A 57,671-nucleotide genomic window follows, 5' to 3' on the forward strand; every position below is an offset into this window, starting at 1 on the left:
CCTGCATGTTCAATCCATGCTCCATTGGCGTCATTGCAATAGAAGCGCCAGAAACTGCTATAGCGCGTGGGAAAGCGCCAGAAGGGTGGTTCCAGGCGTACAACGTGATAGGCCAGGAGTCGGATATGAACGTGGTCAAGCATCTAAATTCCTCTTTGAAGCCTTGCCTGAGTAGAGAACAGGTCGGAATCGGACACAACTGGTTCGGATCTGAGTATACCATTGAGACGCCATGGAGTGTACTCTTTGTGAAAGAAGCCAGCACAAGCTATTAGCGAAACCTATAGCTTGTCGAGTCCAAGCGACCCTCGTGCGCGACTTGTCTTAAGTATGATGTGTGTGCTGCGCAATGCGCGCCGCAGGCGCGAGAGGTCACGCAAAGAAGCAAGAAAGGTGTCTCAATGAGTCAGACTCGCCAGCAAATTCTGATTCTCCACCTGGCGCTGCCCAGTCTGGAATCAGACACAGTCGCCTGGGCGCTCTACGATGGAGCTACACCCAGTGGAACTCCTCCAATGCAGTCGGGGGATTCCTATGAAACTCCCTATCCCTCAGTTCTGGAGGCCATGCGCGATGGCTGGAATGTGCTCCAGGTGCCAACGCTGCCTCTCTATACCCATGGATATGAGCACGAAAGTGGACATCTGCCATATGAGTATGTCCTGGAACGAAAGGTGGCGTTTCATGAGTAAGGTAGAACGGCAGCACCTCTTGACGGCCAGCCAGATGGCGCATTTTGTCACTTATGGCTATTTGCAGCTCGATGAGCTGGTGCCGCCTGAATATAACGAGGCCGTGCTGGCGGATGAGAAGCGCATACCAGATGCGGGCTATCATTTCTGGCAACGCTCAGAGGCTGTGCGAGCCGTGTTTGATCTGCCCCAGGTCAAAGGCACAGTGCAGAGCTTCGTTGGCGTCGATCCCGCTTATGATCACTCCTATCTCCATATCGTCGGTCCGCGCCGCCTCAAAGCCCAGGAGTGGCATGCCGACTCCGTGATTGATACGCGTCCCTTTGCCTTCGATATTCAGGCCTTCTACTTCACGCATGATGCACCCGCCGAGATGGGGCCGACGCTAATCCTGCCTGGTTCACACCTGCGGCGTGTTAATACTGGCAGTATCGCTCGCTACAAGAATATCGTCGGCCAGCGTCAGCTCGCTGCCAAGGCAGGCACGATTGTCTTTATGCACCAGGCTATCTGGCATTGCGCTCAGCCCAATCATACTGACCAGACGCGCTATGTCTTCAAGCTACGCCTGCATCCTCGGCAGCAGCAGCGCAACCTGTTTAATACCGAGGGCTATCAAGATCCCGAGGTCACGAGCATCATTGAGCGTGGCTATTTGCCCTGGCAGGGGAACGAAGCTCGCCTGGAGCATATCATGCGTGCCCGCTTCTGGCGCTATGTTACCGGCGACGATCTCGTCGACGTCTCCTTTGAAAAGGCCCTGACGCGCATGGTGCTTGGCTAAATGGTGAATTCACGTAGGGTCCATGCAAGCATGGACTTTCTCGGGTGAGCAGAGTCCATGCTTGCATGGACCCTACTTTTTTGGTAAACACACTACATAGATTTAGGTGATTACTTGGAGATGGGCGGGACGGTGAATTGGATCTCGCTGCTGCCGACGCCCAGGGGGGCGCCTGTGGATTGGAGCTTTAAGGTCCAGGCGCTTGGCTTGCCGAGCCAGTCCTCGATAATGGCGATTGACATGCTTTTGAGTGGCTCCCATTTGCCAGTGAGCTTACCATTGTCGACCTCATGGATCTCGGCGTCACTTCCATTGACTGTGGCCGAAAAAGTACTTTCAGGAGGAGTATTTATCGCCTCCTCGGGTTTCACGTAGAGATAGGTCGCGCTCGGGGTAGCATAGACCTGGGTGAGCTTCAAATGGTGTCCGTTGATGACGAGGCTCTGATTGGGAGTCGCGACCCGCTTTTCGCTTTGCATTGGCACGGTAAAGTTGAAGAATGTGCTCGGGAAGCTCGTCCCTGTAGGATCGTCACTGGTGGCACCTCCGACCGCTAAGAATGTGGCTGTGATTTGAAGTTGTTTCGCGTTGATCGCAGCTTGCGGTATGGAATAGGAGTCCAGGAAAAACGTCTGCTTGCTCTTCTGGTCATAGTAAGAACCGCCACCATGTGACGTATAGCCAGCTACAGGATCGTATATGTATGTCTGGTTGCTATCCTGAATAGTCAGCTTAGATATGGAAGCGCCCCCATCATATCTCTGGCTGATGTTGCCGGTTTCGACATACTTAATGAGCAAACGGTTGGCGTCCGCATAGGTGGAGATAAGCTTGAGCTTATGGCCATTGATAGTAGTTGAGTCCTGTAGCGGTGTCTCTTTGCCTTGTAAACAAACCGCGTGCTCGCCGTTATCGGGAATATAGTTTCCATCTGCGAAAACGTGAGAGCAATCAAGCTTCACTTGTGGTTGGGTTGTGACGTTGCTGGAGCCAGTCGTTGTCGATGGGTTGGCGTTCCGGCGTGCGTTCAGCAGGAGTGCGGCGCTGCCAACCAGGATGGCGACGACCAGGACGGCGGCGATAGTATTGAAAAGGCGCGAGATACGGCGCCACCTGGGTTTGCGCTGAGATGCAAGATCCTTCTTGCGTGGGCTGGCTGCCTCAGATTGAGGGGCATTATCGATCATCATCGTCTTCCTTTCACGATGTTCGCGTACTTCTGCGAATGTAAGGATATTTGTTTCCTGGTGTGAAGGCTGCAAGCGGCTATCCAGGAGTCTGCGCACGCGCTGTAGCGACTCCTCGTTTGCCTGCTTATCATCACTCTGGGTGTGATACATCTGCTGGAGATCCTCCACCAGGTATCTTGCCTTGCCATCCAGGTAGCGAGCAGGCTGTTCGATCTGCTGATCGAGTTGCTCCTGTTGGAAGTCTTTGCTATGCTCAGCCATCAGAAACTCCTTTCTGCTCGCTCATCGTCGTAGACGCTACGTAGCAGTTTTAGCGCGCGATAGAGTAAGGCGCGAACTGCGCTCTCACTTTTCGATACCACCTGGGCAATCTCGGCACAGCGCATATCCTCGCCGAAGCGCAACTGCAAGACTTCGCGTTGCATCTCTGGCAGGTTTCGCACATGCCTTTGTAGTTGCTGGTACTCCTCCTGGCGCAGGGTTGCCTGCTCAGGTTCACGTTCCTCGCGCTCATAAATACGCTCCTCGACGCCAACCAATGATACCTGGGGAAAGCGCCGTGAGCGACGATAGTGGTCAACCACCTTGTTACGGGCTATGGCCATAATCAATGGGCGTAACGAACGTTCATCCTGTCGTAAAGCTGACCCTTTTTCCAGAACAATAGTAAATACCTCCAGCAATATATCTTCTGCATCTTCACGCGAACCTAGCTGCCTCAGCAGGTATGCCAACACAGCCGGAGCGTGCCTCTCGTAAAGATCCATTGATTGCTCAGGGACCGGGCCGGGTTGTTGCATTGTTTACTCCACTATTCTTGAGATCTCATTAGTATATTCGCAGAAATGGGCAAAATAACGCGCAGCCTTATGAATGTATTGCCTACTTTCGCGCCTACGGCGCTCAAGATAGTATGTGTGAGTGTGTGGCACTGGCATTCGCCAGTGCCACACACTCACACATACTACACAGGCGAGCTTGCGAGCCGAGGTGGAAGAGAAGATATGCAAGAAAATCTTAAAAAATTGGCTTGAAAAATTGGCTTGAAAAATTGGTATATACATATTGACATTAGTATGAGGATTGGGTACACTCATGTATAAGTTCACTTGTATTTAGTGTTTTCCTGCTATCCGTGCCATTCAACGTATCACTCACCTTGCTCATTCTTCGGCTGCAAAAAAAGCCTTTTTGTAGCCTGGAGGGTTGTGCCCTAAAACTTGTGTGAACGATGGACCTGTCTACCGGATGTATGTAGGTAAACGAGCTGGGAAGATGTGATGGGTTGCATAGCTGGATTAAAGCGCAATTGGGATCGACTGACAGCGGTAAAATGTTTGCCCGCAAGGATTGCTGGCAATACCTAACGCAAGGAGTGACGCATGTCGAAAAAGAAGCTGTTGCGCCTGGGCGCACTCTCCCTGGTTGGATTGTTTCTCTTCTCTCTTCTGATCGCTATCGCCGATAAACCATCCACAGCGAAGGCAGCCTTCAGCACAAACTGGTATAACGCAGCCCCCTATGTCATGCCTCTCGCCAACAACCCTCCTAGCCTGACATCGGTCATGTCGGCGAGCGGGGTCAAGGCCTTTACCCTGGCCTTTATCGTGGCCAACAGTGGTTGTACCCCGGCCTGGGAGACAGATGCCGGGATGGATAATGTCTCCTCTGATACGCAGATGGCTCCCATTATCAACGCGATTCGCGCGGCTGGCGGGGATGTCGTGGTCTCCTTTGGCGGCTATAATGGCAATAAGCTTGGACAGACCTGTGGCACGCCCCAGGCGACCGCCGCCGCGGAGCAGGCCATCATTAACAAGTATAGTCTCCACGCCCTCGATTTTGATCTGGAGGAGCCAGAATACGAGAACGCTACCGCCATCAATAACGAGCTGGCTGCGGCCCAGATTCTCCAGGCCAATAATCCCGGCCTCTACGAATCTATCACCATTCCTGGTACCACCAGCGGCACGGGCTACTTTGGTCAGCAACTGCTCAATAATGCGAAGACGCTGGGCTATATCCCCAACAACTACGCCATTATGCCTTTCGATGGTGGCTTTAGCGGTGCGAGCAGCCAGATCAGCGCCTTGCAGAGCTTTAACACAATTCTGATGAATACCTTTGGCTGGAGTAGCGCGACTGCCTACGCACATGAGGGTATCTCTTCGATGAATGGTCGGACCGATAGCGCGGAGTACTTCTACCAGTCGGATTTCCAGACCGTGCTCAACTTTGCCGAGAGCAACCACCTGGCGCGTTATACCTTCTGGTCGGTCAACCGGGACCGCCAGTGCAATCCCCCCGATAACAATGGCTCACTCTCGGGTACCTGTAGCAGTGTGCCACAGAGCGATTGGGACTTCACCAAGGTTATCGTCCAGTTCGGGGGGGCGACACCACCTCCACCGACACCTACACCTTCGCCCACGTCAGGCTCCACGCCGACTCCCACGCCTACTACGACTGTGATCTCAACCCCCACGCCCAATCCCGGCGGATCATGTGCGGGTGTTGCCGCGTGGCAGTTGAATGTCGCCTACGTTGGAGGGAATCGCGTGACCTATAACGGCTCCCTCTGGCAGGCCAAATGGTGGACAGAGAATGATGTTCCCGGAGGCGCGGCTGGCGTCTGGACCCTCATCTCATCCTGCTAGCTAGTAGCAAGCATAAACGCCACGCTGACGATGCATCGTCAGCGTGGCGTTTATGCTTGCTTTAGTTCTCTATTTATGATTTGCCTTAGTTCTCTTCGGCGTAGCGCGCCAGTGAGTTAACAGTCTCTTGCAATTCTTCTTGCTTGAAGCCCATCGCCTGAGCCAGTCCCTCGGCATCGGGACCTTCAATCTCAATAATATGTGTAATCTGCGTGCCATTGGCGAACGGGGTCAGCACATGGCGCCCAATGATGGCTGCGTCTGGTCCAACAGGTGTGCGATCCACAAACTGGCGACCTTCTTCAACGAGGAGCAGCGAAAAGGGCATCTCTGGCCCTCCCTCAGGTTGCAAGATGCCAGATGTGCCAGTGGTGAAGGGGCCATCTGGCCGATAGAGGACGAGGCCCTTATCCCATCGGGGCCAATTGGCGACATCTTTATAAGCAACCCAGACACGCTCAGCCGTGGCGCTGGTCTGGATTGTTGCAGAAATAGCCCACATAAACACTTATCTCCTGTTTTTCATAATTAGCACTATTGCATATATTGATGATTGTACCATAGATGAGCTTTAGCATACAAGTAGTGATTTAAGAGTAGTTTTTCTGTACTTATCGGCAAATGAGGAAATGCCTGCGCGCCTACGCAGTTGTTGCCTGTAAATGCAAAGATTGCATCCTGTTCGACAAACAAGGAGATGTCAGCCAGCGTAGGCGCGTACATCAGTAACGTATCCTTTTATGCGCACTTGAGGGCGACCTCGGAGGAGGCGCTTTCGGGAACTTGATGCCAGTCGGTGCTATCCTGGTAGCTGCCAGAGGCCACGCTTCTAAAGGTCAGGGTCTGGCCCTGCGAGCAGGCGACAGAGGCGGCAGCGCTCAAACTCTTGGCATACGAGGGACCCGAGGTATTGCTCTCACTGAGCTTGTACCAGGAGCCACCTACGTTGACTTCGAGGCGTGAATTGACCTGGAGCGAGGTGACTGCGCGTGCGCATTGGATACTGCTCGCGGATGTGACCTGCTGAGTCTGTCCCAGCGCTGGCGCGCGTGCACTTACCTGGCAGATGGCCGGTGAAACCTGGAGATGATGAGGACTGAGGCTGTGGGCCTGCACAGCCTGGGTGGTTCCCAGCGCCAGGGCCATGCTCACTATAAGCAGAACGAGGGCCTTGTGCCAGGAAAGCATACGAAGCATGTTGCTACCTCCTTCTCAATGCATTTTTATGTCTATGAGTGACGATAAGAGGACGCGAAGGCAATCCATGAGTTGGCCTCGTCCTCCAACATCACAACGCATTGAGAAGGCGCCATGTGACACAACCTTTATCCTACTTCGATGCCCACCGCGCCAACCTCCTGCTTGAAAATCAGCAATTGCCACCTCCCTCTTTGTGAAGCAGGGTTTCGCGAAGATCTGTAGTAGGGATAGCACCCTGGGCAGCAGCCACGAAAGCTTAAGCTGGCTATGGCGATTGATTTTATCTCGCATGCTATTCTTATATAGGGATCTACCAGTAGAGTACTCTTTTGTCGTTTGGAGAGCTAGAGAAAGGCAGTGGGGTGAGTTTCATGAGTGGGCCAGAGGAAAAACAATCTCAGCCAGAGAAGACAGAACACGTGGACGAGCGCCTGAACAATATAGCTTATTCCCTGGGCTACTTTCTGGGAAATACGCGTTTACGCACTCAGCATTTCGCTCAAGCCTTTCGTGAGGGGAATGTAGAATCAAATCACATGCACCAGGAGCCTGTGGAAGCGCAAAGGGAGCCTTCAGAGCAGCAAATGGAGACGAATTCAATCATCACTCAATATGCTGCGACTCCCAGGCAGCCTGAGCCTACCTTGACCCAGAAAGCAGAGGATGTGATAGAAATTGTGGGTATCCAGTTGGATACGCTTTTCACAGTTTCGCGCATCCTTATGCGTAGGACGGTTGCACGTATTCGCGAAGATGTCGAAGATATATGGGTAGAGAGTCAGATACTTCGAAAGCGTCAGAGGCGACGAAGGCTCGAACGATAGTAGACGCGCTGTGGGAGATGACAGGTTCTCCCACTGAATAGGCAAAGACTTTCTCGCTTTGTGCCTTTCTGGTAGAGCTATATTAAGTGGTGACAGTCACATTATTCGAGCTCATTTTCCTTGGTTTCTTTGAGCTCTCCACCGGATAATGTTGCTCTACCGCCTTTCTCTGTAAAGGGAGGAATGATGCTGTTTTAATAATTAACCAGAGAATAGGTGAGCACCCTCATTCTCGGATTTAATATTAGAGCATTACTCATGTACAATGTTTTAACCTTTACATAAAGCTGCTTTAACAAATATCTACTATAATGAAAATGCAAGCAAGCACTGTTGTGTTATCCAACTGAACTAATGCATTTTTCTCGTGACAAAAGGACATTCCTATGCTGTGGAAACTGGCTTCGATGATTCTTCTCGATATTCTCAAGACTTTGATTGTTGAACTGGCTATAAAAGTCATCTCTTCGCTTATTTCGCATTGGATCGCCTCCATGAAATCGCTCCAGGCGCAACCTTCTCCTGCCCTAGGCCTTAACCTTGTTCCCAGCGCTATATAAATGCTCCTGAACGAAATGTCATGCGCGCTGGCGCACTACTCCGAGCACCCAATATGCCACCATCTTGAGTGCCTGTGCTATGCTGTATGCACCAATAGTCTCTAAAGGTGGATATGTATGCATTATGCCAGCCAGTGGCGTTGCGATATCGCCCGGCGTATCGCGCTCATTATCGCCCGTAACCCTGCTGTCAGCGCCATTATGGTAAGTGGCTCGACCTCGCGCGACCGCGCTGATAGCTTCTCCGACATTGAGATTGGTGTCTTCTGGTCGCGCCCGCCGCGTGCTGAGGAGCGCATGGCACCTATCGAGCCAGCGGGTGGTATCTTCTGGGAGCTGGACCCTTATGATCCCGAGGATGAGGTCTGGATGGAGGAGTGGGGCCTCAACGAGCTGAAAATCGATATGCGCAACATGACTGTTGAGGGTCTTGAGTGCCAGCTGCAAGCCGTCCTCGTCGAGCACGACACCACCCCCTTTCGCCAGTACACGCTCTCAGCCGTGCAGTATGGCATTCCTCTACATGGTCACGAGATTATCCGGGGCTGGCAGGAGCGCCTCGTCGCCTATCCTGTAGGCTTGCAAGAGGCCATGGTGCGGCGCTATATTGCTGGCGATCTGCGTGAGTGGTGCTGGTGGATCGATCAGCTCCTCAGTCGTGGCGATACCCCGCTCGTCTACCAATCCTTCAATGGAGCTATCTTTAGCGTCATCAGCATCCTTATGGGTCTCAACAAGATCTATCATCCCGGCTACAAGTGGTTGAAATACTCCCTGGCCGAGATGCCCATCCAGCCTGAGAACCTGGGCGAGCGCATCCAACAGGCTTACCAGCTTGCTCCCCACCAGGGATTTGCCACCATCCAGTCCCTGGTCCTTGAGAGCTACGAACTGGCAGTCCAGGCCCTCCCCCAGCTTGCAGAGGAAATCCCTCACGCTCGCACGCGCTTCCTCCACCGGCGCAAGCGCTTCGAGCACGAGCCTTCCCACTAGTAGCCGCGTACGCAAGTAGCGGCTACTAGTGGGGAGAGAGGTTTGCAAGCACTATTCGATCTTTTCGGCAGTACTCGCCGCTGGGGCGCAGAGCGCGGCAAGTACACATAGAAAGACCACCAGGAATAACGCGAGCCGAAGTCCCACTCGATCAGCAATAAAGCCAATCACGGTTGGACCGGCAATCATGCCAAAATATCCCCATGTTGTGACTGTTGCAAGAGGGGAACTCGTATCCTGCTTAGCGAGTCGCCCCGCCGCACTTACCACAAGAGGAAACGGAACGGAAAGGCCGATTCCTACCAGGCTCAGACCAAAGAGCACCATGGGCGTCCAGGTAAACACCAGCGCCAGGGTAAGCCCGATGGCCGCAAGTAAGCAGGCACTGCGCACAAGCATAGCAGCCCCGAAGCGCATCGCCAGCTTATCGCCAACGCTGCGCCCAAGAGTCATACAGAGTAAAAAGGCGGTGAAGCCTGCCGCTGCTAACCCAGCTCCGGTATGGAGCGTACTGGAGAGGTATATAGCGCCCCAATCGAAGATAGCCCCTACGCTGAGGAAGGCACAGAAAGCAATTATCCCTAACAATATGAGTGGTCGTGAGAAATGCAGAGGCAGCGCTTTCTGAGTGGATTGTTTTCGTGCGTTTTGTATCGACCTTGATGGTAAAAGCCAACGCGAACTTCCTATGAGGCCAGCACAGGCGCAGATAGCGATGGAGAGAAAATGGAGATCAGGGCTTACATGTAAAGCAGCCAAAATACTACCGAGTGAGGCGCCAACCAGGCTTCCCACGCTAAAGCACGCATGGAACGAATTCAGAATAGATCTGCCATATGCTTGCTCGACATCGGCGCCCTGCATATTCATCGTGACATCCATTGCGCCATTGCCGGCTCCAGAGAAGACAAGCGCCAGGAAGAGTAGCGGCATTGTTGGCGCTACAGCCATCAGAGGGAGCGCGACACCCATACCAAGCGCGGCAACAGTGCTAATCACATTGCTCCCATAGTGCCTGGAGAGTCGACTGGCAATATTCATAGCGAGGAGTCCACCGACGGTACATCCCAGTAAGGCCAGCCCTAGTTGGCCTGAAGGTAGGGCAAGCTTCATTTGTAGCTCAGGAAGACGCGTTGACATGGTAGCTGTCATCAGGCCATTCAAGAAGAAGAAAACACTCACGGCTACCCGAGCTAGACCTGAGCGCCGTTTATCTGTTTGCTGAGATTTTGTTATCATAGCACCCTTCATTCCAGGAGAGAGCCTGTAGGGGCAGAGCTTGCTCGGCCTCCGAGCGCAGCGATATGCCCAGCGGCCAGGTGTTCCCCATTTGGGGACGCGGCGGCCTGCGGGTCTCGGAGTCCATAACAGCATAGACCCTACAAACGTGGTGATTAGGCCAATAAGTGGTAGTGAAGGGGACATACTCGCTTGAAGAGTGGCGCAGCAGCGAAAAGGAGAAAGAGATGCGCAGCATAAACTCCATCGCAGGATCACCTCTTAAGTACGAGATGCCCGGCGATACACGCCGCGAAGATGAGAAGAGAGGTAGGAAGCTATGAGAAAGCAACCTGTTATAACAGAACAGGTATGATTGTGGATTTGTAGCCTGTATTACCCCGCATAAGCCTGGCGTGATCGCTTAGGCGGGTAGTTTGGTTGCGTTAATCATGGTTTCGCTTGCTTTCACACAAATGGTTTTCTTTGGGTAAGGTCAGATCTTTTGTACACAAAACTCTACCAGGAGACTGACGCTCTGTCAAGCGGCTTGCAGGATTAGGCAAGAAAGAGGGCCAATCTTGTCCTTTTCATGAAGTATAGTATGAGCAAGTTGACTGGCCAGATACGACAAGTATCTAGCATACTCTATTTAAGGGGAAAAGAAATGTCTCACTCTACACAACCGAGCCCAAACCAGGGGATTATAGAATTTCTCAATCCTGAGCAGTTACATAAAAACCCGGCGTTTACCCAGGTAATTAGCGTTAGTGGGCCGGCGAAAACCATTTATGTCGGTGGCCAGAATGCGGTTGATGCCCAGGGAAACATTGTTGGGAAAGGGGATATTAAAGCGCAGACTCAACAGGTTCTCGCCAATATACGCGAGGCTTTAGCGGCTGTTGGAGCTGAGCCAGAACATATCATCAAATGGAACGTGTACCTTGTCCAGGGTCAATCATTGCGTGAAGGATTTGCGGCCTTTCAGCAATTTTGGGGTTCTCGCCCCAATCCACCTGTCATCACAATGCTCTATGTTGTGGGGCTAGCGAACCCTGACTTTCTCATGGAAATGGATGTGACCGCAGTCGTTCCATTAGCTTAATTAACTGTACAACCTATATTCTAATGTATTCTAAAAGGTGCCAGGGAACCGCATACGCGGTTCCCTGGCACCTTTTAGAATACATTAGAATATACAAGTTTTCGTACGTCTTATATTTATGTGGCTAAAAAATAGAAGAATTAGGAAATATGTGGTATTTTTATCAGGTAGAGTGCTGAAATTTAGCATTTGAGACGCTATAATGGAAGATAGTACGCTTTTCTTTATATTACTACATTTGACTGCCCTTATCCCCCATGGTTCCTTGTCTCCTAGCCTGGCGGCAATGAGCTATTCATCTTAGATCTGGCGGTGTCTCGGTAAGGAGGGAGCCTTGAGTACGAAAATAACCTATCACCAGCAGGTGAGCTACTGTGGTAAGCCAACGTGTAGCCGCTGCCGCGAAGGGATCGGCCACGGCCCTTACTGGTATGCCTACAAGACTGAGAATGGCCACACAACGCGTACATATATCGGCAAGGAGCTTCCCCCCGAGGTGAAGGCTACACAGGAGGAGCTGGCTGGTATGCAACTGGATAAATTGTCGCCACGCGTGACGAGCGCCGCAGCCCTGGAGAGTGGTTCGGCCTTCTTCCGTGCCCATTTGCTGGGGCAGCTACGCCTGGAGCGTCGCGCGCAACGCCAATGGGCTCCCGTGACCGAGAGCGAATGGCGCCAGGGGACACTCCGCACGCTCTTCGCGTACCTGCTCTGCCAGCCCGGACGTTGTGCCAGTAAGCAGGATATCGTGCGCGATCTCTGGCCTGCCGCCGGGGTCGAGGCCTGGTCACTGCTGGATAAGACGCTGGCCCACCTGGAGCATGAGCTGGCGACTCCCCTCTCCATGAAAGGCAGGAAGACGACGGCCCGCCAGGCACGTGCGCAACAGTCTCTAGTACGGATCACGGAAGACGAGGTTATCCTGGCGGGACAGGCTCAGATCTGGGTAGATGCCGATGGCTTTGAGCAACTAGTAGGCGTACTGACAAACTCAGCTACTAGCGAGCCAGGATCAGAGCGTGAGCAGTTGCTGGTACAGGCCGCCACACTCTACGGCGGAGATCTTCTACCTGAGGAACGCCAGGCCTCCTGGCTGCTTGAACGTCGCCTACGCCTGCGCCGGGCCTGGCTCTCGCTTCTACTTGAGCTGACCGATCTCGCCATAGCTCGTCAGGATTCACTTGGTGCCCTCAAGATGTTGGATCGTGTGCTGGCGGTCGACTCCCTCCATGAGCAGGCGGTGCAGCGCTCGATCTACCTGATGGCGCGCCTTAACTGGCGCGGTGATGCGCTACGTGCCTATAAGCGCCTGGAAGGGGAGCTGCTCCAGGAACAGGGACGCAGGCCCTCGCCCGAAACTCGCGAACTCTATGACGCCGTGCGCAATGGACGTGAGCCACAGCCTGTCTTCGCCTCTACACCCGCCACTCCCCAAACGGCTCATTCGGTTCCCGTGGCTCCTGCATTCCCCACGGCCTCTGTACCCCCAGTAGCCGCGTACGCCAGTAGCGGACTCCCAGTCCAGATTGGTCGCCCGCGCCAGAGTCCCCTCGTAGGGCGTACCAGCGAGCTAGAGACGCTGTATAGCTTACTCGACGAGGTGGAGCAGCAGGGGCACCAGGCATATCAGTCACAGCGCCAGGTCACGGGCCTGCCACTGGATACGCAGCGTCGTCCGCAATGTGTCTTTTTAATGGGGGTGACAGGTATTGGCAAGACGCGCCTGGCGGAAGAGATGGCGCGCCAGGCACGTCTGCATGGCTGGAATATCGCCTGGAGTCGTGTCTACCATCAAGAGAGCGGTATTCCTTATCACATCTGGACCGATGCGCTCCGCAAGACCATCGCCGAGGCCAAGCTCTTCTCGGATATATTCGCCTCCTTTGGTACTCATGCGCAGCTAGCGGGTTCATCCTCGCTCGCGGCGCCGGGTACGCAAAGTTCGCGCCTCGCTCTCCAGGAGCGCACACAGCTGGTGACCCAGGAGCAGAAGAACCTCTCGCGCTCCACCAGGGGTCGCCCACGGCGTGCGCCTCGTGAGATGCCATCCGCGTCAGAGGCGGTACCTACCGCTTCACTGCAACTTCAGCCGCTGGTAACCCTTCTGCCTGAATTAGCCTCGCTGGTACCTAATCCGCGTGGCACCCTTATGCCCTTCCTCTCGCCTGAGCAGGAGCAGTTACGCCTGCACGAGGCCGTACGTGATCTCCTCTTCGCTGCCAGTGAGGCCGCGCCCCTGCTCGTCGTACTGGACGATATCCAGTGGGCAGACGCCAGTAGCGGTGACCTGCTGGGTTATCTCGCGCGCCATGCAGCGGGCCGACCCCTACTCTTCGTTGCCACCTGTCGCGAGACCGAGTTGCCGGAGACGCACCCTTTGCGCAATCTGATCAACCATATGCAGCGTGAGCACTCGGTGCGTACTCTCCAGATCGAGCCGTTGAGCAGCGAGGAGATTGCGCGCCTGGTGTCGCATCTGCCAGAAGACATGGTCCAGCGCATTCAATCGCAGGCTGCGGGCAACCCCTATTTCGCGGAAGAGCTAGCGCACTCGACTCCTCCTACCCTGCCCTCGTCCATCACCGCCGCGCTTGAGCATCGTGTTCGCACATTAAGTCACGCCTGCCGACAGTTGTTGGGGAGCGCCGCCGTGCTGGGAGGATCGTTCGAGTTTACTACACTCTATGCCATGGAATCTGCCTCCTCTAGCCCGGTCAATGAGGATACCGTGATCGAGTATCTGGAAGAGGCCCTGGAATCTGGCGTATTGAGCGAGGAGCGTGTAGGCGTACGTGCTATCTATCACTTCTGGCATCCTCTGCTGGTCAACCATCTGTATGATCATGTCTCCGCCGCTCGTCGCGCCCGCCTGCACCAGCGGGCCGCCAACGTCTTGCAGGAGATGTATGAGGGGCATGAAGACGAGGCTGCCGCGACCATTGTGCGCCACCTCGTCGCCGCAGGCGCTCCCGCGGAACGTATTGTCTACTATGCGCAACTTGCCGCCGAGCATGCCTATGCCCTGCCCGCCTATGCTGAGGCCGAGCGCCACTATCGGCTAGCCCTGGAGCAACTCGATGCGCCGGATCGTCCCTTCGCCAGGCGTGACAACTCGGCTGTTATACCTGAAGCAGAGGAGCAGCATAACCTGCGCCTTAGCCTCCTTGAGCGCCTGGCGGAGTGTACCATGATTCGCGGGCACTTCAGCGAGGCCCGCGCGCTCTATGAGCGCGTCTTACAAATGCGCGACTCAGAGCAGCCCCTGGCGCCCTTCGAGGCCCAGAAACAGGCCCTGCTCTGGGGCGAGGTTGGTCGCTGCTGGCGTAATGCCAGCGATACCAGTATGGCTCGCACCTGCTGTGAGCGTGGCGAGCGTGTCTTGAAGGAGGCTGGCATTACCAGTGGACCCGCCTGGGCGCGCCTGCGTTACCAGCAAGGCAGCATCTATCGCATGGAGGGACGCTATCGCGAGGGTCGCCAGGCCGCGCGCGAATCGCTGGACTTCTTCGATAGTCAGCAGACCATGCACCTGGTGGGTCCCATTATTCAGGCCACGCGCCTGGAGCGTGCCCTGGCTGGTGATCCCGTCGACCTGGGGAATACCCACCGCCTCCTGGGATCACTCTCCGACGCCGAGGGACACGCCGAAGACGCCCTGGAGCACCTGGAGACCGCCCTCATCATCTTTGAGCAAGCCGAGCATAAGCGCTTGATCGCGCACGTCTGCTGCGACCTAAGCTATGTGCAGATCAAGAAGGGCGACTTTGAGGATGCCCAGGCCAGGCTACGTCACTCTCTCAACCTGGCCCAGAGCGTCGACGACGATCCCCTTATCGGTGTCATATGTAGCAACTACGGCGAATTGTATGCCATGAAAAACGAGCTGGACGAGGCCGAGAACTGGTATCGCCGCAGCTTGGCCTATGCTCATAGCCATAAAGACAAGGTCTATATCAGCCAATGGAATAGTCGCCTGGCCGCCGTCCTCCTTGAAGAGGACAAACTTGCGGAGGCTGCGAACTACATCGTACAAGCCGTCAAGACCGCCCGTGTTATCCGCAACAACCCCAGCCTGGGGCGTGCCCTTGTCAGCCTGGGAAATTACCGCATTGCAGAAGCCCTGGGCATGGAGACCCTACCCACCATTCGCCGTCGCCTGCTCACACACGCCCTGCATAGCCTGAAGCGCGCCCTCGCCCTCGAAGGTCTCGAAGCCGAGACCCGTGTGCGTGCTCATTTGGCCCACGCCCACGCTGAACTCCTCCTGGAGCAGCCTGATGCCCGCGAACACTTGCACCAGGCTCTCCACGAGGCCCGCGCCTGCGACCTCGTTCCTCTCGTCCAACAAAGCGAGCGTTTGCTAGTGTAGCTCGACCAGGTCAGGGTCGGTGGGGGCAAATTCCCTGCTTTCAGGATAGAGTTCGAAGGCCTGTTGCAGCGTAGGTCTGGCTTTCTCTAGCTGGTCATGCGTAGCGTAGAAGCAGGCCAGGTTATAGAGCATATAGCCCTTCAAGGTGTCGGGTACCTCGCCCTCTACGACCCTGCCCGCCCAGGCCTCATATGTGTGTAGCGCACCTGCAACATCGTGCCGGTCGAGGAGATAATACCCCAGGTGAATCTGGGTATGCTCGTAACAATTTCCCATAAATGAGAGGTAGAGTGGCATACCTTCTTGCGCCCAGTCGAAGCGCTTGAAGGCCGTCAAATCTTCTTCTGAGAACTGCTCGGTCAACGCGATGAGATCGGCGTATACCTGGTCGGATTCAGCGAGAATATCTGGCCAGGCGCGATAGCGGTTTTCCTCGAAGACAACGGGATTGATCTGCTCAAAATGCCCAATCTCCTCCGGCTGTGGCTCCTGGCGTAGCTGGGCCTGCAACCTGAGCACGAGTCGTTGTCGCCAGAATGACAGGTGCACCACATGGTCTTTTGCAGACCAGCGATCAGGCTCGCCAATAGCAGCCAGCTCGGCGGAAGGCAGTCCCTGAAAAAAGGCATTCTGGTCAGCCTGTGCCTGGCGTAAGAGGTCAAGTAAAATGGGTTTAAAAGTCTGTTTGCTCATGGTTATTTTTCTTCCTTGCATTGTTTGAATGAAATGGGAACATACGCAAGGCATACATCGCCCTGCAAGCAACATCTAACATCCCAATATCTAAAGATGGGGGAACAAGAGGAGGCAATGCACCGGAAGAGAGGATGTAGCGTCTGCCTATCAGCAGCAAATATTCCTGACACCTGAGGTGCAGAGCCCCATTGAAGGCCTAAAAAAACGGCTCAGATGGCTCATAAATGGCACCTCCTTTCAGTTTAGCAAAAACGTCATCCAATAAAGTGAGTATACCAGAACGCCCCGCTTTTAGCAAGGTAAAAAAAGAGTAAGGACCTGCTACATGAGGATACAATCATACCGAGACATCGCAAAGACGAGAGAAGGAAGGAGCGGACGCACCATTTGATTGCTAGGTGCGCCGCTTCTCTTGCATACAGCAAACTTGCTTCTACAGGGCCTTTGCAGAGCGGGAATGCTCTCGCTGAATAATATACACGCCGAACTACTCAATTTAAAGAAAATGCTGGCGCGTTTTGGCCTGAAAGCATCTCTTGGAGACAAGTAGAGCAGCCAGTATCACTTAAGATGAACGAGTCGTACTATGGTCTTTATGACCTGTATTACTGTCATGTTTACGTTCCTCCAAAAGACGATGTTCTTGCTGAAATACCGCGATCACGAGAGCCAGTAATAACAGGATGGGTGCTAGCCAGACGCTAGCAGAGACATTTCCTGTGTAATCAGAGAGCCATCCCGAGAGGACAGGACCTATTGCTTGACCGACGGCAAAACCGGCTGTCATAATCGCAATCCCAGCCGTCCAGAAACTGGAATGAAGATGGCGACGGCACAACCCTGTAACGGCGGTTGGTCCAGCCATGAAACTGCCACCAAAGATGATAGCTGAGACTAATGCTGAAGGGAAGCCAGGATAGAGAAGCACCGGAAGTGTCCCAGTGAGGACGATTGCAGACACGATTGCAGGCCCCCAACCGCCTTTACACTGGGCAAGGATTGGCCCCCATCCCAGAGTTGATAGGGCAGAAGCAATTCCCAGAATGATAAAGAAGAGAGCAGACATCCAGGGGGGGCACCCTGTGCATGCAGCAAAGCAATTACAAATGTCATGTACGTCACGTACCCAGCACCAAAGAGCAGGTATCCAAAGAAGGTCGGACTCAGCTTACTGAAATCGCCTAGCCTTAACATGGCGCTCCCCTGCGTGTTTTGTTTTGGAAGGGTTCTATAGGCGAGCCAGGTGGGGATTAGAGCAACCAGCGCGGCAACCCCCAAAATGATCCAACCAAGACGCCATCCACCCGAACCACTGGTGAGTGCGGTAGGCACGACGATGCCAGAAATGATAATCCCAAGTCCTGGGCCAGTAAAATAGACTGGCATCAATGTTGGGCGTATGCGAGCCGCTAGGGCGGAACCAAGTACAAAAGTGATCGCTGTGCTTATGCCTCCAATGAAACGCAACACGAGCAACATTGTGTACGTGCTTGTCGCACCACTCAGAAGGAGGATAAGAGCGCTGATGGCCATACTTCCCAGGAAAGTCAGGCGGTTCCCAAGGCGTTGTGCAACCCAGGCAGTGATTAAGGTTCCGATAATATAGCCTATCGCGTTTGAGGTATTGAGCCCACCTGCCTGGGCAAAATTCCAGTGCAGTTGTTCGCGCATGGGCGGAAGCAAGAGAGAATAGGCAAAGCGAGAAAAGCCGAGTGCGACGACAGGCCCTAGCGCAAGCCCCAGAGCTGCGAGCATTTCGCTCAAGCTAAACCGTTCTCGTGTTCGTGTCGTTCCCATTGTTGCCATACCATGTAGCCCTTTATGGAAGAATAAGTGTAATAGTGTTCCTCGCCTCAAAATTGACTAGTAGTGTCACAGCGAAGAAAACATATCAGGTTTGATCATGCCCTGGTAAAAGGAGAGAGTCGTAAGGATAGCTTCTAAACTAATACAGTTATGAAAACTGTCCTTCTCTCTTACCTAAGGAGCATTGATCTTTGACCGCTAGTATAGGTTCCTCGCTTGTCGTTGTCATGGCCAAAAATAAGTAACATATGAGGTGTAATCTGCTCTTTGATCAAATTAATTATTGACCTAAAGTAAGTAGTACGCGAAGCTTCATTGTAAATGGTGCTGGATGTTGGTATGGAGGAAGCTGAGAGAAACAGGGTTATATCTTTTTAATCATAATTACACCAACGCTGGGTGGGATCACGCCAATCTGGCTGCTCCGCTTGGTGGCAGCAGTCCTGCTCATGTTGGGAGCACGTCCGCTTGAGCAATCTCTTGAGCTGCCGCCCCGCCCTGTCTGGAAATATCTCATTGGTATAGGTCTTCTTGACACGGGTGCCTTTGTCGCTAATGCGCTCGGGTTTACGCTGGCTCAAGTTTCCCTGGTGAGCGTGCTTGGCTCCCTCTTTAGCGCTGTCACAGTCCTGCTGGCCTGGTTTGTCTTGCATGAACAACTCTTCTGGCGGCAATGGCTGGGAATTGGTAGCATTTTTCTGGGGATTTTTCTTGTCAATAGTTGAGGCACCCTTTGCATCAAAAAGCAAGAAACTATGCTACCATATATTCGTGATAGTCATACTTTGTGTTTACTGGGCAGCATAAAGAAGAAACGAAAGGAAGTAGTTGTAGATGTTGGAGGGCGTATATGTTTATACACGATCCGTTGTTGGAGACCAAGTTTGCCATTCCCATTTCACCACATGCCTTGATGACTCGTCCTCGGCTGACCACTTTGCTCAATCAAGGATTGCAGCGACAACTACTTCTTGTCTCAGCGCCAGCTGGTTTCGGCAAAACAACGCTACTTGCACAATGGCAGAAAGCACTTTCGCAGAAGTCGGTGTTTACGGCCTGGGTAACGCTTGATAAAGGTGACAATTATCTCCTCTCCTTTTGGCGATATGTCCTTGCCGCTTTCAATAAATGCCAGGAAGGTATCGCCAAAGAGGCATTAGACGCGGTCATGGCGCCACAGAAGCCGCGTATATGTGCTTACGACCTTCATTAATGCCCTTGCAACAAGTAACGCGACCTGGGTGTTGTTTCTGGATAATTATCAGGCAATTACAGATCCAGAAATCCACGACTCGTTGACATTTCTTCTAGAACATCTGCCAGCACACCTGCATATTCTTCTGGCGACACGTGTTGATCCACCACTTCCTCTTGCTCGTCTGCGTGCTGGAGGTCAACTCTTAGAGCTACGCACCGAACAACTGCGCTGTATACCCGAAGAGATGACGCGTTTTCTCAACGAAGTCATGGATCTCTCTCTTCCTCAAGACCTGGATGTCCAAAGCGTGACCTCCACAGAAGGTTGGCTTGTTGGCTTGCAATTGATGGGTCTCTGGCTCAAAAAACAACCTTATCCCCACGAGGCACTCAAGGCTCTTCATGGGAGTCACCGCTATGTCTTTGACTACCTGATGGAGGAAGTGTTGAGCCAGCAGTCTGAAGAGGTGCAGGCCTTTCTGCTACAAACCTCTCTTCTTGAGCACCTTAGTGCTCCTTTGTGTGATGCCGTTACCGAGTCGTCTAATAGTCAAGAGATGCTTGAGTTTCTGGAGCGAAATAACCTGTTTATTGTGGCTTTGGATGAAAACAGATGCTGGTATCGCTATCAATCGCTCTTTGCGAAAACCTTACGTTATCGACTCGAACGGAGTGATACAGCACAAATTCACGCCCTGCATCTGAAAGCAAGCCGCTGGTATGCCCGAGAAGGGGCAATCAATGAGGCGATAAACCATGCATTGAAAGCACATGCATGGTATGAAACTGCTGCTTTGCTCGAACCTATTATTCAGAGGCTTCTCTGGAAGCGCTGCGAACTCCCAATTCTGTGGCAATGGCTTCAGCAACTCCCACAGGAGGTTATACGCATACACCCGTATCTGGGCTTGGCTTATGCAATGATTCTCTTCCTTACAACCTCGCCCGAAGAAGCTATCCCCTGGCTTCAAGCAACTCAAGAGGCTATAGCCGTCTACTCTCCAGCATATAATGATGTGAGTGGCGATGTTCTCTCTCAAAATGCGTCATACGAGAAATTGCGTGGAGAAGTTACCGCTCTTGAAGCAATCATTACCAGTTATCGAGGTGCGGATACGGTAACGTTAGATCTCTGTTCCCAGGCGTTGGCCTATCTTCCTGAAGAGGATAATAATGCTCGTGCGACCATCTTCCTGGCTCAATCCCTGGCTTATTTTGCACAAGGCCGAGCAGTGGATGCAACCTGCTGTGCGCTCAAGGCCTCCAGTTTTGCTCAAGAAATAGGTGACATTCCAGGGGCGATCTGTCATCTGAGCATCGCGGCTTACTATCTTCTCTTGCGTGGTCGGCTTCAAGAGGCACACAACCTCTTACAACAGACATATCAACTTGGGAGTGCGCCTGGTAATTTCTCCTGCTCAGCTGTAGCCTGGGCAAATATGTGCCATGCTGAGATATTGAGAGAGTGGAATCGGCTTGATGAAGCCCTTGTGTTGACGTCTGAAGGCATGCCTTCAGAAGAACAGATTGAATTGCTGATTCTACTGAGTACGGGCTACCTACAGTTGGTACGCTTGTATCTGTCACGTAACGAATTAGATGCGGCTGACAATGTCTTTCAGCAAAGGAGGAAAAGTCCTTTACAGGCCGATAGTACTAATCAACTTGCCTGGATACTCGCGGTTGAACAAGTTCGGCTCTGGATCGCGCATGGAGAATTAGAACGCGCTAGCCATTGGGTACAAGAATTAGAGTGGCGCGAGAGGCCACGCTCGCTTTTTGCCTGTGAACGAGAGGGTGTTGCTCAAGCACGTGTTCTGCTGGCACAACATCAACCCTCTGAAGCTCTCGGGGTCCTTAGTTTCCTGTTACCACATGCTCAAGAGATGGAGCGTTGGGGAAACGTCCTCGAGATGCTGATTCTGCAAGCGCTAGCCTATCACATGCAACAAGAAGAGATCCAAGCGCTCTCTATACTCGCACAAGCTGTACGTATCGCTGAGCCTGAAGGCTATATTCGCATCTTTGTCGATGAGGGAGCACCAATGCAACTCTTGCTCAGCAGACTCAAGGATATCGAGCAGAGACCTCCTCATTACTTAGACACGGTCCTTGTAGCTTTCCAAAGAGGAAAAGAGATGCTTTCCACTGGAAGTCAGGAACCAGATACAGTATCAGTTATTGGAATTTCTTCAGGTCAGTGTGCAGAGCACAAAATCATGCAATCATTGACTGAAACGTTAAGTATGCGTGAAATAGAGGTGCTTCAATTGATGGTGAAGGGAAAATCAAATCAAGAGATTGCCAAGGATCTGGTTATCGCGACGAATACAGCTAAACGACATGTGAGCAATATCTTTATAAAGTTAGGAGTCAACAATCGTCTTCAGGCCGTAGCCCGAGCACGCGAACTTGGCCTGATCTTGTGATCCCCTTCCTGGCTGTGCGACTTTCCGAATCACAGGTGCTTGTCTAGTCCCCCAAGAACCTAAACATGGAGTTGCTCCAATTCAGTAGAAGCCAAGAACAGAAGGAACGTTTACTTTGACTAGAAATTGAAGAGTATATCATGAATAGTATAAGATATATTATTAGCAACAATAGAGAAAGCCGCGAAAATAGGAAGAGGGAAATACACATATGCCAACTATGCGGGTTATTTCGGTCAATGTGGGGTTGCCGCGAACGGTTAACTGGGAAGGCAAAGAATTCCAGACCGCCATCTATAAGCAGCCTGTAGAAGGGCGTGTACGCGTACGCAAGGAGAACCTGGACGGTGACCGCCAGACTGACCTGAAGAACCACGGCGGGTTTGATAAAGCCGTCTACGCTTATTCCGCCGACAACTATCCTTACTGGCAGCGAGAACTGAACCGCGATGAACTGTGCTGGGGCTCCTTCGGCGAGAATCTGACTCTCACAGGCCTCAACGAGCGCGAGGTACGCATCGGCGATATATTTCGTATAGGCAATGCAATCTTCCAGATCACACAACCGCGCACACCCTGCTATAAGCTGGAGGCGCGCCTCCAGCAGGAGCGCTTTATCAAGCCTTTTCAAGATAGTGGCCTCGTCGGCTTCTACCTGGCCGTGCTTGAAGAGGGCGACGTAGCAGCGGGCGATCCCATGGAGCTGCTCAAGCGCGACGAGACCAGTATGACCATCGCCGAAGTCGCCGCAGTCATCGCCGATAAAAGTGACCTCGTGGCTCTGCGCCGCGCCGCCGAACTTGAGCACTTTCCCCCCAAGGTCCGCGCCATCTTTGCCCGCTCTCTACGCAAAAAAGAGGCAGCCCAGGCGAGATAGTCCGCTATATGTGCGCTACTTACGTACGCACCTACGCTGATGAGCTTACGGGTGTATCTGCAACAGGTGGATGCTGCCACTTTTCTACATCGAAGTCAGGGATAAGAGGAGGTTTTTGGCACACAAAGCGCCAAAAACCTCCTCTTATCCCTGACTTTTGCGTATCTCGCAGCCATATTTTTGACGATGAGATAGGCCGTACGATATAAGTAGTCTAGAAGAGTATCAATAAAAAGATAAACCATCTTTAGAATAAAGGACCACCATGAGTCAGAGAGCAATAGACCTTGTGCGGCAGTTTCCGCAGAAGCGCGTCTTTCTTATAGGCGATGCGCTCCTGGATACCTATCTGGAGGGAGAGGCCTCACGGCTCTGTCGCGAGGGACCAGTTCCGCTCCTGTGGAAGACAAGAGAACAGCATGCTCCGGGTGGCGCCGCCAATGTCGCCGCCAACCTCAAGGCCTTGAACGCCCACGTCTCTTTTCTCAGTGTGATCGGTAACGATTATGCCGGGTCTCTCCTGTGTGGCGAACTGAAGGATATGGGCATCGATACGCAATGGTTGCTGGAAGACGATACCCCATTAACTCCCCATAAAATGCGCATCCTTGCTGAAGGTCAGTATGTCATTCGCCTCGACGATGGTGCGCGCCAGGGTGTGACCATGCGCCCCACGAATGAGGCTCTGCGCACCCGTTTGCACCAACATATTGAAGAACTCTACGCTAACTCTGACGTGGTCGTGATCTCAGATTACCATTATGGCGTTGTATCGCAGCCGGTCATCGAACAACTCACAGTCCTTGCCAATCGTAATCCCAAGCCCATCTTGATCGACTCGCAGGCCTTACAGCGCTTCCAGCATCTCCCGGCCACCGTTGTTACCCCTAACCACCCCGAAGCGAAGCGCCTCGTCGAATTGGGTGGAGAGACACCCGCCGAGGATTGGGAGGAGCTAGCGCAGCAGCTTCATAAAGTCCTGCACGTTGACTATATCGCCATCACGCTGGCGGAACATGGCGTCTACCTGCGCCAGCGTGATGCTGCCTCTGGTCTGCATGTGCCGACCCGCCCGGTCGAAAATGCCCAGGATGTCGGCGCCGGAGACTCCTTTGCCGCTGCCTTCTCACTAGCCCTGGCCGCTGGCGGAAACATTGAAGAGTCCGCCCAGATCGGACTTGATAACGCGGGCATCGCGGTCACCAAACCCAGAACAGCCTTTGTCTCACAACAGGAACTGCTGCAACGGGCGAGTTTACGCACCTTCACGGCTGTCCTACAAACCCAGGAAGATGAGCTTGAGAGGCTTCGTGCCACGCTGGAGATCGAACGCCTACGCGGTAAAACCATCGTCTTTACCAATGGCGTCTTTGACATCTTGCACGCCGGACATATTCACTTCTTGCGCCAGGCCCGGCAACTGGGCGATGTCCTGGTCGTGGCCATCAACAGTGATCGCAGTGCGCGTGGCCTGAAGGGTCCAGGCCGACCTATCCACAGCGAGCAGGATCGCCTGGCCCTCGTCGCGGCGCTCGACCCCGTCAACTACACCCTGCTCTTCGACGAAGACACCTCCAGCGCGATTATTAGTACGCTCCGCCCCGACATCTATGTTAAGGGCGGCGACTATAGCGATGAGGCCATTCCAGAAGCAGCGGCCATTCAGGAAGCTGGCTGCCGCCTCGTCATCCTCCCCCTCGTCGGCAGCGCCAGCACCAGCAACGTCATCGAACGCATCGTCGCCACCCAAGAAGGCTAAAGTCATGATCCGGCGCGTACAGTCCGTACGCGCCTTTTCTTCTTACAAATCTTCTTCCAGAACTTGACAATCCCTTTGTGATTCATGTACTATGCTCTGTAGCACAGAGTGCTCTATATAATTATGGAGGGAAGCAATGCATATTACTCCTGATGAGGCGCAGGCAGCTTTGAATGATATCGAGGATGCGGCAAAGCAGGCAAGGCACCTCGTAAATACCTGGGCGTACTTTATGTTGCTCTGGGGCGTAGTCTGGACACTGGGCTTTCTTGTCACACAGTTCGCGCTTTCACTGATTGTGTGGATATGGAGTGTGATGCTGCTGGTGGGAATGGGTGGCTCGATGATCCTGGGTATCCTTCAAGGGCAGCGTACGCGACCGGCCCCGGGCGCGCAGTCAACTCGTGATTCTACCTTGTATGGGATATTCAATGGTGTACTCTATGGCTTTGTTTTGCTCTGGGTACTCCTCATTCCTCTCAAACCGCTCCATATCGGACTGCTCTGGATTACAGCGGAGATGATGAGTGCTATTATGGCCGGCATCTGGTTGCGGCAACCATTGTCTCTGGTGCTTGGCATAGGCGTGACGCTCATCACAATTGTGGGTTACCTGTTGTTGCCTGGCTACTTCTGGGCGTGGTCAGCCCTCTTTGCCGGATTACCTTTGATTATTGTAGGTATCTCCTTTTTAAGGCGGCGTTAACTATGGCGGCACTCAATGAGCTTATTCATCAGCCTGTACGCCTGCGTATCATGGCGATGCTGGCTGCGCTTCCCGAAGGTGTACAGGTTACGTTTAACATGCTGAAGAAGCAGCTTGAGCTTACGGATGGGAATCTGGGCGCGCATCTGCAAAAGTTGGAGGAGGCCGGGTATGTGGCTGTTACCAAAACCTTCGTGCAGAAAAAGCCACATACCTACGTGGAGATTACCCCTCAAGGACGTAAGGCGTTTGAAGAGCATCGCACAGCTCTTCGCGAGATCCTGGAGAGTTAGCCCGTCCAACGAGCTATCTGCGTATAAAGAGTAAGTTTATTCTTTTTAACTAGAATCATACGTTTGTCTGGAGGAGTAGACATCATGGCAAAAGCTTCCACCTACTCAACGGCTGAGGAACGCATTGTAATTGACCTTAATACTTGCGTTGTGGTGCAAGAGCGTATTCAGGCTGGTAGAGTTGGCTGGATCTGGCCGCTAATTATGGCCTTTATCCGTTTCCCTCTTGCCCTGCTGGGTGCTGTCTTGACCTTCCTTTTCTTTACACTACAAGGCAATCCCCATGCCTTTGCATTGAGTTTTGTTACCTCTACTTTTTACTTTACCTTTGTCAATCTCATAAGCTTGGCGCTGCTCATATGGCTGGCTCGTCGTGAAGGGCTACGCCTGCGCGATCTAATGGGGTTCAAGCATAATCGATTCGGTAAAGATGCATTGTTGGGACTACTCTGGGTGTTGGTCCTTTATATCCCTTTTACTATTGGCGTGCTACTTGTCCCGTTTCTCTTTTATGGTGGTGATGCTTTCAACCACTATGCGCAGGTTTTTAGTGTCGCGGACACCGGATTCTCTCTACCTCTCTGGTTTGCTCTCTGGGCAGCATTCGTTTTTCCTACACTCAATGCCCCCATTGAAGAGATGCATTATCGCGGGTATGCGCAGATACGCCTGAGCGCTCTCAGCAATAAGACGTGGGTGGGTATACTCGTTCCGACGGTGGGATTTGCACTTCAGCATGTTGTGTTTGCGCCAACCGTTGTTGGAGCAATAGTGTACCTGGTCAGCTTCTTCTGTTGGGGTATGGGCGCAGCCCTGATCTACCAGAGGCAGAAGCGCCTTCCATCCCTGGTTATTGCTCACTTTATTACCAATCTCTTCTTTGGTCTGGTGCCACTTGCTAGCATTTTCTGGCACTAGCAGGCTTGGACAACCTGCTTTTATGATTAAGATGACTAACCCGGCGCGTACAGCCTGTACGCGCTGTCTCCCATATTTGACGATAGACTCATCCTTGCGTCTATAATTGCTAGAAAGCAAGCGCTAGAGCTTATAAGGCTAGCGCGCAAGGCAAGGAGGTCCCCTTTATGGAAGAGCCACACGCAGAGGCAGACGAACCACATATAAAAATCGTGCGCCCATCGAGCCGGCGCAAATTCCTCACAGCTATTTTAGGCAGCAGCATCATTCTGGGCCTGGGCAGCCCGGCCCTCATGCACCTGGCCCAGAACGTAAAAGTCGCTTTTAATACGAAGGGTGCTCCCCCCAATTTTGATGACGATTTCGAGACAACGGGTGCTTTCAAACGCGAGGTCTATGAACTCTGTGATGGGGAAAATATTATTTGCTGGCTCGCGGCTTCCTTCCTTGAGAAGGATAGCTTACTCCGTTCTGGTAGAGTAGCATTCTCAGAATGGGATACTCAGACTGAGCCGCTTGCGCCTCTCATTGTGGCAAAGACGGGCCTGCCCTTATATGACTTGCGTCTGCCTGCGCACAAACGCGCCAGCCAGCTACGCGAACGCGCAATGTCATCGGCCAGGCGGGGATAGACATGTCCAGCAGTGACGCAAAGAATCACACGCAATATAAGGTGGTAATTGCCTTAAAGAGTGAGCACTTGCCCTGAAGGGTGAGTAGCTCAACCATTGACTGTCTGAGAAACCTCTCTTAGCGCGTGGATGAGTGTGCTCGGCATTGGTAAATTCGGATGGTCAGCGTGCCACTGTTTGCGCCAGTTCACGTAGGAAGAGGGACGAGTGGTTCGGCAAAGAGCAAGATTGAAGAAGTTTTGGCCCCTCCTCTATGCTATGATACTCACATATGATGCTCTCGTTCATAAGAGCACATCATTGGAACAAGGAGCAGACAGCTATGACAGAACAGGTATCTCCCCTCGTCACGTTTTACAAACACGGTTGGGAGAACTACCAGCAGGCCCTTGTCAAAACGATCGCATCGCTTTCCTCCGAACAACTTGCCCTCCCTATCGCAGCACATTCCCGCTCGATAGGCGAGCTTCTCGACCATATGATCGGTGCGCGCTTCAACTGGTTCCACCTGTGGATGGGTGAAGGAGATCCCGACCTCGATTGGAACGATGGCGAGGAGAATGACGAGCCAGCTGTGTACAAGGCAGCTTCACTGGTCGCCATATTTGAGAAGAGCTGGCACGTGATCTCCTCCGGCCTGGACCGCTGGACTTCCGCTGATCTGGAACAGCTTTTTTCACCCCCGGCCTCCCACCAGGCATGGCTACGGGATCAAGGGCTGGAAGAAGAGCCTGCGCACATCCGGCAGTGGATTGTCTGGCATGTCATGGAGCATGAGATCCATCACGGAGGCGAGCTTTCCCTGGCATTGGGAACCTATGGCCTGGAAAGTTTCTATACCTGGTAAGCATCAAAAATATCATTCTGCCTTGAATTTACAATCGTCGCGTTCTAGAAGTAGCCACCAGAGAGGTTTTTCAGACAATCAATGGTTGAGCTGCTCGCTCTTCAGGGCAAATGCTCACCCTTGAGGTCAAAAAGTACTCACTTCCCATACGCATTACCATAAGGCCCACCGCTCATGCAGAAGGGTGCTTCTAAAGGGCACGCCTACCAGGCCCCTCCTGCTGATCGGCTACGTTCCATGGCGGAGAAACGCCACGCCCAGCAGGGAAAACAAGGTAGATGCGCCGTTTACAAGCACATCCTTGTTTTCCTGCATGGGCGTGGGGATCAAGCAATTATTAGAGGGCGCCGGTGTTGCGCATGAGGCCGCCGTCGATGACGAAGGTGGAGCCGGTGACGTACTCGGCGGCGCCGGAGGCCAGGTAGAGCGCGAGATGCGCGACCTCCTCGGGCTGGCCCATGCGATGCAGGGGAATCTCGTCGATCAGGGGCTTGTATTTGTTGGGATCAGACTTTACGTCGGCGTCGATGGGGGTATCTATGGCGCCTGGTGCTATGTTGTTAACAGTAATGTTGTGCTTGGCTAGCTCCAGGCAGATGGTGCGCATCATCATGCGCATCCCGCCCTTGGCGCAGCAGTAGGGGACGTTCTCGGGCATGGGCAGGTCCTCATGCACCGATGAGATGTTAATGATCTGGCCCCGTATATTCTGTTTGACCATCTCGCGCGCCGCCGCCTGGGCGCAGAAGAAGGCCCCCTTGAGGTTGGTATCGACGACGCGGTCAAATTGCTCTTCGTTGACGTCCAGGAAGGGGCTGTGAATTTCCATGCCCGCGTTATTGACCAGGATATCCAGGCGCCCAAACTGCTTGACGGCGCGTTGCGCCAGCCCCTGGGCCTGCTGGTACTGTGAGATATCCGCCTGTTGCACAAAGCAGGTTCCGCCCTGCTGCTCAATCATGTTCCTGACTTCGCTGGCCTTCTGCTCATTGTGCGCGTAGTTAACAACGACCGAGGCACCCTCCCGGGCGAATAAGAGCGCGATGGCCCTCCCAATGCCGCTATCGGCGCCCGTGACAAGCGCGACCTTTCGCTCCAGTAATCCCATGCTCTTCTGTATCCTTTCTCGCGAGTATATTCTGCTGTAAAAGATGTTCAATGCCGTGATTGTTCACCTACAACACGTATGGCGAGCAAGAGTGGATACGCTAGGGCGGGCTTACCCATCCATGCCATAAGTAGGTGCATACCCCGTGTCCTTTAGGGTAGACAAGAGCGCGACCGCTTGCTCGACGGTGATAAAGTGGGGCCGGCGCGAGTCATACTGTTGCAGGCGGGTGGAGAGCATGGCCGAGATTGGGGCGCGCAAACCTGTGACTTGCAGGGCCTCTTCTTCGCTGAAAAGCTGGAGTGGGGTGCCACTAAAGACGACCTGCCCATCGCGGAAGGAGACCACGCGCTGGCAATGCTCCGCCACTAGCGTCATATCGTGCGTGATGATCAGGATAGTTTTTCCTTGCTGCTGGAGGGCGCGCAGTAGTTGCATGATGCTGTTGATCGAGTGGTAATCCTGGCCCGTGGTTGGCTCGTCGACAATAAGGATATCAGGCCCCATGGCGAGCACGGCGGCGACGGCCAGGCGCTGGCGCTGCCCTTTGCTCAGGAAGAGTGGGTCCTCGTCGGCGTAATCGACCAGATCTACAGCCTCCAGTGTCTCGCTCACTTTGGTCTTACGCTCATCAGCCGAGAGTCCCAGGTTCTTCAGGCCATATTCGATCTCATCGCTCACTTTGCGACAGAAGAGCTGGTGATCAGGATTCTGGAAGACGTAGCCGACATAGGAGGGTAGACGTTTACGCATACGTTTATTCGCCAGGTCTTGCCCAAGGACCTGCACGCGCCCCGAACTGGCGCGGTAGATGCCCGCCAGGATCTTGGCGAAGGTCGTCTTTCCGCTCCCATTGGGACCCAGCAGGGCCAGCATCTCGCCGCGTCGCAAGCTCAGATCGATGCTTTTGAGCGCGATGGTGCCATCCTCGTAGCTATACCCCACTTGCTCAGCGCAGACAACTGGCTCTCCTGGCTCCTCCTCAACCACGCCAGGCGCAGAGCTATGGGCATCGCCGGGCGTCAAGAGGGGGACGAAGGCCTCTTCCGCCTCATCAAGCGTGAGCGGAGGACGACCCTGGAAGGTACAACCGCTCTCCCAGGAGATGCGTGTTAGCTCACCAACTGAGGCCCCGTAACACTCCAGAACATCCCGGCGCGCGTAAAACTCTCCTGGCGGCGCGACCAGTTCTATGCGCCCACCATGGAGCAGGGCAATGCGGTCGCAGAAGGCGCTCAAAATCTCGGGGTCCTGCTCTACCAGGATCACAGTTATCCTATAGTCATGGCGTAAACGAGCGATGGTTTCGATGACCTCGCGTTTGCCCACGGGATCGAGATCGCTGGTTGGCTCATCGAGGATCAAGATCTGGGGGCGCATGGCGAGGAAGGCGGCGATGGCTACGCGCTGTTTCTGCCCGCCCGAGAGGTCTGCGGGATGGGTATAAAACGCGCCGTGCCAGAGCCGCTCCAGGCCAACCCATGCCAGGGCCTCGTGGGCGCGCTGAAGTATCTCTTCCCTGGGTATATCTTGCAGTTGCAGGCCGATGCCCAGCTCATGCAGCAGGCTCATGCGCAGGAACTGGTTCTCGGGGTCTTGCATGATCATGCCCACCTTGTGGCTGGTGGCGGTCTTCGAGGTAATAGGCTCGCCGAGTAGCTCAAGGCTGCCGCGAAAATGTGAGCATAGCTGCTCAGCGCTCAGGCGCGCGCTATAGGGGAGGATGCCCATCAGCATACGGCAGAACGTGGTCTTCCCCGCGCCGCTGGGACCCGTAATGCCGAAGCACTCTCCCGGCTCAATCTGGAGCGCGATATCGCGCAGCGTCCAGGGGTGCGCCTTCTCGCCGGGCTTGCCCTCACCATAGTCTGGATAGCGCCACCACAGGCCAGATACGGAGACCGCGCTCGTCATGTGTCTTTCTCTCTTTCCATGTCTATAATAGGTGTGGTCATGTGGTTGAGGTGTGGCAAAGCCACACCTCAACCACATGACCACACCTTAAACCAATATTGCTGGCCAGAGCAGGGCCGTCAGGTTGAAATGGGTGCCGAAGGAGAGGTAGAACAGGAGCAGGCAGAGAACGATGGCGCTCCAATCCATCACACTCCAGGGCTGGGTCTCATAGAAATCGTTGGTGACCTGGTTGATGCGGTAGCCGCGCGCCATGAGGGCATCACCGATCTCACCTGAGCGGCGGATCATGACCGCGATCAGGGGGACGGAGATGCTAGCCAGGTCGCTGAGCTGACGTAGGAAGCTGCGCGGGCGTGCGTTGATGGCGCGGGCTAGTTGCGCCTGGTGGATGGTCTGGTAGTCGACTAGGGCCAGGTCGAGCGCGCGAAAGACGGTACTGATAAAGAAGATCACGGGCTGGGGCACACGTAACTGGCGCAGGGCACCAATCAGCTCCGCGTCGCGGCTGGAGACCACGAGGGCGATGGTTGAGAAGATCAGTCCAGAGTAGCCAATGACCTTCGTCAGCGCGATTAGCAGGCCGTGATCGCTGACCAGGAGCGTCAGGGGATGGAAGAAAGGGACCTGCGCGAAGGTCCAGGTGGGTAGCGCCAGGAAGTGTGAGCTAATAAAGGTGAAGAGAGCCGCCAGCACCAGGCCCAATATGACCTTGCGTGTCCAGAGGAAATAGCCCAGCGTCAGTCCCAGCCAGAGCAGGAACCAGGTCGAGATGCCCAGGTCGAGATGCCCGCTATACACTGGCGCCTCTAGCAGCGTAACGTGTCCCAACACAGGGTTAAAGATGATCCAGGTCGAGAAGAGGCTGATCAGTGTGGGGATGGTCAGCAGAACATAGATGCGCGCCACGCGGTTATGCATGCCACTGCCCAGGAACATCGCCAGCGAGAGCAGGCTTAGCAGCGCCGCCATCAAAGGGTCAGGCCTGGCCACGTCAATTGCTCGGAGCTGGACAATCGAGATACAGATCACGAGCAGGAAGCGTACCAGCAGGTGGAAGCGAGCGAATGGGGCATTGACGCGCCGTGAGAAGATAAACGAGCGTACATAGCGCCGCCCCGGAGGCACATCCATAAATATGGGGAGCGGTGTGCGCAGGCCTTTGCTGCCCTTCACAATCAAGCCTCCTTCAGCATTTTAAACACATGTATCGATAGCATCAAGTATAGCTGATTTATGCTGAAACTTCATGGTATAGGACCCGGTTGTTAGTTTAGAGGCTCGCAAGATCGCCTCGGAGTATGGGGTGTCTGGGGACGGGCTGACGGAGCCAGCCCGTCCCCAGACACCCCATACTCCCTTTGCGCCGCAGGCGGGATGGGGCAAGAATGAGGGAGCCTGGGAAACTCCCTAGATTTTTATTCAATCAGGCGTAAGAATTCGAGGCGGGCCTCGCTCTCGCTGCGGAAGACGCCGCGCATGACCGAGGAGGTCATCACACCGGGTGTGCGGATGCCACGCGCTGTCATACACATATGCTCGCCTTTCAGCACCACGGCCACATCTGGCGAACCTGTGATGCGCGTAATCTCGTCGGCGATCTCATGACCGATGCGCTCTTGCAGTTGAAGCTTGTGGGCGAACTGGCGCGCGATGCGCGCAAATTTGGAGAGTCCCAGCACCTTGTCGCCCGTGATATAACCAATGGCAACATCGCACCAGAAGGGCATCAGGTGGTGCTCACACATCGAGAAGACGCGCATGCCCGAGACACAGACCATTTGATCGGTCGAGGCCGATGAGAAGCAGGTCTCAGTCGAACCTGGATCATACTCAACGAACTCGCGCCAGGAGTCGGCCCAGCGTCTTGGTGTGTCCAGCAATCCCTCACGGTCCGGGTCCTCTCCAATCGCGATCAGCAGCTCGCGCCCCAGCTCAAGCAGCCTGGGATAATCGACCCTCTTCTGTTCATTGGAAAGTAGTGAATGGAGAGCGGCATGGCCATTCATCTGCTCTTTATTCATATGTGTTGTCATTCTTGCATCCCTCACTTTAAACGAAGCACACCTTGTCCCTCAGTAGCTGCGTATGTAAGTAGTGGGCGCCTGCTACTTACATACGCAGCTACTGATAATACCTACACGCCGCGCTTGTTGCCCCAGAGGAGGGTGTGCAACTGCGGCAGGATCGTGACCTCGTACCATTGGTCCTCGACAACGCGCTGGATCAGCCAGTCCATGCGGCTGAGAATACCGTTGATGTCGATCTCATTCGCTAGGTGCGGCGGTGTATGATTGCCCGCTTGCAGGTAGAGCGGAATATTGGGGTAGCGCTCGGCCACATGTTTGGCGTACTGGTAGTCCTCTTCGTCGAAGATGACGATCTTCAGGCAGATGCCAGGCTGCTTGCCGTCATGACCCTGGCGTGCATAGGAGATACAGCGATCCAGGCGCTCCCAGTTGGTGGGCTGGGGATTCTGCATCCCAGGAGCCTTGGGCGAGAGGGTCAGGTAGTCCAGTTTAGCGAACCAGGGTTGGGCGATGCTGCCCTGGGTCTCGATGGCGAAGGTGTAACCCTCAGCATGTCCCAGGTCAATCAGTTCCTCCAGTGGCTGCATGGCGGGATTCCCGCCGGAGAGCGTCACCAGGATGGGCCTGTTGTGGGCGAGCTCGCGTACCTGGGTGAAGACCTCCTGTGTCGTCATCTGTTGCCACTCGGCGCGATGTTCTGGCAGGACGGCATAGAGGGTATCGCAGCGCTGGCAGCGGTAATCGCAGCCGCCTGTACGCACGAAGACAGTCGGTTTGCCAATCAACGCCCCCTCACCCTGGATAGTGGGTCCAAACGTTTCAGAGATGGACAGCTTCTTCTGCTTGGAGGGCTGCAAGTCAGGCTCAATTTGCGTGGACGCGAGGCTCTCACTGACGATATTGCTCATAAAAATCTACTCCAGGCCGCGCTCAGCGCGGGTAATTTCGGCATAGCCCTTGGCGGTCTCCCACAGGCGCACACGGTAGAGCAACTCCTCGCGCACGCCGCCGCTCACCAGGGCGTCCCAGATCCAGTGGACCAGGTTCTCGGCGGTAGTGCGGATACCCGTGAGCGTGTTGAGGTCGTTGTGATCCATGCCGCCCTTTTCAACTGGTGTGGCTTCGGGTCCGCGTGGCACAGAGTCAGATAGACTCTCGATAATGCAGTGGTTGACGATCTCTTTCAGATCCTCGAAATCCATCACCATGCCATCGCTCGATTCGCCAGGTGCTTCGATGATGGGTCCGCGCAGAGAGACCTCCAGGCGATAGGAATGCCCATGTGGACGCCGGCACTTCCCCCGGTGATTGGGCAGGTGATGCGAGGCTTCAAAATTGAACTCGCGTGTCACGATAGCGTATTTTGGCATAGGTCCCTCCTTACGGGAAACACTGGGTGCAGCGTGGGTGCACCTCCCTGGCTGTCTGAGTGCCCCAATACTGTGCGTGTCTGCGAGATTAAGCGCGCTGGCCAGGGATATTCAGGAACAACTCGGGATCATTGGCGTACTGCGTTGGGTCCTCCACGCCTGCATGCTTAAAGGCCTCATAGCGCTCAACGCAGGTGCCGCAGTGACCGCAGTGTTTATCGCCAAAGCCCTCGCTACCACCCTCGTAGCAACTCCAGGTTAGCTCAAAGGGGACATCCAGGCTGGCGCCGAAGCGGGCAATCTGGGCCTTAGAGAAGCGCATAAAGGGAACCTCGACCGTGACCTGGTCCGAGTCCATGGCGCGATTGAGCATGGTATTAAAGGCGTCGACGAACTCCTGGCGGCAATCGGGATACTGAGCGTAGTCACCATAGTGCGCGGCGAAGGCCACGACGCGCGCGTTCTCGTTCCAGGCCACGGTGGCCGCCTGTAAGAGCATATTCGGATTGCGGTAGGGGACGACCGTCGCCTTCATGCTGTCATCGGTATAGTGTCCATGTGGCATGCTCTGGTCGGGGTTGAGCAGGGCCGAGCCAGAATTGGGTGAGAGGTGTGCGATGGGCAGCGCCACGACCTGGTGCTGGATCTCCAGGTTACTATAGCGCTCGCGCAGCGCGCTGATATAGCGTTCAGCATAGGTTAGCTCTTTGACATGCTTCTGGCCATAATTAAAGGAGAGAAGGTGCAGGTCGAAACCTGCCGCGGCATAATAATGAGACAGCACGCAGCTATCCATGCCGCCGCTTACGATCAAAACTGCGCGCTCTCCGCGTCTCTTAGTGGTCATAGAAATGCTCCTCACTTAGACATACTGTTGATAACGGCGATACTCGGGCCGGGGACCATTATAACCCGACTCCTCGTGCTCGGCAAAGATGATAGTCTTGATGTTGCCGCGAACGGTAAAATCGCCAACCACGCGCATCCAGCGGGGTGAGAGCAGTGTCACCAGGTCATTGAGAATCTCATTAGCGGACGCCTCATGGCTGATCTGGCGCTCGCGATAGCTATTGATATATAGCTTGAGGCTCTTCAACTCCACGACCGAGGGGCCGGGAACATAGTCAATAATGATCGTCGCGAAGTCTGGGAAGCCAGAGCGTGGACAGAGGCAGGTAAACTCGGGAATCTCAAAATGCACTACATACTTGCTCTCTGGATAGGCATTAGGCCACGGCTCCAGGCGGTTCGATTTGATCTCATCGAAGCCATAGCGTCCAGGGACGCGCTGCTGTTCATTCTCCATCTTGTCTTATCTCCTTTATATGTTAATCTCTCTTATTCCTACTTGCCTAATGCGCCAAACCGTAAAGTCTAAATAAGGAAGGCGATACCTACAGAACGCCAGCGTAATCTGTGGGCTCTGTGACGACCGTGACGTTACATATAAGAGGTGGAAACTCAAAACCCTCTACACTGTAGGTATCACTGGCAGAGCCTGGAGGACCCTGTTCGCTATCCCTCACAAAAGATACCATGGAAAGCTGGTCCATAAAGGTCTTTTTTCCGTGACGACAGGCCACACTGCAAGCTAATTTTTCAGCGGCTGCATGTGCTTTTGAGGCGGACGTCCAAGAAAAGCACGAAGTCTATGAACGTGAGAACGCCATGATGTAGAAAGGCTTCTGACCACGCACCGCTTCCCCTATACCTGCCTGCATACAAAGATCAGCATCCCCTGATACAACACCCTCAACCCAACCAACCACTCACTGATAAATGCCGAAAAGTATTATAACATGTTGTGGCCCCCAGGTGTGCCAGTTTGCAAACTGGCACACCTGGGGCCACAACATGTTACGAGAAGGTGTTTTACCTGGAGGCTAGCTGTATGTAGAGGTGGCGGCAGAAGCTGAGGACAAGGTAGGATGCTACGCAGGCCATGAGGATAAAGGCCAGGCTTAGAATGGGTGTGACAAAGGGATGGCTAAACTGAGAGAGGACGCCAAGCACATAGCCGCCCAGCAGTAGCAGATAGGCGCAGACCGCCAGGAGAAAGGCCAGCATGGCGGGGCGGGAAAACCAGGAGCTAAAGGAGGCGTTGCCAACCGCGCGCAGACCGCGCGCGAATAAATATTCCAGGAGGGTAAGGAGACCAGTAAAGCCGAAGGCGAAGATAGAAATCGTGATCCAGGGGGTGACGGCATTGTTGCTAAAACCTATGACAAATAAAATATCGGCGGCGATCATTGCGCCAAACAACGCCAGGCCTAGATACATCCGAATACGCTTACGAAGCAGGCTCTTCTCGTAATCCATGGGAAGTCCTTCTACGCTATATTCCGCGCGACTGTATAGACGGTCATGTATTATCTCGGCATATTACCATATTTCCCTTTCTGATAAAAGCTTCTTCTTATGCGGTTTGCAATCGCGCCTACGGCGCTCAGAGAGCATGATATATAGGTATAGGTGTTGAGCGATCGCTCAACACCTATACCTATATATCATGCTCTCTCAAGCATCTCTAGTTTCTCATTGACCGTTGCAATGGCGAAAGCAATGTTGAGTTGGCGCGCAAGGTTGGCCGCTTTCTCAAAATGCGTGCGTGCTTCGTCGCGTTTTCCCTGCTTGTAGGTGATGTCTCCGTGTGTGACTTGTGCATATACTAGATAGTTCTGGAGCTTCATCTCTCTGGCAAGCTGCTCGGCTTGCTGACAATACTCTAATGCTTGCTCCAGGTTGCCCCGCTCGACATAGACATCGCTTACTAATAATTGAGCCGAGGGCAAGCCTCTTTTGAACCCTATCTCCTCGCGTAGAGCGAGGGACTTCAATGCGTAATTCAAGCTCTGTTCCAGATCTATCGACATGTACAGGCCTGCCAGGTGACGTGTGGCCTCAGAGGCTCCCCAGGCATTGCTCGAGCTTTCGGCAAGCTGTAGCGCGCGCTGATAATATTCTTGAGCCTGTGCATCTTGGTGCTGCCGCTCATAGGTCAGGCCAGTATAGAAGAGGGACTCGGCCAAATTATAAGAGTCATGAAGTTGCTCATAGCGCGTCGATGCCTGTTCACAATATTCACGTGCTTCGCGATAATCGCTCTCGCCTGTTTGCAGGTTATGGTAATACAGTGTTTGACCAATGAGATAGAGCGCGGTGGCGATCCCAGACGCATCTTGCCTGGCCTCTGCTAGCTGCCGTGCCTGCTGTGCTAGCGAATGCATGCGTTCTTCCTCGCTATTAGTCAGGAAGTAGTAATGTATCACGAATTGCCCGTATTTTAACAGGAAGCTTAGTTTATGCTCTGGAGATACTTCTTGGAGCAATAGCCATTGCTCTCCAGCCTGGAAAAGCTGCAAGGCCTCATCAAGGCGACCCTGGAAGGAATATGCATTGGCTATCTCGCTCGTTGCTTGTAGGGAGGTAGCGTAGCGCTCGGAGATAGCTTCTGTAGATAGTGACATATAGGAACCTCATTTCTCATATTTGTGTTCGATCTACTTCCATAGGATAGCGCCTGAAGAGCTAAAGTACATCACCTGAAAGGAGGATTGGGCGTGGGTGATTGCATCAGAGCAGATGCAGAGAACGAGCTTGAGCGATGGCCTGTGTGCGATTATGTGTTCCTAGCTTGCCATAGATGTTTTTCAAGTGAGTCTTGACTGTATTGAGGCCAATAATGAGCGTTTCAGCGATCTCTGCGTTCGAGTGGCCGCTAGCGAGGAGGCGCAGAACCTCCTGCTCGCGCTGGCTTAATTGCTCAGCAAGGAAGGTAGCGCTTACCTGATCAGGTTGAGGAGAATGAGTATTATGAAAAGCTGAGAGCAGGCGATTGAGATAGCCAAGGGAGCAAGACTGTGCTGCTGAGGTGCTTTGTTGGTAGGACTGGCGCAATCGTTTAAGAAGGGATGCCATCTGTGGCCCTTCGTCAATGAAAGTTCGCATATATCTCTGCGGTTCCGCAAGACTGAGCGCCTCTTCCAGGGATGCTAATGCCCGATCAGGTCTTTCTTGTTGCACATAGGCGCGAGCCATGCTCAGGAGAAGGGATAGTTTGAGTCCAGGCCGCCTGGTTTGCTCTGCTCTAGCTTGTAGACGGTGCAAGAGGCGTAGTGCGAGATCCGGCTTATGGAGCTCAATAAAAGCCTGGGCTAGCTGGTGATAGTCATACTCGTAGAAACCATCTAGCTCCGAATCAAGGTCCAATTCCCATTCCTGCGCCCAATCCAGGAGAGGTACAGTATCACCCTGAAGGGCACTCAAGCGTGGGCGGATCAGCTTTAGCCAGGCGATACCACGCGTGAAGTTCGTCTGGCGAGCCAGGTATTCGGCTTCAGTAAAGAGCGACCAGGCTTGCTCATGCTTGCCGCATGCTAGCGTCGTATAGATCAGTCCAACATAACCCAGCAACCAGATCTTTACATCGCCGCCGCGCTGGCCTAATGTAATCCCCTCGCGCAAATAATGTTCGGCAGCTTCAAGATCATTCCATTCATAGAACAGTTCTCCCAGGCCAACATGGAGGAAACCTATGGGTAGCAGATGTTCCTGGTGTGTCTGGAGTGCATATTCAAGACCATCCTCATAGAGCTTGCGAGCCAGGTGCAGCCTGCCTTGGTCCCTGTAAAGCATCGCCAGGGAGCGGAACGCCAACATGGTTGCGCGTAGATTGCCACATTGCTTGCTATGTTCAATCGCTTCACGATAAGCATTTTCGGCTACCTGCGTCTCACCCAGCACTTCACTCGCAGTGCCCAGGCTCAGGACAGCTTCGCCGCGCACTGAATGGTCGTCCTTCGAGAGCCAGCTCAGGGCCTGGCGAGCGAGAGTAACACCGTCTTCTACGCGATTCTGATAGATCGCCACGCGTGCTCGAATAGCGGCAATCTCTCCCCAGAGTAAGCGACGCTCGTCTTCCTCCAGGCAAGTATTCCCAGGGCCATGTTCAGCAGCATGGAGATAACGCTCTATGGAACCAGTATGCGAGGTATGCAGGAGCGTCCAGGCCGCAAAGACGCAGAGATGTGGGCGATCATAAATGACCCCTTCCGGCAGGGCGCGCAGCCACGTTCCTAGCATAATGACCTCGTGTCTCATGAGCACATCCTGCCCCTGTTTCTCTATGAGTTGTGCCGCAAGGGCAAAATCCTGGCCTTGTAAGGCATATGTGATGGCCTCGGCCAGCATATCATTTTGCGCATACCAGTGAGCTGCCCGACCATAAAGCATTGGAATTTGCGCTGGATAGGTCTGTTCCAGGCGATTACGCAGGAAGTCCTTGAAAAGCTGGTGATAGCGGTACCAGAGATGATACTTGTCGAGAGGAGAGAGAAAGAGATTTTCATGCTCCAGTTGCTGCAGGAGATCCTGACTCTGTTTTTGTAAGGTTACTGCATCGCACAGCTCTCCATGGAAGCGCTCCAGAATCGAGGTATGTAAAAGAAAATCACACATCTGCGCGGATTGATGAGACAGGACTTCATTGGCAAGATATTCGAAGATCGCTTGAGGATCTCTCTGAGGAGGGGCCTGCGCATATGTCCTCCTATGTCTAGCACGCAAGGCCTGGGCTGCCAGGGTCAAGCCAGTCGCCCAGCCCTCCATGCGCTCTAGCAGCCTGGAGAAATTTTCGTCAGGCAGGAAGTCGCCGATAAGCGCCTCCAGTAACTCCCTGGTTTCCTGAGCGGTAAAACGAAGATCAGCAAAGTCGAACTCAGCCAGCACTCCACGTGCGCGCAGGCGAGCTACAGGAAGAGGTGGAAGAGAGCGACTGGCCACAACCATGCGCAATTGTTCAGGCATATGCTCTAATAGGAAGGCCACACTTTCATGTATTGGCTGGCTGGTCAGTAGATGATAGTCATCTAAGACAAGCACGATTTCGTTGGGTAAAGTCGCCAGAGCGTTTATCAGGAGGACCAGAAATGGCTCCAGAGTATCAGTCTGTAATGTGGGTAGAAGCGTAAGCAGGTGATTGGCAAAGCCAGGGAAATGTTTTTGTAGAGCAGTGAGTACATAGTCCCAGAAACGGCCTGGATCATTGTCGCTCTCATCTAGCGAGACCCAGGCCACGGGAAAAGATGATTCATATAGCCATGAAGAAAGCAGTGTTGTCTTGCCAGAGCCGGCAGGTCCAGTCACCAGGAGCAGTTTACAGGAGGTATACTCGCGTAATAACGCCGTGAGCCGTGGGCGTGCGATAATTGTGGGGGAGAGCGCAGGGGGAGTTATTTTTGTTGTGAGTAGCATTTGCTGGGCGAGGGGAATCGCATTTTGTCTGGAAAACGTTGGTACCGTGTTCAGTATGTTGGCGATTTCCGTGAGACGTGAGAGGGTTAGCTCCTCGCTTTTGCCTAGGTAGGCATTTCGCAGCGAGCCATGCTGACGACGATAGACATACCAATACCAACCTGCAGCCCTCTGTTCCTTACGCGCGGTAAAGTTACCACTCGGCGATGTGAATCTGAAAACGCGGTGCTCCTTAAGCCAACCAAACCAGTCCGGCGAGCCAACGGATATCGCCTGTGTACCATCATGTGTATTGAGTAATCCCTGTTGAACTCTTGCCGTCATGCGGGCCATAGATGCTCACCCCGAAGTCGCACAAAGTTACACAAAACATAGCATGACGCTGAGCATGAGTCAAGATGCTATTCTTCCGTTAGCAGGCAGGTTATGACGACGCTGATGTTGTCGTGGCCGCCGCGAGCCAGGGCTGCCTGGATGAGTAGGGAGCTGGCGCGCGAGGCATGGGTGCTTGCGCCAGAGAGGATGCGCTCAATCTCGGGATCGCGTATCATCTCCCAGAGACCATCTGAGCACAGCAGCAGTATGTCGCGCTCTTGTAGCTCGACTTTGAAGTAGTCGAACTCGACTGACGCGTGCTCGCCCAGGCAGCGATAGATCTGATTGCGCTTGGGATGGGTATACACTTCGTGTGGCTCTATCAGCCCTTTCTCGACCAGGCGCGCTACGACCGAGTGGTCGCGGGTAATCTGCAATAGACCTTCAGAGGGGCGGTAGCGATAGGTGCGGCTATCACCGACGTTGATAACGTGGGCCATGGTGCCGACGACCAGGGCCGCAGTCAGAGTGGTGCCCATCATATGTTCTTTCTGGCGATTGCGCTGGTAGAGCGTAAGATTGGCGCGATGTGTCGCGTCTTTGATGATGCCGCCGAAGGATTCCTCAAGCTCCGCTTCGCGCAGCAAAGTTGGCGAGACGATATCGCTGATAATCTGGATGGCCAAGCGGCTGGCCTCCTGTCCATCGGCATGACCTCCCATTCCATCCGCGACGACAAAGAGTCCCACGGGTTCGGGACCAGACGATCCTGGACGAATGCCCTGCATGGCAAAGATGTTGTCTTCGTTGGGCGCGTCTTTACGTACGAGGCCAGGGTCCAGACCCATGCCTACGCTCAGGCGATACTGTGGCTTACTACTAACCTCCTGGGGAAGTATCTCTTCATCTGCGTATTCTTCCTTCTCCTCAGCCCGGACAGGGCGCGTGTCATACTCCTCGATGTCGTCTGAGATTGGCGCGATACTGGCCTGGCTGATACTATTTACTGTGCCAGTGGCACGCGCACGCTGGCGTGCGGCCAGCTCTATCGGTGCCGCCTGCTGTGCGCGTACTGGCTGCGGCGTGTCATTGACAGCCTGGGGCAGGGGCGCGTGCTTCTCTATACCTGTGGCGAACTGGAAGCCGTACCCTGTATAGGATTGCCCTGAAGGTGGCGCTGACGACCCGGATTTGATCGCTGGATAGGCTGTGCCTGGCCAATCTGGCACTGGCGTTTCTGCTGGGGCCTGCCTGACTACCGGGCGCGCAGGGATGATAGCAGGTGTGGAGGAACCAAAGGCCTGCGCCTGCGCGCGGCGTGGCTCTTCTAGCTCCTCCCACGTGGCTGAGGTTCTAGCAGCTCGGTTGGCAAGCGGGGCGCGTGCCGAACGTAGTCCCTCAGGCTGAGGCACATCAACCTCCTGCGTGGGTGCCAGGGGCGAGACAGGTTGCGAGGCGCGCAAACGTAGCCCTATAGAGGCTGGCTGAGGCTCCTCCTCTTCGTACTCATCATCTTCTATGTCCTCATACATATTATTGGCGGTGACGCGAGCTGCTTGCGCTATATGGGGCCTGCGCGAGGCACGCGGTATGGCGGGGGCTGCTGCGCGCTCTGGCTGTGTGTACTCGTTATCCAGCACCTCTTCAAGGAGTTCCTCAGACAGGGCATCGGCTTCGGCCAGCTCGCGGGCGAAGCGCTGTTCTTCATAACGCTCACGCCACTGGTGAAAGAGCAGGCGTAGCGTCACTGTGAGCAATATCATCCACAGGATGAGGAGCGAGAGCGAGAGCAGGAGCAGGCCTGTAAAGGGGATCAGCATGGCTGGTCCCTGGGCCCGCCATAGCTCAGGAAGGCGTGGCAAAAGCGAGGCCAGGAAGCGCCAGGCCCAGGGAGGGAAGCCACCAGACAGCGTGTAGAGCAGGATGGCACACAGCAGTAAGCAGCCATAGACCACTACCCGCACCGCCACCTGAGTTTGATAGAGTTGTTTTAGTTCTTGCTGCATAGGTCCGCTCTTTCTCGCGCCTGTGGCGCTTGCTGTTGAAATTTTCTATCACTCACACTGTGCCAGTCGCGGCACTGGCCGTGAAGGACGTTATCTTGACCAGCGTACCAGGCTGGATGAGCACGCGTACGCCCGCCTGCCCTTTGTTGAGCGAGGCATCCTTGATCGTTGCCTGCCAGGTGGCTGGTTCGGGCGCGTTGGTCTGCCAGGCGCGGGCCATAAGCTGGTTGCCGAGGGCGCGGAAACGAAGTGCGTAGCTCGCGCCGTTCTGAGCGGCGAAGGGCACACTGACCAGTTGCTGATTGACTCCAGCGACCCGGCGCATGATGATCAGGTGATTGCCATCGATATAGGCCTTGTACCAGTTATTGACGTTGTGCCAGCGCAGGACCGAGCCAAAGTTATTCTGACCCGTGAATTTGTTTAGTGAGCCATTGATCAGCAGGTCAACGTTGTCGCTGGCAGGACCCAGCACCGCGTTAAATGTGCCGTTACCATCGGTGATGGAGCCAGCCGTATTCTGAACCGAGAAGATCGCCAGTGCATTGGCGTCGGCCGTCCAGGTATGGCCATCGCTGGCCTGGCCCCAGAAGCGCTGGTTCTGGCGTTGAAAGGTATCCTGAGCCAATACATTTGTCTTTGGCGTGGCTGGTTTGCCCGTGGGTGTCACGGGCTTCTGAGCCATAACCGTAGGTGTGCCCACTGGCCCATCGTGAAACATGCGCTGCATGTCCGGGAGGGTGAGCGAGCGCTGAATTGTATTCGCGAAGACGCCCGCCGTTAAGCCGAGGAGCATCAGCACTAGTAAGAGTGTTATGGCGATGACACGCCTTGTCATGATTGGCCTTCCTTCTGACTGTGAAATCTCACGTCTGCGGCGCTCGCTCTGGTAGGTGGTGCGGTGCGGATTGAGCTTACGGCTACCAACCCGCACCGCACCACCTACCGGTCATTTATGCCTTAGCGTGGAGAATATCTTGAATCATCTGGATCGATTGTGGGCTGGGTCGGTAGGGTGAGACCTGGAAGGTAGAGATGGATTGCATGTGATCGTGAATCCAATTCGCCCCGTGCAATGTCTGCCCTGTGTTGGCGTCGGTTTGTCCGATATAGGCGTTGTTGGTGTTGACGATCATGTCGTTGATGAGCGAGAGCGTCGAGGGCTGGCGCATCTGGTCGTCGTTCATCTGCATGATCTTCTTGCCATCGCTACGCACCTGGTTGAGCCAGCGATTGACATTGCTCAGAGCATTGACGATATCGGTCGCGTTCTGGCGCAGAGAGGCTGGTGCGTCCGGCGCCTGCAAGAGTCCGTTCAGGTGCTTCATAACGTGCGAGAGGTAGCAGGGTGGCTCCTGGTCGGGTCCGTTGACCTGGATCAGACCTATCTGGGCCAGTCGACCATCGACGAGCGCGGGAGTGCCAGGTGGAAGGTCTAGTCCGACAAAGGACGCGCCATCGAGATAGGCTAGGGTACGTGTTGTCATGCGCCGTACATAGTTAATGTCTTTGTTCGCCTCCCAGGGATCGCGCATGCTTGTGGTCCACTCCACCAGCTTAGCCGTGTTGCGGTAGAACCAGGTGTTTAACCCACCGGGAAGGTTCAGCTTCTCCAGCGTGGGGTCGCTGGCCAACAGGTGGCGCAGGTGATCAAGATAGCTAAAATGGTTAGTGTTATCAGGTGTATTAATTGGGGCCTGCGAGACCTCTCCATAGTAGCGCCAGGCGTTATAATCGGGTGTGGGCGAGATAGGCGTGACCGAGGCGCTCTCCTCTGTCACCAGGAAGCGGCTCGTTGTGAGCAGCAGGTTGCTGTGCTGCGGGTCGCCGCTATAGAAGAGGTGTGCCTTGCCATTACTCACGTTCAGGCGCCCCATCAGAATAGTGTGTGCCTCACTCTGGCTCTTATCTCCCAGCAGCCAAGCATAATAGGCCTTGCCGCTGGCGGGTGGGTTTAATTGTTGGAGGTCGATAGTTACCTGGTCGGAGATGCCCTGGCTGCTCTTCTCGCTGATCTGGTTGCTGCTGATATATGAGACATTGCCCACGATGGGCGGCACAGCACTCGTAGTGGTCGTGGTTGGCCACTGGTGATAGAAGACCAGGAAGTAGCTCAGGCCCGCGACCGAGAGCGCGATGATGGCCACGATAGCCACAAATTTGGCGAAAGTATTCCTGGGGGCCCGTGGTGCTGGAGCAAGTGGCCCCTCGCGTGGTGGGGGCTGTGTCTTTTCGACGAGCATACCTGTGCTCGCTCTTTGCGTTGCTCCGCTCCGGCGCATAGGTGGAGCATTGTGTTCTAGTATGAGAGGCTCTGGCTCTGACTCCTCGTCTTGCAGTGCCTGGGTGTATGGATCAAACCTCTCTAGCGCAGGGTTATGCCTCAGTCGCTCGCGTGGTGGGGAGGGTTGTGGACTCGCGACTGGTCGCTTCTCCACGCGTGGAGGCACATCCATCTGTGAAACAGGAGGCATATGGCCGGTTGTGTGCTCGCGGGCGTCGAGTGGCTGTCCACCTGCGGACAATTCCATTACCGGCTCGCTCTCGTTGTCTGTATGAAGGGGTTGGCTGACTGGTCCACGTGGTCCCGCGTTGCGTAGATCGGCCTTGAGCGTGTGCAGGGAGGCCGTGGGACTGAGCGGCGCGGTAATGCGTTGTGGGCTTGTTTGCGCTGTATGGGTGCGCTGGCGTGAGAGCTGACCCATGGCCAGGGCGTTCGCCAGGTTATCTACAGAGGAATAGACAGGGAAGCCAAAACGCGTCGCCAGCTGTGTTATATGCCCACTATTGGGGATGACAAAGATCACGGGTATATCGAGCTGGCGCTTAATATGCTTAAGCGCCGAGAAGTCATCTGGCCGCTGGAAGAGGCGTCCCTGCTCCGCCAGCATGATAACTACTGGCTTGCGCAGCTCGCTCAAGGCCTGACTCAGGGTGGCTCTATTGTCGGCGGTCTCCAGGTAGAGTACGCAGAAGTCGCCTGTATCACTTCGTTTCATTCGTTCCTCCCGCTACTGGCGTACGCGGCTACTGAGGCTGCGCCCTGGTGTCGTAGCTACTGTTTATCGATCGAGGCGGTCGTATGCGGGTAGCTCTTCGCCGAAGATCGCGTCGGCGCGCAGGCCCGAGAGATCGACTGTCTGGCGGCGCAGGCGAGCTTTATTGGCTAACCCGACGGAGGCCCGTGCCTCCTGGTGATGCTGCTGAAGCAGGCGCTTGCGTTCTCGCTGCCTTGGGCGCCAGTAGATGCTGGCTGGTGTCGTGCCGGGCTGGTGACGCGCGTGCTCATCCCAGGTCTCCAGGGTATATGCTACGGCGTGGGCCTGCTCCATTGGCACTTCCTCGACCTCAAATGACCTTGCCAGGACATCCATGTCAGATACCTCCTGTGTATTAGCTTCATGCTCGCGTGAGATGATGGAAGGAATAGATCTTGCAGCCGTGGGCGTATTGAAAAGCCGGATTAGCCTGCGCAGGCTGAGCATACTCAGTCCCGCGACTGCGATCCAGGCGAGGAGCCAGCAGAGTGCCTGCCCGATGACCAGGGCCAGCATTGAGCCGTGCCCATGCGCGACAATGGTTTGGTACTCCGGCCACACCTGGGCCAACAGAATCCAGGCCGCGGGCGGGAAGCCTTCCAGGCGCAACAGGGCAAAGGCGCCAGCGATCACACCCAGAACGGGCAGGATTAGACCGCCATCGCTGCCTCGCCAAGTCTGCATCAGGCGGTCACCAAAGAGTGCCGCACTCCGCTTTCCCTGCGTCGCTGGCCGCTCTGCCGACCCCCAGGTATTGATTAAGGCACCGGCCACGATCAGGGCCCCACCGAGGTAGCCATCCAGGGGGAGAACCTCGTGCAGGTAATAGTTGGCGAAGGCCGCGCCCAGCACCGGCTCCAGAATATAGATGAAAGAGACCGTTATTGGTGAGATGTAGTTCTGCAAACGTACCGTAATCAGCGTAGGGAGACAGGTCGTGCCAAAGGCGATGTAGAGCACACTCCACAGATCATTCGGGAGTAGTGGATGCACATCCTGCCAATTACCAAAGAGCAGAGCGATAAAATTGCCCCAGATGGCCATTGTCAGCAACTGAATGCCAAAGAGAGGGAGATAGGCCTTGCCGCGCTGCTCATGGTCCGCCAGGAAGACATAGAATGTGCAGAAGAGGCCACCGATAAAGGCGATCAGCGCGCCGCGCAGGCCGCCGATGGGTGAATTCAAGATGAGCAGAAGCGCTCCACACGCCGAGACCAGCCCGGCGAACCATGTCGCCTTATGTAGAGGCTGGCGCATAAAGAGCCAGACACAGATCGCTGCCAGAAAGCCATTGAGCGAGGGGAAGAAGGCCGTGCTCGTCGCGCTATTATATTTCAACGCCACCGAGAGCGTAAACAGGCCGATGCAGATGCAACTTCCCAGCAATACTCCGCTCTTTATCACCTCGCGATTAATCTCGTGCCAGGAATAGATAATAATACACAGGGCCAGGGGTAGGAGGGCCAGCATCACAAAGAAGGTAAACACAATCGGATCGATGCGCCCCAGCGACCCCTTCGAGACCGCGTAGTAGGTGCCATAGAGGAAAGTATTGAGGAAGAACGCGCCACAGGCCAGTAATTTCATGCGCATACGATAGACTCCCTTCAAGCAGCTCATGACATTCTAGGGAGAAGTATAGCCGTTTAAGAGCGCATAGAAGGCCTTTTTTGCGGTTTTTTGGCACTGTGTACTCACCGAAGGTGACCGGGAGGGGATGATAATTTGTGACCTGCCTCGTTAAATATTTGGATGTGGTACCGCGTAATTCAGAGAAGATGTAACATTGTATAGTTAGCAGAAGAGAAGGGGAGTATGCCAGGCTGGCTGGTAAACAGTAACTGCAAGCATCTCGGCAGGTAGATGCCAGCAATCCCCCATGATTTACCAGCCAACAGGCACACGTCACCAGAAGCACCAGAAGTAGTAGAGAGATATATGTCTTGTAATATGAAAATTTGTTTTCTACTATTTAGTATACTCATAATCCCAGAATTGACAAATCTAAAGGAATCGCTCCTTAAGCTGCCCCAGCCCACGCTGCTTATGGTGTTATGCTGCACTTTGCACCCAATTTGACACCCAATAGCTCAAAAGGTGTACTTTTCTGCCCCAAATTAGCCCAGCTCGCCCAACTTCTACATAATGCCTTCGCTCAGGTCATCGCCTTGAAATTTGGCGTTCAAGTCCTGGGCTGCCGCGTTATGTGACATAGAAATCGTATTCGCCTTTCTTTTGAAGCAACAACGGCTTGCTAGAAAAGAGGAAATGTGTGGAGCGCAATGGAGCCTTGTCTTCTGCTAAAGCACAAAGGGGATGAGCCGTTTTGTGCGCCGCATATATTCCTGATAGCGCTGGCCTAGATGCTCCTGGAGGACATGCTCTTCCACCCGGATACGATAACTGAAACCAATGAGCGCGCATCCCATGATGACGAGTAGGCTCAACCAGTTGTTCGTCAAGCTGAGTCCCAATCCGAGCAACGTGATGAGGATGCCGGTATAGGAGGGATGCCGAATGAGTCGGTAGGGACCCGTTTCAATCACGGTCTGCTCGGGTGCAATGGCCACGCTGGTCGTGAAAGAGCGACCAAGCACTTGAATAGCGTAGAGACGTAATATCATCCCCGTGTACATCAGGACAATGCCCAGCCAGAAGAAGATGTTGGGCGCGCTGGTGATGGCAGTGGCAGGAATTTTCAAAGCCAGCAGTATGCCGAGGAGGAGACCGGACATGATCAGGCAAAGAAGGACCATGTGCGATCCTTTATCTTGGCGCTGGGCGCCAGCACGGAGACGTTTGAACGTTCTGATATCCACGCTCGCTTCCATCACTCTCCAGATGAGAAAGCTCGTTACCAGGACACCGAGATCGAGCGGATTCTGAGCGAAAAGCGGCTGCATGTTCCACATCCTTTGCTCTGAAACTTTTGTGTACAGCAATACGACGCGTGAGCCGCAGGCCGATACACGCTGTTCTTCTATCTTACGCGATCATTCATGGTTCGGGCAAGCAAACGCTACAGAGCATGCAGGACGCTCTGCTTCTTCGCACCCGCAAAGGATTCAGGAGTGGGAACAAGGCTTGTGTGTTTGAAACGCCTCAACTATACTTGTTTCCACTATCGAGAAGAAAAAGGAAAAGATCCATGTCTGTTCCACCTACGATCTTTATGCAAGAAGCTCTTCAGGTTGCTACAGAGGGTTTAAAAAACGGGGAACTGCCTATTGGAGCGGTCGTTGTGCTCAACGATCAAATTATCGCTCACGCCTATACCACCGAACGGACAGAACAGCGCCTCCTCGTTCACGCCGAACTCCGTGCACTCCTTGAGGCGGATCATCTCTCGCCCTTTCCAGGAAAGCGTTCTGATGTAGCCCTTTTTACCACACTCGAACCCTGCCTCATGTGCATGGGGGCTGCGATGTCTTTTTTTCTTGGCAAAATCTACTATGCTCTGGAAGCTCCCGCAGATGGGGCCACCGCTCTCGTTTCTGGGTGGCAACGAAAGGATGAGGGCTTTCCTGCGTACCGTGTCCCTCTCATCGAGGGTGGATTGCTCAAGCAAGAGAGCTTGAACCTCTTCAACGCTTATGTTACACACCATCCTTCTTCCTCTGGACCTCTGTGGGAATATGCCAAAGCGTTGATTGGGAGCGTCCAACAAAAATAGACTGAGAATCCTAACTCATGTGGACACAAACAACGGTCTCAGAGAGAGGCTTGGAAACCATTCTTCGAGAAAAACAAAGGATTCCCCAGTTCGTTCCTCTATCTTTGACTCTATAGAAAACACATGCTATTATTCCCTCACCACCTGAACTTACAGACGATCTCTCATGAAAGGCAAAGCGCTATGGCTACCGGTTACCGAACGGCAAAAGGTATTGCGCGCACCCCCTATTGCAGCGCTCTTGCACTGGCCCAGAGCCTCATTGTGCCTTTTTTCAGGAACGCGCCAAATCATCCTCTCGCATAAACTGAACAAAATCAATGAAGAGGCTGTGGGCAAAACCGTTCATGGTCTTTTTGTTGCGCCCAACACAGACCGTGGAGCGTGCAAGATAGGCTGCGCGGTCTGTTAACTGCGCCCGTTTCCTCGCCCTTTCTTGCACGCATAGAGAGCAGTTTTCATGTGTAATAGTTTCTTCAGGCAAGGAAGGAAACACAGCGATGTATGTACACAAAAAGGATTATCTTCCTCTTCTGCGAACCTATCTTGGAGCGCAGTGGCGCTCGGTCCTGTTGATGAGCCTTCTGCTGCTCATCAGCATCGGATTGCAACTGGCCAATCCGCAATTATTGCAGATCTTTATTGACGCGGTATTACATGGATCTGCCCAGAGTACGCTGATCCTTATTGGTGTGCTCTTCGTCGTCCTTGCTCTGAGCACGCAGGGCGCGTCGATTGCAGCGACGTACTTGAGCGAGAATGTGGCCTGGACCGCAACCAATCGCCTGCGCGAGGATCTGATCAGCCACTGTCTGACGCTAGATATGTCTTTCCATAAGGCTCATACGCCTGGCGAGCTGATTCAGCGCGTTGATGGGGATGTCGATGCGCTCGCGAGCTTCTTCTCACAGGCGATCATCCAACTCGTAGGGAACCTCATTCTGCTGCTTGGGATTGTCCTGGTGCTTTTTCAGAAAGACTGGCGCCTGGGCCTGATGATGCTGAGCTTTACCGCGCTGGTCTTTGTCCTCCTGGCGCTTTTACAAAAGTATGGCAGGCCGTTCTGGCTGGCTTATCAAGTGAAGTATGCTGAGTTCTTTGGTCAGCTAGGCGAGTACTTAGAGGGGACTGAGGAAGTACGAGCGAATGGTGCCACGAGCTTTGTGATGCGCCGCTTCCACCAATTTGCTCGCCAGTGGTGGCAGATCGACTATCGCCGTTCAGTGGCAGAGTTCCTACAATTTGCTGGAACTCTCACCATTTTCTCTCTGGGGAATATCTTGGCGCTGGCCGTTGGGGCCTGGCTGCTGGGCGCGCACGCCATCTCGCTTGGTACGGTCTATGAGGTCTTTTATTATACCAACCTGATCATTCTCCCTATCAAGCAGATCCGTAATCAGATTCAGGACTTGCAAACCGCAGATGCGAGCATCGAACGTATCCAGAACTTGCTGAAGACACGCTCGACACTGACGGACGCTCACTGGCCCGTTCAGAACACCGCATTGCCTGGCACGGATACCTCTCAGACATACACGCTGCGCGAGCGTTACCAGACACTGCCAGTTGGAGCGCTTGAGGTCGCGTTCGAGCACATTACCTTTGGGTACAATGTGGACGAGCCGGTGCTGCGTGATGTGCATTTCCATCTGCCAGCTGGCAAGGTTCTGGGCGTGCTGGGTCGGACGGGGAGTGGCAAAACGACGCTGGCGCGTTTATTGCTGCGCTTCTACGATGCCCAGTCTGGCGAGATACGCTTGAGCGGCGTGCCTCTCCAGAAGATCGAGTTGGAGCAGGTACGTCGGCGCATGGCCATGGTCACCCAGGATGTGCAGCTCTTCCAGGGGAACGTGCGCGACAACCTGACCTTCTTCAAGCGCCATGTGCCCGATGCGCAGATCAACGCCGTCCTCAATGAACTGGGTTTGGGGCGCTGGTTGCAGGCACTGCCCAATGGTCTGGGAAGCGAATTGGGGGTTGGCGGCGCGGGCCTCTCGGCTGGTGAAGCCCAGTTGCTGGCATTTGCGCGGGCTTTTCTCGAAAATCCAGATCTGGTGCTGCTAGATGAGGCTTCATCGCGCCTCGATCCTGCAACTGAACAAGTCATAGAACGGGCCATAGAACGGCTATTACATGGGAGAACTGGCATTATTATAGCCCATCGCCTGGCCACGGTGCAGCGCGCCGACTATATTCTGATTTTGCAGTATGGCCAGATACTCGAATTCGGCCAGCGCGCGGAACTGCTGGCTAATCCTGCCTCGCATTTTTCGCAGTTGTTGGCCAATAATCTCCAGGTGGTGCTTTCATGAAAAACCTCCAGGCTCTGTGGCGATTGATTTGTTATCGCCCGATACTCTATAGCGCCGCAACCATACTCTGGATACTCAACGTGCTCACACCACTTCCCATGGGTCTGCTCGTGCAACATTACTTGAACGAACTTGCGCGGACACAGCAACTCACCTCGGGACTCCAGCGGCTCAACTGGCTAGCTCTGGCCTTGATCCTGGGCAGTGGTCTCTGTGCTCTGAGTAGCGGTGTGCTGGGACGTCTCTTGCGTTTTTCGGTGGCCCAATTGCTCCGGCGCAACCTGTTACAACGCGTACTGGAGCAGCCAGGCGCGTCAGCATTCTCTCATACGTTGGGTGAAACGCTCAACCGCTTTCGCTCGGATGCGGAGCAATTCGATCGGGCGGTAGACTGGAGCATCGATGCAGTTGGGCACATCCTGTTCGCCCTCCTCGCCCTGATTGTCCTGTTGAAGGTAAGCGTGCTTGTCACTGTGCTCATCTACCTGCCGCTGGCCGGAGTGGTCGCTACGACCCAGGCCATGTATGCGCGCTTGCAACGTTCCCGCGAGTCCAGCCGCCAGGCCAGCGGGAACGTTGCAAGCGCGCTGGGCGAGATCTTTGGGACGGTCCAGGCGATCCAGCTTGCCAGAGCCGAACAGGCAATTGTGGAACGTGTCCGTACCCTGAACGAGCACAGACGAGTGGCTATGCTCAAAGATCGCGTCGTCGAGCAATTAGTGAACTCGACCGTCGGCAATATCACAGGACTGGGCACGGGGTTTGTGTTGATACTGGTCGCCCAATCGCTGCATACCTTCCAGCTTGGGATCGGTGACTTGGCGCTCTTTCTCTACTATTTGCCATTTGTTGCTGACTTTAGCAAATTTACTGGAACCTTTATGGCCCATCTCGCCCAGACGAGGATCTCTCACCAAAGACTGCTTGCCATCTCCCAGGGGATGAGCGAAGGGAAACTCGTTGAGCATCATCCACTCTATCTTTCCAGCTCACTCCCGGAGCCACATCTAGAACAGGCAAGACCCGATAATGGACTACAGGAGTTGAGCGCGGCAAACCTGACCTATCGCTATCCTGAGAGTGGGCGCGGCATCGACGGAATCAACCTATGTGTGCGGCGCGGGTCGATCACCGTGATCACGGGGCGCGTGGCCTCCGGCAAAACGACGCTTCTGCGTGTGCTGCTGGGTCTGCTGCCGCGCGAGGTGGGCGAGATATCCTGGAACGGGCAGAAGGTGCACGATCCGGCAAGCTTCTTTGTTCCGGCACGCAGCGCCTACACCGCCCAGATCCCCCACCTCTTCAGCGCTACGCTCAAAGAGAATATCCTGCTGGATCAGCCGGAGACGCAGGAGACGCTCCAGGCAGCTGTGCACGCGGCGGTCATGGAGCAGGATGTAGAGATGTTGGAGCATGGCCTGGAAACCACAGTAGGGGCGCGCGGCGTCAAGCTCTCCGGTGGCCAGGTCCAGCGCGCCGCAGCAGCTCGCATGTTCGCGCGTTCCGCCGACCTGCTAGTCTTCGACGATCTCTCTAGTGCCCTGGATGTGGCTACTGAGCAGCAGCTCTGGGAGCGGCTCCTGGCCCGGCAGAGCGAGGAACATCCCCTCACCTGCCTGCTCGTCTCGCATCGCCGCTCCGTACTCCAGCGCGCTGACCACATTCTTGTCCTCAATGAGGGTCGTGTCGAGGCTAGCGGCACCACTGCAGATCTCCTGCTCACTTCCTCTGAGTTTCGTGCCATCTGGTCTAGCGAAACAGAAGAGGCTTCTGTTCATAAAGGAGATACTGTGTAAAAGCCTCTTCACAACTTCAGAAAGAGAACTCATCCCGAATTTTGCAAAAGGATACCACGAAGTCGAAGAAAAGCAGCGTTTTCTTCGACTTCGTGGTATCTGGGAGAGCGGCTTCTCATGTAGGGTGATGGTCTCATCCAATAGCTCAAGATTCCAGGTACGCTTTTGCCCAAGCATGGACTCATCGATGATGGTAGCTTCGCCTATAGGATGAATAACTCACTTCCATTGTTTTACTCACCTTTTCTTTTTGAGCCCGCTTAAGCCGGAAAATTCTGCTTTTCTTGGAGGCGAAAAGAGTCTATTGAGATGGGTAAAGGGATGTGGGCATGGGGCGCGGGTGATGGCCGCGCCCCATGCCCACATCCCTTTACCCTGGCGCGCTTGCGAGCCAGGATCCATCTGATGATGTTGTCCTGTCGATTTGCGTTGAGCCAGAAAGCGTGCGAACATAATAGAAGAGGTAGCCAGACCAAATTTATAAAGGATCACACAAAAAAAATTATGAAAAACTATCAGGCAGCACTTTTTGATATGGATGGCGTTGTCGCGGATACCAATCAATCGGTTAGAGACTTCTGGTATATGCTGGCGCGGCGCGAAAAGATTACACTGAGCGAAGAAGATTTTAAGCATCATATTTATGGTTGTCCGTCTGAATACACACTGACCAGGCTCTTCCCGCACATGAGCGCCGAGACGAGGCTGGCGATCCATGAAGATATCATGGTTTACGAGCGCAACATGTATTACCAGGCCATGCCGGGTGTCGTCGACCTCCTGCGCGACTTTAAGCGCCAGGGGATTCTCACCGCGCTCGTCACCAGCGGCAGGCGTTGGCGCGTCAATCTCGCTTTCCAACATATTGGTATTAGCGAACTCTTCAACGCTATCGTGACCGTAGAGGATATCACTCGCGGTAAGCCCGACCCTGAATGCTACCTTCTTGGAGCGCGCTTGCTTGGCAAAGCTGCCGAGGATTGCCTGGTCTTTGAAGACGCCGTCAGCGGTATCCGCGCTGGCTATGTCGCTGGCGCGACCTGCGTGGGTATCCAGGAAGACGCCGAGCGTGCCCAGGCTCTACGTGATGCCGGAGCCGCCCTCGTCGTTCCCGACTTCCGCTCTATGCATCTGGCCCCATCCAGTGTGAGCGATTTCAGCACCCTCGTCGTCCAGGCTGATGGCACCAAATACGCCCGCTTCACGCTAAAAGCAGATCACGTGCGTAGGTAACGCGCTACTGGCGTACGCGCCTATTGTTTGCCTGGATGTGTAGGCGCGTACGCCAATAGTAGAAGGCGTCGAAATCATCCTCGCGCAGATTGCGCACCGCCAGGCGCTCGGTCTCAAAGACGATCATTTCCGGAATCCCCTTAATCGTGTAGAATTGTTATCTATCACACTTCAGTTTATTGGCGCGCTCCTACACTATATCAGAGCCGTGTAAAAGCGGGCAAATCGAGGCTGTTGAGAGCAGGCTATATATTTTTTGAGGAGAGACAACAGTATGACAGTATTTATTGAGAGTCATCGTCTCAGCCGTGAGACGATCAAGCGTCGTCATGGCGAGGCGCAGGTTATCGATGTTACATCGCGTGGGGCTGATCCCTGGGTGCGCTTCAGCCCCTTCTATCCGCATGGCGATATTCCTGTGCCTTTCTCACCAGGATATACCAGTCAGAGCGTCGAGGGTGTCTGGCAGAGCTTGAAGGTTTTCGAGCAGGCTGGTGTTGATGTGAGTAAGTTTCGTATCGCCAATATGAAGGGCATCAAGCGCTCTGGTCGCAGCTTGGGCAGTGTGCTTGGGCATCGCGAGGGCGTGGATGGGGAGCGCCTGCTGGGTTACCGCGAGGCACGCTCGGCCATCTACCTGCCCACCTATCGCTGGATCCTGGAGAACAAGCTTCAGTCCGAACTTGAGGCCCTGCGCCAGCTCTCCGTCCAGGCGAGTGTGATTCTTTTAGATTACGAGACCAATGCCAACATTGATGACCTGCACCGTCCTCTCTCCCATGCTGCCCTCATTAAAGCGTATCTGGAGAACAACTGGCCTGAGTAATACTTGAATTATGCTAGAAAAGTCCTCTGGCTTTTGCATACGCGTACGCTGAGAGCGTCAGGCCATCTGTAATTTCATTGTCACGGATGAGGCGTTCAAATTCTGCTATTGGTAGCACGTGTAATTCGGCAATGGCTTCGTGCAGTTCTGCCTTGTGGTAAGTTTCGATCTCTGCATAATAGAGTTTGTTAGATGCCGCACTCATTCCAGTATCACTATAGACTTCCCCTAAAAAGACGAGGCGTACTCCAGCGCCAGTTGCTCCAATCTCCTCAGCTAGTTCTCGCCTGGCATTTGCTTCACTTGACGATCCCCGCTCGCCAAATCCTCGCGGAATCTCTAAATGCCATGTGCGTGTTGCATGACGAAAATGACGCAACAGCACTACACGCCCCTGGCAGACTGGAAGGATAATGACACCTGGCGCTCCATCAGGATTCACAAAGCGTATATACGTGCCTAGAGAGCCATCGGGGAAGCGCACTGCATCACGCAGCAAAAGCAAATATTGATCTTGATAGACGATTCCCACCTTTGCCCACTCTGTTGGCAAATTATGTGCAGCCAGGCGGCTGGTCATCTCTGCTTCCGCCTGCCGTATTTTGTCTTCGTCCAGTAGGATTGTGAAGATTATGCCTGGTGGATTCACGAATAGTTGAGGGTGCTTTTGGGCAAAGGTCAGATACTCTCTGTTCGTCATCATTTTTACCTTTATTTAAAGGAAATCTTTTCATGCCTTGAGCATGCTATTTTCGTGTTGGTAGCAGTATAGTACAGGCTATTCCAGAGATTTAGAAGAGGCGAGGTCGCTTGAACTGGCGCAGGAGCTCGGGGCGTGGCGTCTCGGGAGGTGGGGGAAGCGCCTCCGGCAAATCTTGTTCGATGGCCCAGATGAGCGCCTGGGCGAAGTCGTTGATGCTGGGGAAGCGCTTCTCGGGACTCTTGGCCAGGGACTTCATGACCACCTGCTCAATCAGGGGCGAGAGTGAGGGATTTTGGCTGCGCAATGGTGGGGGCATATGGTGCAGGTGCTGCTCGACCATCTCATCGAAGGCGCCAGTAAAGGGTCGCACGCCACAGAGCCACTCATACACGACCACGCCTAGAGCATACTGGTCGCTGGCGCGCCGTGGCCTGCCTAGAAGTTGTTCGGGTGCGCAATAGATCACAGTTCCCTCAAAATCATGCTGAATTGGCGCGATGGGATCGAGACTGTGCGAGACTACTGAGATGCCAAAGTCGCTTAACACAACCTCGTTGCGAGCGTTGAGCAGCATGTTTTGCGGCTTGAGGTCGCGATGGATAAGCTGCTGCCGGTGGAGATAGCTTAGGGCTTGCGCGAGCTGTTGGATATAGCGAATAACTGTGGCTGGAGGGACGAGGCTACCCCTGGCATGGCGCTCGCGCAGATTGCCATTGGGCATATAGTCCATGACGAGATAGGTAAAGTGGTCCCGTGTGCCGTAGTCGCGTACAGATACTATATGTGAATGTTGCAGGCGCTTGATGCGAGCGGCATGAACATAGAAGCGCGCCAGGTCGTCGCCTGCGCGTTGCCCTGGGAGAATTTTTACTGCGACAGGAAGCTGCTGGCCTTCCCGTTGCGCGAGATAAATTTCTGAGCCATCGCCGCGCCCCAGGAATTTGAGCAAGCGGTAGCCATCGATATTTCGATCCAGGTCTTGCGTGTTCTCCGTAATTTGCATGTTCATCCCGTTGCTAAAGCCATTGCCACCTATATATCTTCTATTCGATTTTATGTTACAACTGTTCAGCTGTCAATTGCTTAGTACGTTTGTGATGGGGATTTTATAGAAGGTGTTGAAGGGAGTGGAGGGCCTTGGCCCTCCACTCCCTTCAACACCTTCTATAGTATGCTTAGTTGGTGCGCTGGTGGACGAGGACGGAGCCGGTTGTGTTCTCAATGTGCAAGGTCGATTGAGTTGGCGATGTACTTGAGGAGTCAAAATCGTTTTGCACCTGTCCAAGCATGGAATCGACGCTGACATCAACGAGGTCATCTTTGGAGAGAGTAGCTTCAATCGT

The 57,671-nt window shown here is 54.2% G+C and carries 50 protein-coding genes and 1 pseudogene (2 of these 51 running past the window's edge); 22 read left to right on the forward strand and 29 right to left on the reverse strand.

The features are described from left to right. Positions 1 to 143: the start of an AraC family transcriptional regulator gene (locus tag JMJ16_RS41075; protein WP_201390971.1), read on the reverse strand. 664 nt of this gene lie to the left of the window's left edge; the window shows 143 of its 807 coding nt (coding positions 1–143); the start codon lies at positions 141 to 143; its stop codon lies off the left edge, out of view. Positions 144 to 401: 258 nt separating this feature from the next. On the opposite strand from JMJ16_RS41075, the gene JMJ16_RS41080 reads away from it, so the two are divergent. Both JMJ16_RS41080 and JMJ16_RS41085 read left to right on the forward strand, forming a co-directional pair. Further along, complete coding sequence (locus tag JMJ16_RS41080; RefSeq protein ID WP_201390972.1) at positions 402 to 692, forward strand: hypothetical protein; 291 nt, start codon at positions 402 to 404, stop codon at positions 690 to 692. Further along, complete coding sequence (locus tag JMJ16_RS41085) at positions 685 to 1,476, forward strand: phytanoyl-CoA dioxygenase family protein (RefSeq protein ID WP_201390973.1); 792 nt, start codon at positions 685 to 687, stop codon at positions 1,474 to 1,476. The genes JMJ16_RS41080 and JMJ16_RS41085 overlap by 8 nt, the downstream gene beginning before the upstream one ends. A gap of 110 nt (positions 1,477 to 1,586) precedes the next feature. On the opposite strand, the gene JMJ16_RS41090 is transcribed toward JMJ16_RS41085, so the two are convergent. Both JMJ16_RS41090 and JMJ16_RS41095 read right to left on the reverse strand, forming a co-directional pair. After that, complete coding sequence (locus tag JMJ16_RS41090; protein ID WP_201390974.1) at positions 1,587 to 2,927, reverse strand: hypothetical protein; 1,341 nt, start codon at positions 2,925 to 2,927, stop codon at positions 1,587 to 1,589. After that, positions 2,927 to 3,466: an RNA polymerase sigma factor gene (locus JMJ16_RS41095; RefSeq protein ID WP_201390975.1), complete on the reverse strand. Its 540-nt coding sequence runs from the start codon at positions 3,464 to 3,466 to the stop codon at positions 2,927 to 2,929. Before JMJ16_RS41095 ends, JMJ16_RS41090 begins: the two co-directional genes overlap by 1 nt. Before the next feature lie 582 nt (positions 3,467 to 4,048). Between JMJ16_RS41095 and JMJ16_RS41100 the strand changes: the two genes are divergently transcribed. Further along, on the forward strand, positions 4,049 to 5,323 hold the full coding sequence (locus JMJ16_RS41100) for a chitinase (protein ID WP_201390976.1): 1,275 nt from the start codon (positions 4,049 to 4,051) through the stop codon (positions 5,321 to 5,323). 85 nt (positions 5,324 to 5,408) lie between these two features. Here the strand turns inward: JMJ16_RS41100 and JMJ16_RS41105 are convergent, their stop codons facing one another. Both JMJ16_RS41105 and JMJ16_RS41110 read right to left on the reverse strand, forming a co-directional pair. Beyond that, a complete protein-coding gene (locus JMJ16_RS41105) occupies positions 5,409 to 5,825 on the reverse strand; it encodes an SRPBCC family protein (RefSeq protein WP_201390977.1) in 417 nt (138 codons plus the stop codon). A 236-nt stretch (positions 5,826 to 6,061) separates the two neighbouring features. Then, positions 6,062 to 6,520 (reverse strand): hypothetical protein, encoded by a 459-nt coding sequence (locus JMJ16_RS41110; protein ID WP_201390978.1) that lies wholly within the window; start codon positions 6,518 to 6,520, stop codon positions 6,062 to 6,064. 374 nt (positions 6,521 to 6,894) lie between these two features. On the opposite strand from JMJ16_RS41110, the gene JMJ16_RS41115 reads away from it, so the two are divergent. Further along, a complete protein-coding gene (locus JMJ16_RS41115; protein ID WP_201390979.1) occupies positions 6,895 to 7,347 on the forward strand; it encodes a hypothetical protein in 453 nt (150 codons plus the stop codon). 677 nt (positions 7,348 to 8,024) lie between these two features. Continuing rightward, the gene (locus JMJ16_RS41120; RefSeq protein WP_201390981.1) at positions 8,025 to 8,900 is read left to right on the forward strand and encodes a DUF4037 domain-containing protein; all 876 of its coding nucleotides are present in this window, start codon (positions 8,025 to 8,027) and stop codon (positions 8,898 to 8,900) included. A gap of 51 nt (positions 8,901 to 8,951) precedes the next feature. Here the strand turns inward: JMJ16_RS41120 and JMJ16_RS41125 are convergent, their stop codons facing one another. After that, positions 8,952 to 10,325, reverse strand: coding sequence for an MFS transporter (locus JMJ16_RS41125; RefSeq protein ID WP_374229159.1), 1,374 nt, complete (start codon positions 10,323 to 10,325; stop codon positions 8,952 to 8,954). A 460-nt stretch (positions 10,326 to 10,785) separates the two neighbouring features. Between JMJ16_RS41125 and JMJ16_RS41130 the strand changes: the two genes are divergently transcribed. Continuing rightward, the gene (locus tag JMJ16_RS41130; protein ID WP_201390983.1) at positions 10,786 to 11,223 is read left to right on the forward strand and encodes a RidA family protein; all 438 of its coding nucleotides are present in this window, start codon (positions 10,786 to 10,788) and stop codon (positions 11,221 to 11,223) included. Positions 11,224 to 11,557: 334 nt separating this feature from the next. Beyond that, positions 11,558 to 15,592 (forward strand): DUF6788 family protein, encoded by a 4,035-nt coding sequence (locus JMJ16_RS41135; RefSeq protein ID WP_201390984.1) that lies wholly within the window; start codon positions 11,558 to 11,560, stop codon positions 15,590 to 15,592. Here JMJ16_RS41135 and JMJ16_RS41140 read toward each other — a convergent pair. The 3 genes and pseudogenes from JMJ16_RS41140 to JMJ16_RS55025 all read right to left on the reverse strand — a co-directional run. Further along, positions 15,584 to 16,285 (reverse strand): DinB family protein, encoded by a 702-nt coding sequence (locus tag JMJ16_RS41140; protein WP_201390985.1) that lies wholly within the window; start codon positions 16,283 to 16,285, stop codon positions 15,584 to 15,586. The genes JMJ16_RS41135 and JMJ16_RS41140 overlap by 9 nt on opposite strands. A 568-nt stretch (positions 16,286 to 16,853) precedes the next feature. Beyond that, on the reverse strand, positions 16,854 to 17,354 hold the full coding sequence (locus JMJ16_RS55020; RefSeq protein ID WP_236601916.1) for a YbfB/YjiJ family MFS transporter: 501 nt from the start codon (positions 17,352 to 17,354) through the stop codon (positions 16,854 to 16,856). Continuing rightward, a pseudogene (locus JMJ16_RS55025) lies at positions 17,348 to 18,094 on the reverse strand (YbfB/YjiJ family MFS transporter); the annotation flags it as partial. The pseudogene JMJ16_RS55025 and the gene JMJ16_RS55020, both read right to left, overlap by 7 nt. A gap of 413 nt (positions 18,095 to 18,507) precedes the next feature. On the opposite strand from JMJ16_RS55025, the gene JMJ16_RS41155 reads away from it, so the two are divergent. The 10 genes from JMJ16_RS41155 to JMJ16_RS41200 all read left to right on the forward strand — a co-directional run bounded on the left by JMJ16_RS41155 (position 18,508) and on the right by JMJ16_RS41200 (position 27,752). Then, positions 18,508 to 18,819 (forward strand): EamA family transporter, encoded by a 312-nt coding sequence (locus JMJ16_RS41155; protein WP_374229168.1) that lies wholly within the window; start codon positions 18,508 to 18,510, stop codon positions 18,817 to 18,819. Between the two features lie 125 nt (positions 18,820 to 18,944). Next, positions 18,945 to 19,307, forward strand: coding sequence for a hypothetical protein (locus JMJ16_RS41160; RefSeq protein ID WP_201390988.1), 363 nt, complete (start codon positions 18,945 to 18,947; stop codon positions 19,305 to 19,307). Beyond that, positions 19,288 to 21,720 carry a LuxR C-terminal-related transcriptional regulator gene (locus JMJ16_RS41165; RefSeq protein WP_201390990.1) on the forward strand — a complete coding sequence of 811 codons (2,433 nt, stop codon included), beginning with the start codon at positions 19,288 to 19,290 and terminating at the stop codon, positions 21,718 to 21,720. Before JMJ16_RS41160 ends, JMJ16_RS41165 begins: the two co-directional genes overlap by 20 nt. A 211-nt stretch (positions 21,721 to 21,931) precedes the next feature. Continuing rightward, positions 21,932 to 22,597 carry an MOSC domain-containing protein gene (locus JMJ16_RS41170; protein WP_201390992.1) on the forward strand — a complete coding sequence of 222 codons (666 nt, stop codon included), beginning with the start codon at positions 21,932 to 21,934 and terminating at the stop codon, positions 22,595 to 22,597. A gap of 265 nt (positions 22,598 to 22,862) precedes the next feature. Then, positions 22,863 to 24,356 (forward strand): PfkB family carbohydrate kinase, encoded by a 1,494-nt coding sequence (locus tag JMJ16_RS41175; protein WP_201390994.1) that lies wholly within the window; start codon positions 22,863 to 22,865, stop codon positions 24,354 to 24,356. 136 nt (positions 24,357 to 24,492) lie between these two features. Next, positions 24,493 to 25,062 carry a hypothetical protein gene (locus tag JMJ16_RS41180; protein ID WP_201390996.1) on the forward strand — a complete coding sequence of 190 codons (570 nt, stop codon included), beginning with the start codon at positions 24,493 to 24,495 and terminating at the stop codon, positions 25,060 to 25,062. A 2-nt stretch (positions 25,063 to 25,064) separates the two neighbouring features. Further along, entirely contained in the window at positions 25,065 to 25,355 is a 291-nt protein-coding gene (locus JMJ16_RS41185) for a transcriptional regulator (protein WP_201390998.1), read from the forward strand. 84 nt (positions 25,356 to 25,439) lie between these two features. Next, entirely contained in the window at positions 25,440 to 26,273 is an 834-nt protein-coding gene (locus JMJ16_RS41190; RefSeq protein ID WP_201391000.1) for a CPBP family intramembrane glutamic endopeptidase, read from the forward strand. 167 nt (positions 26,274 to 26,440) lie between these two features. Further along, positions 26,441 to 26,905 (forward strand): hypothetical protein, encoded by a 465-nt coding sequence (locus JMJ16_RS41195; RefSeq protein ID WP_201391002.1) that lies wholly within the window; start codon positions 26,441 to 26,443, stop codon positions 26,903 to 26,905. 322 nt (positions 26,906 to 27,227) lie between these two features. Further along, the gene (locus JMJ16_RS41200; RefSeq protein ID WP_201391004.1) at positions 27,228 to 27,752 is read left to right on the forward strand and encodes a DinB family protein; all 525 of its coding nucleotides are present in this window, start codon (positions 27,228 to 27,230) and stop codon (positions 27,750 to 27,752) included. 337 nt (positions 27,753 to 28,089) lie between these two features. Here the strand turns inward: JMJ16_RS41200 and JMJ16_RS41205 are convergent, their stop codons facing one another. From JMJ16_RS41205 to JMJ16_RS41280, 16 genes are all read right to left on the reverse strand, one after another. Then, a complete protein-coding gene (locus tag JMJ16_RS41205; protein WP_201391006.1) occupies positions 28,090 to 28,860 on the reverse strand; it encodes an SDR family oxidoreductase in 771 nt (256 codons plus the stop codon). A 111-nt stretch (positions 28,861 to 28,971) separates the two neighbouring features. After that, positions 28,972 to 30,774, reverse strand: coding sequence for an ABC transporter ATP-binding protein (locus JMJ16_RS41210; RefSeq protein ID WP_201391008.1), 1,803 nt, complete (start codon positions 30,772 to 30,774; stop codon positions 28,972 to 28,974). Positions 30,775 to 30,861: 87 nt separating this feature from the next. Then, positions 30,862 to 31,950: an energy-coupling factor transporter transmembrane component T gene (locus JMJ16_RS41215; RefSeq protein ID WP_201391010.1), complete on the reverse strand. Its 1,089-nt coding sequence runs from the start codon at positions 31,948 to 31,950 to the stop codon at positions 30,862 to 30,864. Positions 31,951 to 32,192: 242 nt separating this feature from the next. Further along, complete coding sequence (folE, locus tag JMJ16_RS41220) at positions 32,193 to 32,810, reverse strand: GTP cyclohydrolase I (protein WP_201391012.1); 618 nt, start codon at positions 32,808 to 32,810, stop codon at positions 32,193 to 32,195. A 101-nt stretch (positions 32,811 to 32,911) separates the two neighbouring features. Then, positions 32,912 to 33,712 carry a 7-carboxy-7-deazaguanine synthase QueE gene (queE, locus tag JMJ16_RS41225; RefSeq protein ID WP_236601918.1) on the reverse strand — a complete coding sequence of 267 codons (801 nt, stop codon included), beginning with the start codon at positions 33,710 to 33,712 and terminating at the stop codon, positions 32,912 to 32,914. A 6-nt stretch (positions 33,713 to 33,718) separates the two neighbouring features. Next, positions 33,719 to 34,174, reverse strand: coding sequence for a 6-carboxytetrahydropterin synthase (locus JMJ16_RS41230; RefSeq protein ID WP_201391014.1), 456 nt, complete (start codon positions 34,172 to 34,174; stop codon positions 33,719 to 33,721). An 88-nt stretch (positions 34,175 to 34,262) separates the two neighbouring features. Continuing rightward, the gene (gene queC, locus JMJ16_RS41235; RefSeq protein WP_201375708.1) at positions 34,263 to 35,021 is read right to left on the reverse strand and encodes a 7-cyano-7-deazaguanine synthase QueC; all 759 of its coding nucleotides are present in this window, start codon (positions 35,019 to 35,021) and stop codon (positions 34,263 to 34,265) included. A 15-nt stretch (positions 35,022 to 35,036) separates the two neighbouring features. Next, positions 35,037 to 35,480 carry a preQ(1) synthase gene (queF, locus tag JMJ16_RS41240; RefSeq protein ID WP_007919807.1) on the reverse strand — a complete coding sequence of 148 codons (444 nt, stop codon included), beginning with the start codon at positions 35,478 to 35,480 and terminating at the stop codon, positions 35,037 to 35,039. A 566-nt stretch (positions 35,481 to 36,046) separates the two neighbouring features. Next, positions 36,047 to 36,493 carry a hypothetical protein gene (locus tag JMJ16_RS41245; protein ID WP_201391016.1) on the reverse strand — a complete coding sequence of 149 codons (447 nt, stop codon included), beginning with the start codon at positions 36,491 to 36,493 and terminating at the stop codon, positions 36,047 to 36,049. A gap of 188 nt (positions 36,494 to 36,681) precedes the next feature. Next, positions 36,682 to 37,641, reverse strand: a complete 960-nt coding sequence (locus JMJ16_RS41250; protein WP_201392321.1) for a tetratricopeptide repeat protein — start codon at positions 37,639 to 37,641, stop codon at positions 36,682 to 36,684. A gap of 106 nt (positions 37,642 to 37,747) precedes the next feature. After that, the gene (locus JMJ16_RS41255) at positions 37,748 to 40,750 is read right to left on the reverse strand and encodes a LuxR C-terminal-related transcriptional regulator (RefSeq protein WP_201391018.1); all 3,003 of its coding nucleotides are present in this window, start codon (positions 40,748 to 40,750) and stop codon (positions 37,748 to 37,750) included. Positions 40,751 to 40,827: 77 nt separating this feature from the next. Then, on the reverse strand, positions 40,828 to 42,747 hold the full coding sequence (locus JMJ16_RS41260; RefSeq protein ID WP_201391020.1) for a PP2C family serine/threonine-protein phosphatase: 1,920 nt from the start codon (positions 42,745 to 42,747) through the stop codon (positions 40,828 to 40,830). 52 nt (positions 42,748 to 42,799) lie between these two features. Continuing rightward, the gene (locus tag JMJ16_RS41265) at positions 42,800 to 43,585 is read right to left on the reverse strand and encodes a hypothetical protein (protein ID WP_201391022.1); all 786 of its coding nucleotides are present in this window, start codon (positions 43,583 to 43,585) and stop codon (positions 42,800 to 42,802) included. Between the two features lie 115 nt (positions 43,586 to 43,700). Further along, complete coding sequence (locus JMJ16_RS41270) at positions 43,701 to 45,746, reverse strand: hypothetical protein (RefSeq protein ID WP_201391024.1); 2,046 nt, start codon at positions 45,744 to 45,746, stop codon at positions 43,701 to 43,703. Positions 45,747 to 45,809: 63 nt separating this feature from the next. After that, positions 45,810 to 47,378 carry a DMT family transporter gene (locus JMJ16_RS41275; protein WP_201391026.1) on the reverse strand — a complete coding sequence of 523 codons (1,569 nt, stop codon included), beginning with the start codon at positions 47,376 to 47,378 and terminating at the stop codon, positions 45,810 to 45,812. A gap of 707 nt (positions 47,379 to 48,085) precedes the next feature. Beyond that, positions 48,086 to 48,688 carry an isoprenylcysteine carboxylmethyltransferase family protein gene (locus JMJ16_RS41280; protein ID WP_201375719.1) on the reverse strand — a complete coding sequence of 201 codons (603 nt, stop codon included), beginning with the start codon at positions 48,686 to 48,688 and terminating at the stop codon, positions 48,086 to 48,088. Between the two features lie 245 nt (positions 48,689 to 48,933). On the opposite strand from JMJ16_RS41280, the gene JMJ16_RS41285 reads away from it, so the two are divergent. The 4 genes from JMJ16_RS41285 to JMJ16_RS41300 all read left to right on the forward strand — a co-directional run bounded on the left by JMJ16_RS41285 (position 48,934) and on the right by JMJ16_RS41300 (position 54,799). Then, the gene (locus JMJ16_RS41285; protein ID WP_201391028.1) at positions 48,934 to 49,458 is read left to right on the forward strand and encodes a nucleoside deaminase; all 525 of its coding nucleotides are present in this window, start codon (positions 48,934 to 48,936) and stop codon (positions 49,456 to 49,458) included. A gap of 500 nt (positions 49,459 to 49,958) precedes the next feature. Further along, positions 49,959 to 51,770 carry an ABC transporter ATP-binding protein gene (locus JMJ16_RS41290; RefSeq protein WP_201391030.1) on the forward strand — a complete coding sequence of 604 codons (1,812 nt, stop codon included), beginning with the start codon at positions 49,959 to 49,961 and terminating at the stop codon, positions 51,768 to 51,770. After that, positions 51,767 to 53,566 carry an ABC transporter ATP-binding protein gene (locus JMJ16_RS41295; protein WP_201391032.1) on the forward strand — a complete coding sequence of 600 codons (1,800 nt, stop codon included), beginning with the start codon at positions 51,767 to 51,769 and terminating at the stop codon, positions 53,564 to 53,566. Before JMJ16_RS41290 ends, JMJ16_RS41295 begins: the two co-directional genes overlap by 4 nt. A 309-nt stretch (positions 53,567 to 53,875) precedes the next feature. Further along, the gene (locus JMJ16_RS41300) at positions 53,876 to 54,799 is read left to right on the forward strand and encodes an HAD family phosphatase (protein ID WP_201391034.1); all 924 of its coding nucleotides are present in this window, start codon (positions 53,876 to 53,878) and stop codon (positions 54,797 to 54,799) included. A gap of 4 nt (positions 54,800 to 54,803) precedes the next feature. Here JMJ16_RS41300 and JMJ16_RS56235 read toward each other — a convergent pair whose 3' ends face one another. Next, entirely contained in the window at positions 54,804 to 54,926 is a 123-nt protein-coding gene (locus tag JMJ16_RS56235) for a hypothetical protein (protein WP_255553286.1), read from the reverse strand. 147 nt (positions 54,927 to 55,073) lie between these two features. On the opposite strand from JMJ16_RS56235, the gene JMJ16_RS41305 reads away from it, so the two are divergent. Next, positions 55,074 to 55,625, forward strand: coding sequence for a hypothetical protein (locus tag JMJ16_RS41305; protein WP_201391035.1), 552 nt, complete (start codon positions 55,074 to 55,076; stop codon positions 55,623 to 55,625). 13 nt (positions 55,626 to 55,638) lie between these two features. On the opposite strand, the gene JMJ16_RS41310 is transcribed toward JMJ16_RS41305, so the two are convergent. The 3 genes from JMJ16_RS41310 to JMJ16_RS41320 all read right to left on the reverse strand — a co-directional run. Beyond that, positions 55,639 to 56,328 carry an NUDIX hydrolase gene (locus tag JMJ16_RS41310; RefSeq protein ID WP_201391037.1) on the reverse strand — a complete coding sequence of 230 codons (690 nt, stop codon included), beginning with the start codon at positions 56,326 to 56,328 and terminating at the stop codon, positions 55,639 to 55,641. Positions 56,329 to 56,416: 88 nt separating this feature from the next. Beyond that, a complete protein-coding gene (locus JMJ16_RS41315) occupies positions 56,417 to 57,331 on the reverse strand; it encodes a serine/threonine-protein kinase (protein WP_201391039.1) in 915 nt (304 codons plus the stop codon). Positions 57,332 to 57,503: 172 nt separating this feature from the next. Next, a protein-coding gene (locus JMJ16_RS41320) for a hypothetical protein (protein WP_201391041.1) crosses the window boundary here: on the reverse strand, positions 57,504 to 57,671 show its end. It continues 657 nt past the right edge of the window; the window shows 168 of its 825 coding nt (coding positions 658–825); the start codon falls outside the window, past its right edge — the gene reads right to left on this strand; the stop codon is at positions 57,504 to 57,506.

Source organism: Ktedonobacter sp. SOSP1-52, from assembly GCF_016587395.1.

Excerpts from the sequence above, each read along its gene's own strand:
- JMJ16_RS41080 (WP_201390972.1), top strand. The coding sequence starts at position 402 with ATGAGTCAGACTCGCCAGCAAATTCTGATTCTCCACCTGGCGCTGCCC.
- JMJ16_RS41085 (WP_201390973.1), top strand. The coding sequence starts at position 685 with ATGAGTAAGGTAGAACGGCAGCACCTCTTGACGGCCAGCCAGATGGCG.
- JMJ16_RS41090 (WP_201390974.1), bottom strand. The coding sequence starts at position 2,927 with ATGGCTGAGCATAGCAAAGACTTCCAACAGGAGCAACTCGATCAGCAG.
- JMJ16_RS41095 (WP_201390975.1), bottom strand. The coding sequence starts at position 3,466 with ATGCAACAACCCGGCCCGGTCCCTGAGCAATCAATGGATCTTTACGAG.
- JMJ16_RS41100 (WP_201390976.1), top strand. The coding sequence starts at position 4,049 with ATGTCGAAAAAGAAGCTGTTGCGCCTGGGCGCACTCTCCCTGGTTGGA.
- JMJ16_RS41105 (WP_201390977.1), bottom strand. The coding sequence starts at position 5,825 with ATGTGGGCTATTTCTGCAACAATCCAGACCAGCGCCACGGCTGAGCGT.
- JMJ16_RS41110 (WP_201390978.1), bottom strand. The coding sequence starts at position 6,520 with ATGCTTCGTATGCTTTCCTGGCACAAGGCCCTCGTTCTGCTTATAGTG.
- JMJ16_RS41115 (WP_201390979.1), top strand. The coding sequence starts at position 6,895 with ATGAGTGGGCCAGAGGAAAAACAATCTCAGCCAGAGAAGACAGAACAC.
- JMJ16_RS41120 (WP_201390981.1), top strand. The coding sequence starts at position 8,025 with ATGCATTATGCCAGCCAGTGGCGTTGCGATATCGCCCGGCGTATCGCG.
- JMJ16_RS41125 (WP_374229159.1), bottom strand. The coding sequence starts at position 10,325 with ATGTCCCCTTCACTACCACTTATTGGCCTAATCACCACGTTTGTAGGG.
- JMJ16_RS41130 (WP_201390983.1), top strand. The coding sequence starts at position 10,786 with ATGTCTCACTCTACACAACCGAGCCCAAACCAGGGGATTATAGAATTT.
- JMJ16_RS41140 (WP_201390985.1), bottom strand. The coding sequence starts at position 16,285 with ATGAGCAAACAGACTTTTAAACCCATTTTACTTGACCTCTTACGCCAG.
- JMJ16_RS55020 (WP_236601916.1), bottom strand. The coding sequence starts at position 17,354 with ATGTCTGCTCTCTTCTTTATCATTCTGGGAATTGCTTCTGCCCTATCA.
- JMJ16_RS41160 (WP_201390988.1), top strand. The coding sequence starts at position 18,945 with ATGTTTATACACGATCCGTTGTTGGAGACCAAGTTTGCCATTCCCATT.
- JMJ16_RS41170 (WP_201390992.1), top strand. The coding sequence starts at position 21,932 with ATGCCAACTATGCGGGTTATTTCGGTCAATGTGGGGTTGCCGCGAACG.
- JMJ16_RS41175 (WP_201390994.1), top strand. The coding sequence starts at position 22,863 with ATGAGTCAGAGAGCAATAGACCTTGTGCGGCAGTTTCCGCAGAAGCGC.
- JMJ16_RS41180 (WP_201390996.1), top strand. The coding sequence starts at position 24,493 with ATGCATATTACTCCTGATGAGGCGCAGGCAGCTTTGAATGATATCGAG.
- JMJ16_RS41185 (WP_201390998.1), top strand. The coding sequence starts at position 25,065 with ATGGCGGCACTCAATGAGCTTATTCATCAGCCTGTACGCCTGCGTATC.
- JMJ16_RS41190 (WP_201391000.1), top strand. The coding sequence starts at position 25,440 with ATGGCAAAAGCTTCCACCTACTCAACGGCTGAGGAACGCATTGTAATT.
- JMJ16_RS41195 (WP_201391002.1), top strand. The coding sequence starts at position 26,441 with ATGGAAGAGCCACACGCAGAGGCAGACGAACCACATATAAAAATCGTG.
- JMJ16_RS41200 (WP_201391004.1), top strand. The coding sequence starts at position 27,228 with ATGACAGAACAGGTATCTCCCCTCGTCACGTTTTACAAACACGGTTGG.
- JMJ16_RS41205 (WP_201391006.1), bottom strand. The coding sequence starts at position 28,860 with ATGGGATTACTGGAGCGAAAGGTCGCGCTTGTCACGGGCGCCGATAGC.
- JMJ16_RS41210 (WP_201391008.1), bottom strand. The coding sequence starts at position 30,774 with ATGACGAGCGCGGTCTCCGTATCTGGCCTGTGGTGGCGCTATCCAGAC.
- folE (WP_201391012.1), bottom strand. The coding sequence starts at position 32,810 with ATGACAACACATATGAATAAAGAGCAGATGAATGGCCATGCCGCTCTC.
- queE (WP_236601918.1), bottom strand. The coding sequence starts at position 33,712 with ATGAGCAATATCGTCAGTGAGAGCCTCGCGTCCACGCAAATTGAGCCT.
- JMJ16_RS41230 (WP_201391014.1), bottom strand. The coding sequence starts at position 34,174 with ATGCCAAAATACGCTATCGTGACACGCGAGTTCAATTTTGAAGCCTCG.
- queC (WP_201375708.1), bottom strand. The coding sequence starts at position 35,021 with ATGACCACTAAGAGACGCGGAGAGCGCGCAGTTTTGATCGTAAGCGGC.
- queF (WP_007919807.1), bottom strand. The coding sequence starts at position 35,480 with ATGGAGAATGAACAGCAGCGCGTCCCTGGACGCTATGGCTTCGATGAG.
- JMJ16_RS41245 (WP_201391016.1), bottom strand. The coding sequence starts at position 36,493 with ATGGATTACGAGAAGAGCCTGCTTCGTAAGCGTATTCGGATGTATCTA.
- JMJ16_RS41250 (WP_201392321.1), bottom strand. The coding sequence starts at position 37,641 with ATGTCACTATCTACAGAAGCTATCTCCGAGCGCTACGCTACCTCCCTA.
- JMJ16_RS41255 (WP_201391018.1), bottom strand. The coding sequence starts at position 40,750 with ATGACGGCAAGAGTTCAACAGGGATTACTCAATACACATGATGGTACA.
- JMJ16_RS41260 (WP_201391020.1), bottom strand. The coding sequence starts at position 42,747 with ATGCAGCAAGAACTAAAACAACTCTATCAAACTCAGGTGGCGGTGCGG.
- JMJ16_RS41265 (WP_201391022.1), bottom strand. The coding sequence starts at position 43,585 with ATGACAAGGCGTGTCATCGCCATAACACTCTTACTAGTGCTGATGCTC.
- JMJ16_RS41270 (WP_201391024.1), bottom strand. The coding sequence starts at position 45,746 with ATGAAACGAAGTGATACAGGCGACTTCTGCGTACTCTACCTGGAGACC.
- JMJ16_RS41275 (WP_201391026.1), bottom strand. The coding sequence starts at position 47,378 with ATGCGCATGAAATTACTGGCCTGTGGCGCGTTCTTCCTCAATACTTTC.
- JMJ16_RS41280 (WP_201375719.1), bottom strand. The coding sequence starts at position 48,688 with ATGCAGCCGCTTTTCGCTCAGAATCCGCTCGATCTCGGTGTCCTGGTA.
- JMJ16_RS41285 (WP_201391028.1), top strand. The coding sequence starts at position 48,934 with ATGTCTGTTCCACCTACGATCTTTATGCAAGAAGCTCTTCAGGTTGCT.
- JMJ16_RS41290 (WP_201391030.1), top strand. The coding sequence starts at position 49,959 with ATGTATGTACACAAAAAGGATTATCTTCCTCTTCTGCGAACCTATCTT.
- JMJ16_RS41295 (WP_201391032.1), top strand. The coding sequence starts at position 51,767 with ATGAAAAACCTCCAGGCTCTGTGGCGATTGATTTGTTATCGCCCGATA.
- JMJ16_RS41300 (WP_201391034.1), top strand. The coding sequence starts at position 53,876 with ATGGGTAAAGGGATGTGGGCATGGGGCGCGGGTGATGGCCGCGCCCCA.
- JMJ16_RS56235 (WP_255553286.1), bottom strand. The coding sequence starts at position 54,926 with ATGATCGTCTTTGAGACCGAGCGCCTGGCGGTGCGCAATCTGCGCGAG.
- JMJ16_RS41305 (WP_201391035.1), top strand. The coding sequence starts at position 55,074 with ATGACAGTATTTATTGAGAGTCATCGTCTCAGCCGTGAGACGATCAAG.
- JMJ16_RS41310 (WP_201391037.1), bottom strand. The coding sequence starts at position 56,328 with ATGATGACGAACAGAGAGTATCTGACCTTTGCCCAAAAGCACCCTCAA.
- JMJ16_RS41315 (WP_201391039.1), bottom strand. The coding sequence starts at position 57,331 with ATGCAAATTACGGAGAACACGCAAGACCTGGATCGAAATATCGATGGC.